Source organism: Streptomyces sp. SAS_281, from assembly GCF_052542855.1.
Map to the genome: position 1 here is coordinate 1 of NZ_JBMNDO010000008.1, position 56850 is coordinate 56850.

Annotated in this window: 54 protein-coding genes and 1 pseudogene (1 of these 55 only partly in view); 35 read left to right on the forward strand and 20 right to left on the reverse strand. The window is 71.6% G+C overall.

Going from position 1 to position 56850, the window contains the following annotated elements; all coding sequences use genetic code 11:
* Window positions 1-45: 45 nt before the first annotated feature.
* From ACN6LM_RS05030 to ACN6LM_RS05045, 4 genes are all read right to left on the reverse strand, one after another.
* A complete protein-coding gene (locus ACN6LM_RS05030) occupies window positions 46-1281 on the reverse strand; it encodes an ROK family protein (protein WP_445064046.1) in 1236 nt (411 codons plus the stop codon).
* A gap of 89 nt (window positions 1282-1370) precedes the next feature.
* Window positions 1371-2021: a DUF305 domain-containing protein gene (locus ACN6LM_RS05035; RefSeq protein ID WP_445064047.1), complete on the reverse strand. Its 651-nt coding sequence runs from the start codon at window positions 2019-2021 to the stop codon at window positions 1371-1373.
* Entirely contained in the window at window positions 2018-2683 is a 666-nt protein-coding gene (locus tag ACN6LM_RS05040) for a DUF3105 domain-containing protein (RefSeq protein WP_445064048.1), read from the reverse strand. Before ACN6LM_RS05040 ends, ACN6LM_RS05035 begins: the two co-directional genes overlap by 4 nt.
* 93 nt (window positions 2684-2776) lie before the next feature.
* Window positions 2777-3196, reverse strand: a complete 420-nt coding sequence (locus tag ACN6LM_RS05045; protein WP_445064049.1) for a hypothetical protein — start codon at window positions 3194-3196, stop codon at window positions 2777-2779.
* Window positions 3197-3323: 127 nt separating this feature from the next.
* Here ACN6LM_RS05045 and ACN6LM_RS05050 point away from each other — a divergent pair, with 127 nt between their 5' ends.
* On the forward strand, window positions 3324-4178 hold the full coding sequence (locus ACN6LM_RS05050; RefSeq protein ID WP_445064050.1) for a phospholipid scramblase-related protein: 855 nt from the start codon (window positions 3324-3326) through the stop codon (window positions 4176-4178).
* A 165-nt stretch (window positions 4179-4343) separates the two neighbouring features.
* Here ACN6LM_RS05050 and ACN6LM_RS05055 read toward each other — a convergent pair.
* Both ACN6LM_RS05055 and ACN6LM_RS05060 read right to left on the reverse strand, forming a co-directional pair.
* A pseudogene (locus tag ACN6LM_RS05055) lies at window positions 4344-4544 on the reverse strand (VOC family protein); the annotation flags it as partial.
* Entirely contained in the window at window positions 4466-4957 is a 492-nt protein-coding gene (locus ACN6LM_RS05060; RefSeq protein WP_445064051.1) for a VOC family protein, read from the reverse strand. The pseudogene ACN6LM_RS05055 and the gene ACN6LM_RS05060, both read right to left, overlap by 79 nt.
* Before the next feature lie 179 nt (window positions 4958-5136).
* Between ACN6LM_RS05060 and ACN6LM_RS05065 the strand changes: the two genes are divergently transcribed.
* The 8 genes from ACN6LM_RS05065 (at window position 5137) to ACN6LM_RS05100 (ending at window position 13774) form a co-directional block, all read left to right on the forward strand.
* Complete coding sequence (locus ACN6LM_RS05065; protein WP_445064052.1) at window positions 5137-6816, forward strand: FUSC family protein; 1680 nt, start codon at window positions 5137-5139, stop codon at window positions 6814-6816.
* Window positions 6813-7319: a MarR family winged helix-turn-helix transcriptional regulator gene (locus ACN6LM_RS05070; protein ID WP_445064053.1), complete on the forward strand. Its 507-nt coding sequence runs from the start codon at window positions 6813-6815 to the stop codon at window positions 7317-7319. Before ACN6LM_RS05065 ends, ACN6LM_RS05070 begins: the two co-directional genes overlap by 4 nt.
* A gap of 344 nt (window positions 7320-7663) precedes the next feature.
* Window positions 7664-9283, forward strand: coding sequence for a sensor histidine kinase (locus ACN6LM_RS05075; RefSeq protein ID WP_445064054.1), 1620 nt, complete (start codon window positions 7664-7666; stop codon window positions 9281-9283).
* Window positions 9280-9687: a roadblock/LC7 domain-containing protein gene (locus ACN6LM_RS05080; protein ID WP_018100234.1), complete on the forward strand. Its 408-nt coding sequence runs from the start codon at window positions 9280-9282 to the stop codon at window positions 9685-9687. The genes ACN6LM_RS05075 and ACN6LM_RS05080 overlap by 4 nt, the downstream gene beginning before the upstream one ends.
* A complete protein-coding gene (locus ACN6LM_RS05085) occupies window positions 9684-10055 on the forward strand; it encodes a DUF742 domain-containing protein (protein WP_018100233.1) in 372 nt (123 codons plus the stop codon). Before ACN6LM_RS05080 ends, ACN6LM_RS05085 begins: the two co-directional genes overlap by 4 nt.
* The gene (locus ACN6LM_RS05090) at window positions 10036-10650 is read left to right on the forward strand and encodes a GTP-binding protein (RefSeq protein WP_445064055.1); all 615 of its coding nucleotides are present in this window, start codon (window positions 10036-10038) and stop codon (window positions 10648-10650) included. The genes ACN6LM_RS05085 and ACN6LM_RS05090 overlap by 20 nt, the downstream gene beginning before the upstream one ends.
* A gap of 92 nt (window positions 10651-10742) precedes the next feature.
* Complete coding sequence (locus ACN6LM_RS05095; RefSeq protein WP_445064056.1) at window positions 10743-12284, forward strand: cytochrome P450; 1542 nt, start codon at window positions 10743-10745, stop codon at window positions 12282-12284.
* Window positions 12285-12421: 137 nt separating this feature from the next.
* The gene (locus tag ACN6LM_RS05100) at window positions 12422-13774 is read left to right on the forward strand and encodes a 6-phospho-beta-glucosidase (protein WP_445064057.1); all 1353 of its coding nucleotides are present in this window, start codon (window positions 12422-12424) and stop codon (window positions 13772-13774) included.
* On the opposite strand, the gene ACN6LM_RS05105 is transcribed toward ACN6LM_RS05100, so the two are convergent.
* The 3 genes from ACN6LM_RS05105 to ACN6LM_RS05115 all read right to left on the reverse strand — a co-directional run bounded on the left by ACN6LM_RS05105 (window position 13769) and on the right by ACN6LM_RS05115 (window position 18161).
* A complete protein-coding gene (locus ACN6LM_RS05105) occupies window positions 13769-17149 on the reverse strand; it encodes a DUF4132 domain-containing protein (protein ID WP_445064058.1) in 3381 nt (1126 codons plus the stop codon). The genes ACN6LM_RS05100 and ACN6LM_RS05105 overlap by 6 nt on opposite strands.
* 125 nt (window positions 17150-17274) lie before the next feature.
* Window positions 17275-17709, reverse strand: a complete 435-nt coding sequence (locus tag ACN6LM_RS05110; RefSeq protein ID WP_445064059.1) for a hypothetical protein — start codon at window positions 17707-17709, stop codon at window positions 17275-17277.
* Window positions 17703-18161: an ATP-binding protein gene (locus tag ACN6LM_RS05115; protein WP_445064060.1), complete on the reverse strand. Its 459-nt coding sequence runs from the start codon at window positions 18159-18161 to the stop codon at window positions 17703-17705. Before ACN6LM_RS05115 ends, ACN6LM_RS05110 begins: the two co-directional genes overlap by 7 nt.
* Before the next feature lie 205 nt (window positions 18162-18366).
* On the opposite strand from ACN6LM_RS05115, the gene ACN6LM_RS05120 reads away from it, so the two are divergent.
* The 3 genes from ACN6LM_RS05120 to ACN6LM_RS05130 are packed head-to-tail and all read left to right on the forward strand — an operon-like array spanning window position 18367 to window position 19963.
* Complete coding sequence (locus ACN6LM_RS05120) at window positions 18367-19227, forward strand: helix-turn-helix domain-containing protein (RefSeq protein ID WP_445064061.1); 861 nt, start codon at window positions 18367-18369, stop codon at window positions 19225-19227.
* Window positions 19227-19463, forward strand: a complete 237-nt coding sequence (locus tag ACN6LM_RS05125) for a DUF397 domain-containing protein (protein ID WP_164398581.1) — start codon at window positions 19227-19229, stop codon at window positions 19461-19463. The genes ACN6LM_RS05120 and ACN6LM_RS05125 overlap by 1 nt, the downstream gene beginning before the upstream one ends.
* A gap of 44 nt (window positions 19464-19507) precedes the next feature.
* Window positions 19508-19963 (forward strand): YchJ family protein, encoded by a 456-nt coding sequence (locus ACN6LM_RS05130; protein WP_445064062.1) that lies wholly within the window; start codon window positions 19508-19510, stop codon window positions 19961-19963.
* 9 nt (window positions 19964-19972) lie between these two features.
* On the opposite strand, the gene ACN6LM_RS05135 is transcribed toward ACN6LM_RS05130, so the two are convergent.
* The 6 genes from ACN6LM_RS05135 to ACN6LM_RS05160 all read right to left on the reverse strand — a co-directional run bounded on the left by ACN6LM_RS05135 (window position 19973) and on the right by ACN6LM_RS05160 (window position 26491).
* Window positions 19973-22045, reverse strand: a complete 2073-nt coding sequence (locus ACN6LM_RS05135; RefSeq protein WP_445064063.1) for an MDR family MFS transporter — start codon at window positions 22043-22045, stop codon at window positions 19973-19975.
* A gap of 55 nt (window positions 22046-22100) precedes the next feature.
* A complete protein-coding gene (locus tag ACN6LM_RS05140) occupies window positions 22101-22928 on the reverse strand; it encodes a hypothetical protein (protein ID WP_445064064.1) in 828 nt (275 codons plus the stop codon).
* Window positions 22929-23009: 81 nt separating this feature from the next.
* Window positions 23010-24224: an acyl-CoA dehydrogenase family protein gene (locus tag ACN6LM_RS05145; protein WP_445064065.1), complete on the reverse strand. Its 1215-nt coding sequence runs from the start codon at window positions 24222-24224 to the stop codon at window positions 23010-23012.
* Between the two features lie 4 nt (window positions 24225-24228).
* Window positions 24229-24702, reverse strand: a complete 474-nt coding sequence (locus ACN6LM_RS05150) for an SCP2 sterol-binding domain-containing protein (protein WP_132901571.1) — start codon at window positions 24700-24702, stop codon at window positions 24229-24231.
* Window positions 24703-24795: 93 nt separating this feature from the next.
* On the reverse strand, window positions 24796-25059 hold the full coding sequence (locus ACN6LM_RS05155; protein ID WP_026243061.1) for a hypothetical protein: 264 nt from the start codon (window positions 25057-25059) through the stop codon (window positions 24796-24798).
* Between the two features lie 217 nt (window positions 25060-25276).
* Entirely contained in the window at window positions 25277-26491 is a 1215-nt protein-coding gene (locus ACN6LM_RS05160) for a helix-turn-helix domain-containing protein (RefSeq protein WP_402328418.1), read from the reverse strand.
* A 757-nt stretch (window positions 26492-27248) separates the two neighbouring features.
* Here ACN6LM_RS05160 and ACN6LM_RS05165 point away from each other — a divergent pair.
* The 3 genes from ACN6LM_RS05165 (at window position 27249) to ACN6LM_RS05175 (ending at window position 30255) form a co-directional block, all read left to right on the forward strand.
* Entirely contained in the window at window positions 27249-27866 is a 618-nt protein-coding gene (locus ACN6LM_RS05165) for a hypothetical protein (protein WP_402328420.1), read from the forward strand.
* Window positions 27867-28215: 349 nt separating this feature from the next.
* Entirely contained in the window at window positions 28216-28593 is a 378-nt protein-coding gene (locus tag ACN6LM_RS05170) for a hypothetical protein (protein WP_445064066.1), read from the forward strand.
* Between the two features lie 129 nt (window positions 28594-28722).
* The gene (locus tag ACN6LM_RS05175) at window positions 28723-30255 is read left to right on the forward strand and encodes a DUF6801 domain-containing protein (protein WP_445064067.1); all 1533 of its coding nucleotides are present in this window, start codon (window positions 28723-28725) and stop codon (window positions 30253-30255) included.
* Between the two features lie 81 nt (window positions 30256-30336).
* Here the strand turns inward: ACN6LM_RS05175 and ACN6LM_RS05180 are convergent, their stop codons facing one another.
* A complete protein-coding gene (locus ACN6LM_RS05180; RefSeq protein ID WP_445064068.1) occupies window positions 30337-31269 on the reverse strand; it encodes a hypothetical protein in 933 nt (310 codons plus the stop codon).
* A 770-nt stretch (window positions 31270-32039) separates the two neighbouring features.
* Here ACN6LM_RS05180 and ACN6LM_RS05185 point away from each other — a divergent pair.
* From ACN6LM_RS05185 to ACN6LM_RS05250, 14 genes are all read left to right on the forward strand, one after another.
* Window positions 32040-33035, forward strand: a complete 996-nt coding sequence (locus tag ACN6LM_RS05185) for an ABC transporter ATP-binding protein (RefSeq protein ID WP_445064069.1) — start codon at window positions 32040-32042, stop codon at window positions 33033-33035.
* Window positions 33032-33892, forward strand: a complete 861-nt coding sequence (locus tag ACN6LM_RS05190; protein WP_445064070.1) for an ABC transporter permease — start codon at window positions 33032-33034, stop codon at window positions 33890-33892. The genes ACN6LM_RS05185 and ACN6LM_RS05190 overlap by 4 nt, the downstream gene beginning before the upstream one ends.
* Before the next feature lie 3 nt (window positions 33893-33895).
* Window positions 33896-34699: an MlaE family ABC transporter permease gene (locus ACN6LM_RS05195; protein WP_445064071.1), complete on the forward strand. Its 804-nt coding sequence runs from the start codon at window positions 33896-33898 to the stop codon at window positions 34697-34699.
* Window positions 34699-36003, forward strand: a complete 1305-nt coding sequence (locus ACN6LM_RS05200; protein WP_445064072.1) for an MCE family protein — start codon at window positions 34699-34701, stop codon at window positions 36001-36003. Before ACN6LM_RS05195 ends, ACN6LM_RS05200 begins: the two co-directional genes overlap by 1 nt.
* Window positions 36000-37031: an MCE family protein gene (locus tag ACN6LM_RS05205; protein ID WP_445064073.1), complete on the forward strand. Its 1032-nt coding sequence runs from the start codon at window positions 36000-36002 to the stop codon at window positions 37029-37031. Before ACN6LM_RS05200 ends, ACN6LM_RS05205 begins: the two co-directional genes overlap by 4 nt.
* Window positions 37028-38044 (forward strand): MCE family protein, encoded by a 1017-nt coding sequence (locus ACN6LM_RS05210; protein ID WP_445064074.1) that lies wholly within the window; start codon window positions 37028-37030, stop codon window positions 38042-38044. The genes ACN6LM_RS05205 and ACN6LM_RS05210 overlap by 4 nt, the downstream gene beginning before the upstream one ends.
* Window position 38045: 1 nt before the next feature.
* Window positions 38046-39158: an MCE family protein gene (locus ACN6LM_RS05215; protein ID WP_445064075.1), complete on the forward strand. Its 1113-nt coding sequence runs from the start codon at window positions 38046-38048 to the stop codon at window positions 39156-39158.
* Window positions 39155-40324, forward strand: coding sequence for an MCE family protein (locus ACN6LM_RS05220; RefSeq protein WP_445064076.1), 1170 nt, complete (start codon window positions 39155-39157; stop codon window positions 40322-40324). The genes ACN6LM_RS05215 and ACN6LM_RS05220 overlap by 4 nt, the downstream gene beginning before the upstream one ends.
* Window positions 40324-41586: an MCE family protein gene (locus ACN6LM_RS05225; RefSeq protein ID WP_445064077.1), complete on the forward strand. Its 1263-nt coding sequence runs from the start codon at window positions 40324-40326 to the stop codon at window positions 41584-41586. The genes ACN6LM_RS05220 and ACN6LM_RS05225 overlap by 1 nt, the downstream gene beginning before the upstream one ends.
* Window positions 41583-42104, forward strand: a complete 522-nt coding sequence (locus ACN6LM_RS05230; RefSeq protein WP_445064078.1) for a hypothetical protein — start codon at window positions 41583-41585, stop codon at window positions 42102-42104. The genes ACN6LM_RS05225 and ACN6LM_RS05230 overlap by 4 nt, the downstream gene beginning before the upstream one ends.
* Window positions 42101-42706: a hypothetical protein gene (locus tag ACN6LM_RS05235; RefSeq protein WP_445064079.1), complete on the forward strand. Its 606-nt coding sequence runs from the start codon at window positions 42101-42103 to the stop codon at window positions 42704-42706. Before ACN6LM_RS05230 ends, ACN6LM_RS05235 begins: the two co-directional genes overlap by 4 nt.
* A 75-nt stretch (window positions 42707-42781) precedes the next feature.
* On the forward strand, window positions 42782-43312 hold the full coding sequence (locus ACN6LM_RS05240) for a hypothetical protein (protein WP_445064080.1): 531 nt from the start codon (window positions 42782-42784) through the stop codon (window positions 43310-43312).
* A gap of 33 nt (window positions 43313-43345) precedes the next feature.
* A complete protein-coding gene (locus ACN6LM_RS05245) occupies window positions 43346-44077 on the forward strand; it encodes a nuclear transport factor 2 family protein (RefSeq protein WP_445064081.1) in 732 nt (243 codons plus the stop codon).
* 18 nt (window positions 44078-44095) lie between these two features.
* Window positions 44096-45328 carry a lytic murein transglycosylase gene (locus tag ACN6LM_RS05250; RefSeq protein ID WP_445064082.1) on the forward strand — a complete coding sequence of 411 codons (1233 nt, stop codon included), beginning with the start codon at window positions 44096-44098 and terminating at the stop codon, window positions 45326-45328.
* A gap of 32 nt (window positions 45329-45360) precedes the next feature.
* On the opposite strand, the gene ACN6LM_RS05255 is transcribed toward ACN6LM_RS05250, so the two are convergent.
* On the reverse strand, window positions 45361-46425 hold the full coding sequence (locus ACN6LM_RS05255; RefSeq protein WP_445064083.1) for an ATP-dependent DNA ligase: 1065 nt from the start codon (window positions 46423-46425) through the stop codon (window positions 45361-45363).
* Between the two features lie 97 nt (window positions 46426-46522).
* Here ACN6LM_RS05255 and ligD point away from each other — a divergent pair, with 97 nt between their 5' ends.
* The 3 genes from ligD (at window position 46523) to ACN6LM_RS05270 (ending at window position 49700) form a co-directional block, all read left to right on the forward strand.
* Window positions 46523-47533 carry a non-homologous end-joining DNA ligase gene (gene ligD / locus ACN6LM_RS05260; protein ID WP_445064125.1) on the forward strand — a complete coding sequence of 337 codons (1011 nt, stop codon included), beginning with the start codon at window positions 46523-46525 and terminating at the stop codon, window positions 47531-47533.
* Entirely contained in the window at window positions 47530-48603 is a 1074-nt protein-coding gene (locus ACN6LM_RS05265) for an ABC transporter permease (RefSeq protein WP_445064084.1), read from the forward strand. Before ligD ends, ACN6LM_RS05265 begins: the two co-directional genes overlap by 4 nt.
* Window positions 48604-48749: 146 nt before the next feature.
* A complete protein-coding gene (locus ACN6LM_RS05270) occupies window positions 48750-49700 on the forward strand; it encodes a multicopper oxidase domain-containing protein (protein WP_445064085.1) in 951 nt (316 codons plus the stop codon).
* Window positions 49701-49705: 5 nt separating this feature from the next.
* Here ACN6LM_RS05270 and ACN6LM_RS05275 read toward each other — a convergent pair whose 3' ends face one another.
* Window positions 49706-51880 (reverse strand): DEAD/DEAH box helicase, encoded by a 2175-nt coding sequence (locus ACN6LM_RS05275; protein WP_445064086.1) that lies wholly within the window; start codon window positions 51878-51880, stop codon window positions 49706-49708.
* 148 nt (window positions 51881-52028) lie between these two features.
* Here ACN6LM_RS05275 and ACN6LM_RS05280 point away from each other — a divergent pair, with 148 nt between their 5' ends.
* Together ACN6LM_RS05280 and ACN6LM_RS05285 are read left to right on the forward strand one after the other, a co-directional pair.
* Window positions 52029-52283: a WhiB family transcriptional regulator gene (locus ACN6LM_RS05280; protein ID WP_073965723.1), complete on the forward strand. Its 255-nt coding sequence runs from the start codon at window positions 52029-52031 to the stop codon at window positions 52281-52283.
* A 97-nt stretch (window positions 52284-52380) separates the two neighbouring features.
* Window positions 52381-53964 (forward strand): GMC family oxidoreductase, encoded by a 1584-nt coding sequence (locus ACN6LM_RS05285; RefSeq protein WP_445064087.1) that lies wholly within the window; start codon window positions 52381-52383, stop codon window positions 53962-53964.
* A 250-nt stretch (window positions 53965-54214) separates the two neighbouring features.
* Here the strand turns inward: ACN6LM_RS05285 and ACN6LM_RS05290 are convergent, their stop codons facing one another.
* Entirely contained in the window at window positions 54215-55129 is a 915-nt protein-coding gene (locus tag ACN6LM_RS05290; RefSeq protein ID WP_445064126.1) for a chitosanase, read from the reverse strand.
* A 491-nt stretch (window positions 55130-55620) separates the two neighbouring features.
* On the opposite strand from ACN6LM_RS05290, the gene ACN6LM_RS05295 reads away from it, so the two are divergent.
* Complete coding sequence (locus ACN6LM_RS05295) at window positions 55621-55896, forward strand: hypothetical protein (RefSeq protein ID WP_445064088.1); 276 nt, start codon at window positions 55621-55623, stop codon at window positions 55894-55896.
* A gap of 57 nt (window positions 55897-55953) precedes the next feature.
* Here ACN6LM_RS05295 and ACN6LM_RS05300 read toward each other — a convergent pair whose 3' ends face one another.
* Window positions 55954-56850 carry the 3' portion of an acyl-ACP desaturase gene (locus tag ACN6LM_RS05300; protein WP_445064089.1) on the reverse strand. Its footprint extends 78 nt past the window's final position, so 897 of the gene's 975 nt are visible here — the last part of the coding sequence; its start codon lies off the right edge, out of view; its stop codon occupies window positions 55954-55956.

The following is a 56850-nucleotide window of genomic DNA, read 5'->3' on the forward strand; positions in this document are numbered from 1 at the left end:
GGACGCGCTACGCGTCCGCCCCCCTCTCCCTTGCCTCTTCACGTCTCAGGCCATCGCCGGACGCGCGTACGCCACCGGGTCGGCCAGCACATCGGTCATCACCAGCGCCGCCGCGCCCCGCGCCGCGTCGCCCGCGACCGACGAGGCGCGCAGCCTGCCCCCGCCGGGCGCCCAGAGCCCGGACACCACCCGGCCCGTCAGCTCCTCGTCTGCCGGTGCGGCCAGCCACGGCATCAGGTTCCGGTAGATCCCGCCGAGCACCACCGCGTCCGGGTCCAGCAGATTGACCGCCCCGGACAGCACCCGCCCCAGCATCCGCCCGGCCTCCGCGACCGCGCCGACCGCCCGCTCGTCGCCCGCCCGCACCCGCTTCTCCAGCTCCGCGACCCCGAGCCCGCCGCCCCCGTCGACCCCGGCCGCCCGCAGCAGTGCCGCCTGTCCCGCGTACTGCTCCAGGCAGCCGCGCGAACCGCACCGGCACTGCGGACCGCTCGGGTCCACCACCACATGGCCGATCTCCCCGGCGAAGCCGTGCGCCCCGCGCAGCAGCTCCCCGTCGATCACCAGCGCGCCGCCCACGCCGATCTCGCCGGTCAGATAGAGGAAGCTGCGGATGCGCTCCAGGCCGCCGAACCACAGCTCGGCCAGGGCCGCCAGGTTCGCCTCGTTCTCCGAGCGGACGGGGAGCTCCTGGTGGCCCGGGTGCTCGGCGGTCAGGGCGGCGGCGAACAGCTCCTCCGCCGGGACCTGGTTCCAGCCCAGGTTCGGCGCCTGGCGCACCGCGCCGCCCGAGACCAGGCCCGGCAGTGCCAGGGCCACGCCGACCGGGTGCAGCTCCTGCTCCCGCGCCGAGTCCAGGGTGCGCGCGGCGATCCGGGCCGCCCGTGCCAGCACCTCGGCGGGCGGGGTGCCGCGATTGTCCAGGTGCTCGGTGAGGCGGACCCGGCCGGTGCCGGCCAGATCGACCACGCACACCGACACGTAGTCGATGTTGACCTCGACCCCGAGCCCGGCCGGTCCCGTGCGGGCTGTCCTGAGGGCGGTCCCGGGGCGGCCGGCCTGCCCGCTGAACGTCTTGCCGGACTCGGTCAGGAACCCGGTTTCGAGCAGCTGTTCGACCAGTGAGGACACGGCGGCCCGGGTCAGCCCCACGCGCGCGGCGACACCGGCCCGGGTCGCCTCGTCCTCGTCGCGGACGGCCCGGAGGACGAGGCTCAGGTTGCTGCGCCGGACGGTGTCCTTGTCGGCCTTGGGCCCCAGCGGCGTGAGGTTGCTCTTCATATCGGACCCGAGCCTATGCGATTCCGTACGCCAGTACGGTCGCGATCCGGGCGAACCGGGCCCCGCGTGACGGCGGGACCCGGTTCGTCTCAGGAAGCGGACGCCCCGCGTTCCTCGAGCATGTCGGCCATGAGCGCGATCTCCGACTTCTGGGCCAGGGCCATGCCCGACGCCAGGTTCCTGATCTCGTCGGTCTTCGCCGCGGAGGCCGCCGCCTGCGCCATCTCCGCGCCGGCCCTGTGGTGCGCGGTCATCAGCTTCAGGAACAGGATCTCGGCGTCCCTGCCCTTGGCCTTCCGCAGTGCGTCCAGTTCGGCGTCGGTGGCCATCCCGGGCATCAGCGCGCCGTCACCGCTCGGGGTGAAGGTGTGCCCCATCCAGGCCATGGGCGGTCCGGGGGAGCTCTTCGCGCGGCCCCACATCTCCAGCCATCCCAGGAGCATGCCGCGCTGGTTGGCCTGGGTGTTGATGATGTCGAACGCCAGCCGGCGCACCGCCTCGTCCGAGGTGCGGTCGCGGACGATGAACGACATCTCGACCGCCTGCTGGTGGTGGACCGCCATATCGCGCGCGAACCCCACGTCGGCCGAGGACTCGGCCGGGGCGGACGCGGAAGCCGCAGCCGCGGGCGCCGACGTCGAAGGACGTACGAAGGTCAGCGCGATCAGGGCGAGCGCCAGCAGCAGCACCGCCCCACCGGCCAGCACCAGGGGCCGCGAGGTGCGCGGGGCGGCCGTCACTTGGCGATCCCGCCGGTGCAGGCGGCGCCCGGCTCGGGTGTCTGCGGGCCCTGCACGTACTTGGTGAAGAACTGCGCGACGCGGGCGTCGGTGGCGCTCTTCACCGCGAGCTGCTTCCCCCAGGCGCTGAGCATCAGCGGCGCCGCCTGGTCCTCGACCGGGCTCATCAGCGAGTACGGCGTGGACGACACCCGCGCGTTCAGCTTCTCGACGTCGGCGGGCTTCGCCTTGCTGGTGTACGTGACCCACACCGCGCCGTGCTCCAGCGAATGGACGGCGTTCTCCTTCGGTATCGACTGGGTGTACACGTCACCGTCGCAGTTCATCCACACCGGGTTGTGGTCGCCGCCGACCGGCGGGTTCATCGGGTAGTCGACCGCCTTCTCCACATGGTTCTGCGTGAGCTTGTCCCAGCTCTTCTCGCCGGTCACGGGCGAGGTCTTGGCCTCCGCCTCGGCCTTGTCCTGTTCGTCGGCCGCGTTCATCAGGTAACCGCCCCCGACGACGAGGCCGGCGACCACCAGCACGCCGACGGCGAGCGTGATGACGCGGGAGCGGCGCTCGCGGGCCCGCTCCTGACGGCGGGCCTCCTCCAGCTTGGCGCGGCGGGCGGCGGCGGGGTTGTTCTGCTTGCCGGTGTTCTGCTTGTCGGCGGAAGCCATGACGGGTCCTCGGGTTCATAGGATCGTGAGACGGACTGCGTACGGCAGGGGGAGCCGCCACCCGGAAACGGGCACGACGCATCCCCGGCCGTCCTAGGTCCGCTGAACCTGAAGGCGCAGGGGGTCGACCTCGCCGACCGCGTCGTTGGAGGGGCCCCGGATCGTCCCGCCGCCGGTCAGGGGGCGGTGCGGGAGAAGCGCCACGGCAGTCGAGGGGACCGCCGCCGGGCCCGGCTGGGCGGGCAGCACGACGGGCGCCGAATGCTGCGAGGCGTCGTGGCAGGAATCACCCACGCCCCGGTCGCCGGGGGCGTCGGCCACCACGACCCGGACCACCGTGAGGTCGGCCTGTGTCGCGAGGGCCGAGGCGGGGGCGAACTCGGGGGAGGTGTGCGGGCGTACGGACTGCGGCGCGCAGCACGAGACGAGCGCGACCAGGACGAACAGCCAGGCGAGCACGACCGGCGCGCCGGTGCCGCGCAGCCGCTCCGGCCCCTCGCTCACCCTGTTCATCCCGCACATCGTACGCGGCGCGTTGAAGATTCAAGCAGTGAGCGGGAAGAACACGGGAAGAGGCGGTGAGCCTGTGGATCCACGGGCGAGCGGTTCGATTCCGGCCATGGCGGGATAGTGTGCCCCGGTGACCACGCACTCGAACGTATCTGCGGGCTGGTATCCCGATCCGCACGGCGCCCCGCAGTTGCTGCGCTACTGGGACGGCTCCCAGTGGACGGAGCACACCCACCCCGCGGGCGATCAGGCCCAGGCCCCCGCGCAGCCGCAGCCGCAGGCCCAGGTGCCGCAGCAGGCGGCGCCGCAGCAGGTGGTGCCGCAGCAGCCCGCGGCCGTCCCCCAGCACGGTGCGCCGCAGAACCCGCAGGGCGGCGCCCCCGGTGGCTCGCTCTTCGATCAGCAGGTCCTGGTGGTGAACCAGAAGGCCAAGCTGATCGAGGTGACGAACGAGTACCGCGTCTTCGACCAGCACGGCAACACCATCGGCTCGGTCGTCCAGGTCGGCCAGGGCGCCCTGCGCAAGGTGCTGCGGTTCCTCACCAGCATCGACCAGTACCTCACCCACCGCCTGGAGATCCGCGACGCGCACGGCCGGCCGCAGCTGCTGCTGACCCGCCCCGCGAAGTTCATCAAGTCCCGGGTCCTCGTGGAGCGCCCCGACGGTCAGCCGGTCGGCGAGATCGTCCAGCAGAACGCCATCGGCAAGATCAACTTCGCGATCATGGCCGGCGGACAGCAGATCGGCGCGATCAAGGCCGAGAACTGGCGTGCCTGGAACTTCGCGATCGTCGATCACAACGACCAGGAGATCGCCCGCATCACCAAGACCTGGGAAGGGCTCGCGAAGACGCTGTTCACGACGGCGGACAACTACGTCCTCCAGATCCACTACCAGCTCCCCGAGCCGCTGCTGAGCCTCGTGGTGGCGACGGCCCTGACCGTGGACACCGCCCTCAAGCAGGACGCCCGCGGCCTGGGCTGAGTCCCGGACCGGAACCCGTTGCGCTCCCCGTACGAAGCCGTACGGGGAGCGCAACGGGTTCCGGGTGCCGCCGCCCGACTCCACGTCGGCGGCCCGGCGGACGCCGAACGCGGCGCCCTGGGCGTCCCGGACGACGGCCACCCGCGGACCGTAGGGGATGTCCGTGGGCGGCGTCAGCAGCTCACCGCCCGCGCTCCGCGCGGCGGCGGCCGTCGCGTCGACGTCCGCGGAGGAGGAGTACGGCAGCCAGTGCGACGGCACCTGCGGCGGGAACGTCCCGCCCATCGTCAGCGGACCGCCGAAGTCCTCCCCGCCGACGCCCCGCTGCGGGTACGACTCCGAGGCGCGCACGGACCAGCCGAACACCTCGGCGCAGAAGGCGAGTGCCGCTCCCGCTCCCGGGCGAGCGGCTCGGTCCAGCCGAGCGCGCCGGGTGCGTCGAACAGGTCGGCCCCGGCGAACGCGCGCCCCTGCCGGAGCGAGAACACCGCACCTGCGGGGTCCGCCACCACGGCGAACCTGTCCTGGTCGAAGACGTCCATCGGGCCGGTCGGCAGCGAGCCGCCCGCCGCCGTCACCCTCGCGACCGCCGCGTCCGCGTCGTCGGCGGCGAACGAGACCGTCCAGGCCGGCGGCCGGCCCGGCTGGGGGAGCGGGCTCAACGCGGCGACCCGGGACTCCCCGGGACGGGCGAGCGTGTAGCCGCCCGCCTCCTCGCGCGGATCGGTATCGCAGCGCCAGCCGAACACGGCCGCGCAGAACGTCTCGGCCGCAGGCACGTCGAGGGTGCTCAGGTCGATCCAGCAGCGACCGCCGGGGCACCGGCGCGGTGAGCTTCCTGCGGGAGACGCCAGGACACGCCCTGGGCCCGCGCACCCCGTCCGGTCATCGCAGCGGGCCCGCGGCCGCAGTGTCGATCCAGATGTTTTACTTGTGTAATACCTGTTAAAGTATCTGGGTGAGTGATACAACCATCGAGTCCCGCCGGCCCGCCGTCCGCAAGCTCCCGCTGACCGGCCCACTGCGCCTGGCGCGGCCGTCCGACATGTGGTTCAAGCCCGCCACCAGCGTGGTCGTGGCCACCGCGATACCCAACCTGGTGCTCCTGGCCTTCGGCCGGCTCGACCTGGTGATGTACACGATGGCCGGATCGCTCTGTGCCCTGTACGGCCACAACCTCCCGTACGCCCGGCGCGCCGGCACCGTCGCCGGGGTCGTCCTCGGCATGACCGCCGGCCTCGGCGCCGCCCTCGTCGTCGCCTCGCTCACCGGATCCACCGCCGTCCTCATCGCCGTCGGCGCGCTCCTGGCCGCCGGCCAGAAGCTGCTCTGCGACGCGACCCGGATCGGGCCGCCCGGACCGGTGATCTTCACCTTCGTCAGCTCCGCCGCCCTCTTCGTCCCCCAGACGCTCGCCCAGGTCCCCGGCCACCTCGCCCTGACCCTCGGCGCGGGTGCCGTCGCCTGGCTCGTCGCCGTCGTCGCCCCCGCGCTCGTCCGCCGCGACGGACCCGAGCGCCGGGCCACCGCCCGCGCCCTGAACGCCGCCGCCGCGCACGCCGCCGCCCCCGGCCACGCAACCCGCCGCGCCGCCGTCGCCGCCGTGCACGCCGCCTGGCAGACCCTCCTCGCCGCCGGCCGCCCCACCCCGGCCCGCCGCGCCCTCGAACGCCTCGTCGTCCACGCGGAGACCTCGGTCCTCGCGGCCACCCCCGACCCCGCCGACGCCGGCCGGCTCCGCGAGTGGGCCCGGCTCACCCGCGCCCGGGGCCCCGTGCCCGCACCGGCGCCCGCCCCCGGCACCGGCGCCGAACTCTTCGGGCTCGACGCCGAACGCGCCGCCCTGGCCCGCCGCCCGTTCCGCGCGCTGCTGGGCCGCGTCGCCCCCGGCTCCCCGCTGCTCCCGGTCGCCGCCCGCACGCTCGTCGGCTGCGCCCTGGCCGGATACGTGTGCTCGGCGGTGGGCGTCGGCCGTCCGTACTGGGCGATCGTCACCGCCGCCTCGCTCTACCAGGCCAACGTCACGCTCTCCTGGAACCGCACGCTCCAGCGCACCCTCGGCAACCTCATCGGCGTCCTGGTCTTCGCCGCCGTCCTGCCGGTCGCCCGGACCGCCCCGCTCGCCCTCATCGGCTTCTGCCTCCTCTTCGCCTTCTCGGCCGAGGCGCTGATCACCCGCAACTACTGGCTCGGCTCCGTCGCCGTGACCCCGATGGCCCTCCTCGTCCTGGAGTACGCGGGCAGCCACCCGGCCGGTGAGCTGATCGGCGACCGGGTCCTGGACACCGTGATCGGCGCCGCCGTCGGCTTCCTCGCCGCCGTCCTGGTCACCAACCGCCGCGCCACCGGCCGCGTCGAGCGCGCGCTGGCCGACGCCGAACGCGCCCGCGCCCACGCCGTGCAGGCCCTCGCCGCGCCCGGAACGGAGCCCGCCGCCCTGGACGCCGCCCGCCGCCGGCTCACCGGCACCCTGGTCGAGCTGCGCGAGGCGGACGACACCGCGGCCGGCGAGTGGTGGCAGCCTGCCCTGCCCCGTGAGGCGGTGCTCGCCGCTGAGCAGGCCGGACACCGTACGCTCGCGGCGACAGCGAAACGGCGGGGACTGCTCGTCCCCGCCCAGGAGAACGGAGCGGTGTGACCGACGACATCGTCGCCTCGGTGGTCCGGCAGTGGCAGGCCGTGAACCCGGAACTGGACACCGGGCCCATGGAGCTCATCGGCCGGATCAACCGCTGCTCCGCGCTGCTCCAGCAGGCCGAGGACGCCCCGCTGCGGGCGGCCGGCCTGACCCGCGCGGAGTTCGATCTGCTCGGAGCCGTACGCCGTACCGACCGTGAGCTGACCCCCGGTGAACTGGCCCGGGAGACCTTCTCCTCCGGCGCCGCCGTCACCAAGCGGCTGCGGGTTCTCCAGGAGCGCGGCCTGATCGCCCGGCGCGGTGACGAGCGCGACCGCAGGGTCGCCTACGTCCGCCTCACCGACGAGGGCCGCGACCTGGTCGACGGACTGCTGCCCCGGCAGCTGGCGTACGAACGCGCGGTGCTCTCCGGCCTCGACGCCGAGTCCCGTGACCGGCTCAGCGCCCAGCTCAGCGAGCTCCTGGTGCAACTGGAGGGGCGCATCGGCGGCGCCCGCCGCTAGGGCCTGATCCAAGGGAAGGCCCTGGAAGGTTTTCCCGGCGCCACTCGTACGGGCGCCTTCGTTCATATGTGCCCATCTCTCGCCCTGTGGGCCGATTCTTCCTCATTCCTCCGCCCCGTCACTCCCCGCACACGCTCGAAGGCGGTGCGTGTAAAAACTCGTGAGCGTACTACCGCGGGAGCGCTCGCGCAGGGGGTTGGTGGAATGTGCGAAAGCGCTGATTCGATCTGACTAAGCTCACGCGCAGTGAAGTCGAGTTGAGGTGAATTCGCGCGCTTGTTCTCTTCGTTCAGACAAGCGCCGAATCTCCGGAATACATCCCGAATCAACCGCCAGAGGTTCAGATGGCCCGTGTTGAATCACCGCCGGCCGGCCGGGAAGCCCCCGTCGCCCGCGCCCTGTTGCTTCCCGTCGTCGTGATGGCGGGGGCAACCGCCGCCGCGGCGGCGCTGGTTGCCGAGCCCGCGCGGATAGCAGTCGTCTGGTGCGGAGCGTTCGCCACCGTCGTGGTCGCCGCGCTCGCCGTGGAGATCGCCCGCCGCGGCCGGACGATCCGCCGCCGAAGCACCGAGTACCGACAACGCGTCTCCGCCCTGGAACGGCGCATCGCCGAGCACGACGAAGAGACCGTCCGCATCAGCAAGGAGCTGCTGCCCTCCGCCATCCACCGCCTGCGCGTGGGCAATTCGCCCGACGAGGTGCTGCGCGACGTGGTGGACTCCGACCCGGTCTACCGTCACCTGCCCGATTCCCAGCGCTCCCTCGTCTACACGGTGCTCGACATCATCGACAACGAGGAGGCGACCCGGGACTCCGCGCAGCGCGCCTTCGTCAACGTCGCCCGCCGCGTCCAGGCGATCGTCCACCGCCAGGCCAGTGAGCTCCGGGAGATGGAGGAGCACCACGGGCGCAACCCCGACGTCTTCGACGACCTGCTCCGCATCGACCACGGCACCGCGCTGATCGGCCGCCTCGCCGACTCCATCGCGGTCCTCGGCGGCGCGCGCCCCAGCCGCCAGTGGCCCAAGCCCGTACCGCTGTTCAGCGTGTTGCGCGGCGCCATGTCGCGCATCCTGGAGTACCCGCGCGTCGACCTGCACTCGATCGCGAAGGTCGCCATCATCGGCACCGCGGTCGAACCGCTCATCCACGCCTGCGCCGAACTCCTCGACAACGCCACCCGCTACTCGCCCCCGCAGACCCGGGTGCACGTCACCGCGGTCGAGGTGCAGACCGGCATCGCCATCGAGATCGAGGACGGCGGCGTCAGCCTCAGCGAGGAGGCCCGCACCCGCGCCGAGAGCATGCTCGCCCGGGCCCAGGCAGGGTCCAGCATGAACGACCTCGGAGAGTCCCCGCGCCTCGGCATGGCCGTCGTCGGCCGCCTCGCCCGGATGTACGACCTCCAGGTCTCGCTGCGCCAGTCCGCGTACGGCGGCGTGCGCGCCGTACTCATCGTGCCCCGCGCCATGATCACCACCGGCCCGGCCCCCGGCATCGCCCACGGCATCGGCGCCACCTCCCGGCCCACCAGCGACATCGACCTCGACGACATGAAGCACGTCGTGCCGCCCCGCGGCAAGCGCCGCAAGCCCAGCCCCGTCGCCGCGCGCCCCGCGACCGGCCCGGTGGTCTCCGAGTCCCGCCCGGCCGCCCCGGCCATCCCGGCCGTCGCCATGCAGGACGACGTGCCCATCGTGACGGAGTGGACCGCCGGCGGACTCCCGCAGCGCCGCAGCCGCGGCCGCGCCCCGCTCGGCTCGCACAACCTCCCCGCACAGGCCGCCGACCCCACCGCCGGTCGCACCAACGGCCACGGCTACGGCCCCGGACAGGGCAACAGCAAGGAACCGCCCCCCGGCATCTGGCTGGAGGCGTTCACCAAGGCCGCCAACGGCGTGCCCCAGGAGCCAAGGGCCGGCGAAGACTCTGACGACGCGTGGGACAAGGGAGATCAGCGGTGATCCAGCAGCGGGGCAACATGGACTGGATGCTCAAGGAACTCGCCGACGACGTCCCGGACATCCACCAGATCGTCGTGCTCTCCGCCGACGGACTGCGCATCGCCCAGCACGGCGGCGACCCCGACGTCGCCGACCGGCTCGCGGCGGCCTGCGCCGGCCTCCAGAGCCTGGCGGCGGCCGTCGCCTCCGAGATCCCGTACAGCGACGGCCGGATGAGGCTCGTCGTCATCGAGGTCACCGGCGGGTTCTTCTACCTGATGGCCGCGGGAGCCGGCGCCTACCTCGCGGTGCTCGCGGGTGAGACGGTGGACGCCGGGCACGTCGGGGCGCGGATGCGCGACATGGTCGTCCGCATCGGCGGCCATCTCACGAGCCCGCCCCGCCACGACGGGCAGGCCGGATGAATTCTCCCCGACGAGAACGCCGCAAGGCCGACCCGGCGCTGAGCGACCCGGAGAGGCTCTACGTCATCACCGGCGATCCCGACGGCAGCGAGCGGGCAGCGCTCGACCTGGTCACGATGATTGTCTCGAAGTCGGAGCCGTCACCGACGGTCCAGCCCGAGCAGGCCGTGATCCTCCGGCTCTGCCAGGCCCCGTTATCCGTCGCCGAACTCTCCGCCTACCTCAGCCTGCCGTTCAGCGTGGTGACCTCTCTCCTCACCGAACTCCTCGCCACCGGTCTGATCGAATCGCGCGCGCCGATCGTCCGCGCGACCCTCCCGGACCGTTCCCTCCTCGAAGCGGTGATGCATGGACTTCAGAAACTCTGACACGATCACGGGCCCCCGCAGCGAGGACGTCCTGCCCACCACGGCCACCGCCGCGGTGAAGGTCGTGATCGTCGGAGGGTTCGGGGTCGGCAAGACGACCATGGTCGGCTCGGTCAGCGAGATCCGGCCGCTGACCACCGAAGAGACCATGACGCAGGCCGGTGTCGGCGTGGACGACAACTTCGGCGTGGAGAGCAAGACCGCCACCACCGTCGCCATGGACTTCGGCCGGATCAGCATCAGCGAGGAGCTGGTCCTCTACCTCTTCGGCACCCCCGGCCAGGAACGCTTCTGGTTCCTCTGGAACGGCCTCTTCGAGGGTGCCCTCGGCGCCGTGGTCCTCCTCGACACCCGCCGGCTCGAAACCAGCTTCGACGTCATCGGGCGCCTGGAGGAGCGCGGGGTGCCGTTCGTCGTCGCCATCAACACCTTCCCCGACGCCCCGAAGTACCCCGTCGAGGCGCTGCGCGGTGCCCTGGACCTCTCGGAGGAGGTCCCGATAATCGACTGCGACGCCCGGCTGCGCGGCTCCAGCCGCGATGTGCTGATGACCCTGATGCGCTATCTGCACAGCGTCGCCCGCCCGCTCGGCTGACCCCTCCCGCGCACCCTTCCCGAACCCGTTCCGCGCGTCCCCCACCGCGCCCCCGACCGTCCGGCCCCCGAGGCCCGACCCCTGGAGCGATCGTGACAACCCCCTTCCCCTACGAGCACGGCCAGGTCCCGCCCCCCGAGTGCCCGGCCCACGGCCTGGGCATCGGCCCCGGCGGTCTGCGCCGGCTCTACGGCCCCGAGGCCGAACAGGACCCGCTCGGCCTGTACGAGAAGCTGCGCGCCGAACACGGCACGGTGGCCCCCGTTCTCCTGCACGGCGACGTGCCCGCCTGGCTGGTCCTCGGCCACAGCGAGAACCTGCACATGACCCGTACGCCCTCGCAGTTCTCCCGCGACTCGCGCCGCTGGCGGGCCCTGCAGGACGGCAGCGTCGCCCCCGACCACCCGCTGGCACCGATCTTCACCTGGCAGCCGATCTGCGTCTTCGCCGACGGCGCCACCCACGAACGCCAGCGCGGCGCGGTCACCGACTCCATGGCCCGCATCGACACGCGCGGCGTGCGGCGCCACGTCAACCGGTACAGCAACCGGCTGGTCAACGGCTTCTGCAGGCAGGGCCGCACCGACCTGGTCGCCGAGTTCGCCGAACGGCTGCCCATGATGGTCATGTGCGCCATCCTCGGCATGCCGGAGGAGTACAACGACCGCATGGTCGAGGCGGCCCGCGACATGATCAAGGGCACCGCGACCGCCGTCCAGAGCAACGCCTACGTGGTCGGAGCGCTCACCCGCCTGGTCGAGCGCCGCCGCCGCGAACCGGCCGACGACTTCGCGACCTGGCTGGTCGAGCACCCCGCGGACATGAACGACCAGGAGGTCGCCGAGCATCTGCGGCTCATCCTGATCGCGTCCTACGAGGCCACCGCCAACCTGATCGCCAACGTCCTGCGCATGGTCCTCACCGACCCGCGCTTCCGGGCCCGGCTCAGCGGCGGCCACATGACCGTCCCCGAGGCGGTCGAGCAGACCCTGTGGGACGAGCCGCCGTTCACCGCCGTCTTCGGCCGCTGGGCCGTCGGCGACACCGAACTGGGCGGGAAGCACATCAAGGCCGGCGACGCCCTGATCGTCGGCATCGCGCCGGCCAACACCGACCCCGTGGTCCGCCCCGACCTGGCCGCCAACATGGAGGGCAACCGCTCCCACCTGGCGTTCAGCGGCGGGCCCCACGAGTGCCCCGGACAGGACATCGGCCGCGCCATCGCGGACGTCGGCGTGGACGCCCTCCTGATGCGGCTGCCCGACCTCGAACTCGCGGTGGACGAGCACGAGCTGCGCTGGGTCGGCAACTTCATGAGCCGTCATCTGGTCGAACTCCCCGCCGAATTCGCCCCCCGCTCCCCGCAGGACGACCGGGAGCCGCCGTCCATGGGCCGGCCCAACGCGGCCCGCCAGGACTGGGAGGTCCAGTCCGCCGTACGCCACACCGCCCCGACCCCCGTCCGCGCCCCCCTGGACGGGGCCCACGCGCCGTCGTCCGCCGCCCCGGCCGGGGCGACCGCGACGGTCGACGGATCGGCGGAGGCGCTGTCCGGCCGGGTCCCGCGCCAGCGCAAGCCCGGCGGACCCGCCCGGCTCTGGCGCGTCGTGACCCGCTGGTGGAGCGGCGACTGAGGTCCGCGCGACGACAGGGCGGCCCGGTGGCGGGCGGGCGGATGACGACGCCCCTGCCACCGGGCCGCCCCGCGACGGGTCCCGCGGGCCCGGAGATCCGCCGGACGCCCCGTGGGTGCCACGTACCATGCGGAAGCGTGAAGCTGACAATTCTGGGCGGCGGCGGATTCCGGGTTCCACTGGTGTACGGGGCGCTGCTCGCCGACCACGCCGAGGGCCGGGTCACGGCCGTCACCCTCTACGACACGGACCGCGACCGGCTCACCGCGGTGGCCCGGGTCCTCGCCGAGCAGGCCGGATCCGTCCCGGACGCGCCCGCCGTCCGCGCCACGACCGACCTGGACGAGGCCCTGCGCGGCGCCGACTTCGTCTTCTCGGCGATCCGGGTCGGCGGCCTCGCGGGCCGGGCCGCCGATGAACGCGTCGCGCTCGACGAGGGCGTCCTCGGCCAGGAGACGGTCGGCGCGGGCGGCATCGCGTACGGGCTGCGCACCGTACCGGTCGCCGTCGACCTGGCGCGGCGCATCGCCCGGCTCGCCCCGGACGCCTGGGTCATCAACTTCACCAACCCGGCCGGGCTCGTGACCGAGGCGATGTCCCGGCACCTCGGCGACCGCGTCATCGGTATCTGCGACTCGCCGGTGGGCCTCGGCCGCCGCGTCGCCCGCGTCCTCGGCGCCGACCCGGACCTGGCCCGGGTCGACTACGTCGGCCTCAACCACCTCGGCTGGGTGCGCGGGCTGTACGTCGACGGCCGCGACGAACTCCCGCGCCTGCTGGCCGACCCCGGGCTGCTGGGCTCCTTCGAGGAGGGCCGGCTGTTCGGCGCCGACTGGCTGCGCTCGCTGGGCGCGATCCCCAACGAGTACCTGCACTACTACTACTTCAACCGGGAGGCCGTCCGCGCCTACCAGGAGGCCGCGCAGACCCGGGGCGCCTTCCTCCGCGAGCAGCAGGAGGGCTTCTACGGCCGCATGAAGGACCCGGCGACCCCCGCCCTGGCCACCTGGGACCGCACCCGCGCGGAGCGGGAGGCGACCTACATGTCGGAGAACCGGGACGTCGCCGGGGCCGGGGAGCGCGAGGAGGGCGACCTGGAATCCGGCGGCTACGAGCAGGTCGCCCTCGCCCTCATGCGGGCGATCGCCCGCGACGAGCGGACCACCCTGATCCTCAACGTCCGCAACAGGTCCACCCTTTCGGTCCTGGACGCGGACGCCGTGATCGAGGTCCCCTGCCTGGTCGACGCCAACGGCGCCCGCCCCGTCTCCGTCGAGCCCCTGCCGTATCACGCGGTCGGCCTGGTCACCTCGGTGAAGGCCGTCGAGCGCGCGGTCCTGGACGCCGCGGCGAGCGGATCGCGCGCGGACGCGGTCAGGGCCTTCGCCCTGCACCCCCTGGTCGACTCGGTCTCCGTGGCCCATCGCCTGGTGGACGGCTATGTGAAGGCGCATCCGGGGCTGGCGTATCTGGGTGCCGTACGGTCATGACACCGCGTCCTCGGTGAGTGCGGTCAGGTCGGCCAGCAGCTCGGAGGCGGTCACCGCGTCCAGGCCGTCGAACCACAGGTCGTGGGGGCGGCGGTGCCAGTAGTCGGACGGTTCGACGTCGAGCCAGACGGTCTCCAGGGTCTGCTCCGGGTAGGCGTCGACCGCGCCGACCGCGATGCCCCCGTCCAGGGCGATCACCAGGTGGCAGCCGTCACCCAGCCGCTTGGAGATCCAGCGCTCCACGCCGTTGTCCTCCGGGTTCCCGCGTTGCCAGCCGTACCGCTCCAGGCCGAGGACCTTGCCCGTGGGCACCTTGATCCCCTCGAAGCGCCCCAGGCGGTGGCCGGCGGCCTCCTCCTCGGTCAGGGCGTACACCGGGCGCCCGAGCTGCGGGAACGGCTGCACGATCCCCTGGTCCGCGAACACCTCCGACCAGGCGGCCACCGCCTCTTCGCCCAGCCGCAACGGGTGGGGCAGCCGCACGGCCGCACCCTCGGGCAGGGCGAACGCGCCGCCCCCGGCGCCGGCGAAGGCGCGGTCCTCCGCCACCCGGAACGCCGTGCGCACCCCGTCCGCGTCGCTCACCCACACCAGCCGGCGCACCAGGTGCCACACCAGCGGGTGGCCCACGAACAGCTCGGTGAACTCCCGCGCCGTCCACGAGCGGTCCGCCAGCATGGCGGCCTCCAGCCGGCGCACCTGGTCGGAGGCGATCGCCCGCACCTCCTTCTTCAGGGCCAGGAAGCGCTTGCGCTCGGCCGGAGCCAGCTCAGGATCGTCCTTCGCCCCCGGCTTCGGCAGGTCCTTGCGGAGCTTGCCGTCGCCGTCCTGGACATAGGGCCGCAACTGCTCGTCGAAGCCCACGGTGAACGTCCGGCCGCCGTAGTCCACGACCGTGCGGCCGTCCGCGTCGAGACCGAGGTCGGGGACCAGCCGGTCCGAAAGCTGTTCGCCCGTCAGGCCGAGCCCCGCCGCGACCTCGGCGATCTTCTCCGTGGCCCGCACCTTCAGGGCCTTGAACTTCACGCGCTGCGCGATGCCGTGCAGCTGCAGCAGTGCCACGTCGCTGCCGATCGCCGCCAGTGCGTCCAGCCCCTCCACCGCCCGGTGATGGGCGTTCTCACCGGGCCAGGCGCGGATCACCGGGGTCAGCCGGTGCACCGTCCCGTCGTCGCCCAGCAGACCCAGCGCGTGCAGCGCCCACGCCTCCTTGGCGGGCAGCAGCGCGGCACGCCACTGCTCGAAGAGCGCCCAGGCGAACTCCGCCGCCGAGGCCGCGTCCACGATCCCGAGCGCGTCGGCGAGCCCCGGATACGGCTCGCCCGGCTTGGACAGGGCGAGCATGGTCAGCAGATAGCGGACGGACTCCTCCGGCAGCGCCCCGCCCGACGCGACCGCGATCTGCGGCAGCAGCACGGGGGCCGCCCACTGCGGCAGCTCCGGCATGACGGCGGGCAGCGCCCGCTCCAACGGATCGGCGGCCAGCAGCCCGGCCACCGCGTCCGCCGCCTTCTCGCCGTACCCCTCGGCGGCCTCGCGCACCACCGCGTCGCCGTGCAGCCCGGCGATCAGCAGCAGCGCCTGCTCGGCGGCGCGCCGGGCGGCCCCGGCCTTGCCGAGCGCGTCCGGCACGAGCAGCGGCGCGGCCCGCACGCCGTGCCGCTCGAACCACGCATGGGCGACGGCTGCCGTGGACTTGAGGCGCACCGCCCAGTCGGCCATGAGCCGGGCGACCCGCGCGTCCACGTACGGCATCAGCAGCGGGGCGAGTGAGCCGGGCCGGCGCGACACGACGCGGAGGAGCAGGGGCAGGGCCCCGAGGCCGAAGCGGGCGGCGACCGGCTTCAGCGTGTCCGCGGCCTCCCACACATCGGTCGGGTCCCAGGTCTCGAGCAGGGGCGCGACCCGCTCCTTCGGCCCGTGGACGTAGACCCAGGCGGGGCGCAGGTCCGACGAGCCGAGCCCGTAGCGCAGCGAGTCGAGCGTCTGGTCCCAGTCCTGCACCGCCTCGCGCCGGGTGTACCAGCTGCTGGTGGCCGCCCACTCCTCCCGCTCACCGGCCTGCCAGAGCGCGGCCTTCCCCGTGTCCGCCGTGAGGCCGGTGACGGTCCTGGGCCGGGCCGCGGTCCGCTGCCGGGTCCACGGCGGTGCGGTGAGCACGGCCGGAAGGACGTCGGCGGGCGCGTCCGCGACGCGGCCGGCCGGATGCAGCAGGGGCTCCACGACGGCCGCGAGGTCGTCGTCCAGCGTCGGCAGCATCTGCTCCGCGAGGGTGCGGTGGTGGGCGAGGTGCGTGCGCAGCAGGGCCGACGGGGAGGCCGCGAACTCGGCCCGGTCCCGGGCGTCCGCGGCGAGCAGCCGCAACGCACGGGCCGGATAGCGGTCCATCGCCTCCAGGAGGGCCGGGCGGACCTGCTTGTCGTCCGAGTGCGCGAGGAGGGCCCCGAAGGCGTCGTCGGTGGGGAACTCCACGAGCGCCTCGGCGAGCTTCTTCATCCCGTCCGCGTAGAAGTGTCCCCGCTGCAGCTCCTTCGTGAGCATGGGCACGATCGCCGTGCCGATGCCCTCGGCGGCTGTGGCGATCACGGCCGGAGTCCGGACGAATCCGCGCGTGTGGCGGTAGAGCGCCGCCTGTTCCGGCGAGTCGAGCGTGCAGAAGACCAGGGAGAGGAGCCCGGGGTCGAGCTCTCCGGCCGTCCCGGGGACGGCGCGGAGCTCCGCGACCCAGTCGGACTCGCTCGGTGCCAGGTAGGCCGTGACGATCTTCCGGTGGGCGTCGGTGCGGCAGGCGGACAGCGCCTCGACGGTGGCCCGGTAGGTCCCGTCGTCCGCGACGGCGAGCAGGGCCCGCACCCGGTCGGCGGCGATCCGGCTGTAGTGCCCGGACAGGGTTTCCTGTGCCGTGGGCGCCGCTTCCAGCCAGGCGTCGGAACGGTGCATCCCGCTCTGCGTGTAGTGCACCCTGACCATGAACAGCTCGACCGCGGCGCGGGCCGCGAACGGCAGCCCGTGCAGCCGCGTCCAGCTGTCCGCCCACGCGTTCGCCGGTGGGTCGTACACCCCCACCATGCGCGCCACCGCAGCCGCGCCCGCGGGGGAGGGCTCCCCGCCGAGATGCCGCCGGACCTCGGCGACCAGGGCGGCGTCGCTGCGCGGCGCGTCCAGGTACTCCTGGATCCAGGCGTGCTCCTCGGCCGTCCGCTCCGCGACCGCGTCGACCAGCTTGCTGTCCGCCCGGGCCGGCTTCGTCGCGATGCCCCCGCGCCGGGGATGGACCAGGCGCCGCCAGCTGTCAGGAAAGACGAACGTGTCCTCGTCCGTCCCGGTCTTCTCGAACTGCGACGCACCGCCCTCGAAAGGCTCCACAGAACGCACAGGCCCGCCCCCTTCACACCCGTTGACCCCGTATTCCACGGGTTTCGATCAGTGGTTCCACAGTAGAACCGACCACTGACAACGCAGGGTGGCCGAGGCGGGGAGAGGCCGGGGGCGCGGCCGGATCAGGGGGCGGAGACGGCCGGGGGGCCGTACGCCTGGGTCCACGACGGTGTCACGCCCGTCACCTGGCAGACCATCAGGAACAGCGGGATGGGCGGGGTGTAGGGCGTGCGGCTGTCGGGCTGATGGATGAGCCGGGGCCGTACCGCGGGCACGCACGCACCGCGCGCGTACGACACCTGCTCGGGCCAGTCGAGGTCGAGGTCGGAACCGGCCGGGACGATCCACCACCAGCGCTCGGCGTCCGCGAAGACGCAGCCGGTACGCGGCAGATGGGACATCAGGCGGAAACCGTGGCGCGCGGGTACCCCGACCGCGTCGCAGCCGAGACTCGCCGAGAGGGTCGTGGGCAGCGGCAGCTGGACCCGGCCGGGGGAGCCGACGGGCTCGCGGGAACGGCGGTGTGCGAGGAAGTGGTTCATGGCGTTCTTCAGCATGTGTGCTCCGAGCCGTGCGGCAGTTCTGCCCAGACGATGCGGCCCGAGCCGTCCCCGGCGTCGCGCGAGCCCCAGGCGCGGGCCAGTGAGTCGACGAGCAGCAGGCCGCGTCCGTGCTCGTCGTCGGCGCCTCCGCCGAGGCGTGGCCCGTCCGGCTGGTGCCCCTGGTCCTGCACGGAGAGGCGCAGCCGGCCGCCGAGGCACCGCAGTTCGCACAGCACCCGTGCGCTGCCGGTGTGCACCACCGCGTTGGTGACCAGTTCGGAGACGATCAGGACCGCGGCGTCGAGGGTGTCCCCGCCCGTTCGCCAATCGCCGAGCCGGGCCTTCGTCAGGCGCCGGGCGACGGCGACCGATTCGGGATGCGCGCGCAGCGCGAAGCAGTATCGGAGCGCTTCGGTCCCCGGGCCGGTCTCCACGAGCCGGGGGATGAGCGCACTGCCAGGTGCCACGACCGAATCCTCACAGTGGGGGCTGCGTCACGCTTCGCGATCTTCGAAAAGGCCGCGGGCGCGACAGGTCAACTGGTTTCGTTCCCCAACTCTCCCCCTGTCGTGAACACTTGGCAAGGGGCACTCTGAAATTTCCAGAGTGGATGTGTCCATGGCGGCGACCGCATGGCACACTGCACGCATACAGCGCAGGGGGAGGTCTGAAGTGAGCGAACCGCGGTCCGCCCCGACCGTGGGCCAGGTCGTTCTCGGCAAGCGGCTGCAGGATCTGCGGGAGCGTGCCGGCATGGGCCGGGACCAGGCCGCCAAGGTGCTGCACGTCGCCCCGGCGACCGTACGCAGGATGGAAACCGCCGAGGTCGCCCTCAAGATCCCCTATGTGCAGCTGCTGCTGCGGGCGTACGGGATCTCGGAGGCGGAGACGGACGCCTTCGTGGAGCTCGCGGAGGAGGCCAACAGGCCCGGCTGGTGGCAGCGGTTCCACGACGTCCTGCCGGACTGGTTCTCCATGTACGTCAGCCTGGAGGGCGCCGCGAGCCTGCTGCGTGTCTACGAGCCCCACTTCGTGTCCGGACTCCTGCAGACCGAGGACTACGCGCGCACCGTGATGCGCACCGGGGCCGTGGGCCAGGTCAGGACCGAGGACATCGAGCGCCATGTGGCGCTGCGGATGGAGCGGCAGGCCCTGCTGACCAAGCCGGACGCCCCGCGTCTGTGGGTGGTGATGGACGAGACCGTCCTGCGCCGCCCGGTCGGCAACGCCGACATCATGCGCGCGCAGGTGGACAAGCTCCTCGAAGCGACGTCGATGCCCAATGTGACGTTGCAGATCGCGGAGTTCTCCACCGGCCACCACCCGGGGACGTACGGGCCGTTCGTGCTGTTCCGCTTCGCCGTGCCCGAACTGCCCGACATGGTCTACAGCGAGTATCTGACCGGGGCCGTCTACTTCGACGCGCGCCCGGAGGTGGCCTCCTATCTCGAGGTCATGGACCGCATGGCGGCCCAGGCCGCGACGGCACAACGCACGAAGGAACTCCTCCGGGACTTCCGCAAGGAGCTGTGATGACACCCATATACAACGGCATGCCGGCCGCTGACCTCGGCTCCGAAGGCTGGTACAAGCCATGGAGCGGCGGCAACGGCGGTACCTGCGTCGAGGCCATGAAACTGGCCGACGGGAGAATCGCCATGCGCCAGTCCGCGGACCCCGACGGTCCGGCCCTCATCTACACCCCCCACGAGATCGCCGCCTTCATCCAGGGCGCCAAGGCCGGCCAGGCCGACTTCCTGCTGACCTGAGCCGCACGTCGGGGCCGCACGTCCGCGCACGCCACAATGGACCCATGTCCCGACGCACCTCCCGCTCCCGGCGCACGTCCGCCGCGAGCCCTCGCACCGCCCCCGCTCCCGAGATCAGCGCGGCTTCGCCGTGTCCCTGCGGGCTGCCCGCCGCCTACGCCGAGTGCTGCGGCCGGCTGCACGCGGGGGCCCCCGCCGCCACCTGCGAGGCGCTGATGCGGTCGCGGTACGCCGCCTTCGTCGTCCGGGACGCGGCGTATCTGCTGCGCACCTGGCACCCGGACCACCGCCCCGACGTACTCGACCTCGACCCCGGGCAGCGCTGGCAGGGCCTGGAGATCCTGGAGACCACGGAGGGCAGCGCCTTCCACACCACCGGGACCGTCACCTTCCGCGCCCACTGCACGGTGGGCGGGCGCGCCGATTCCCTGCACGAGAAGAGCCGCTTCGTTCGGTACGAGGGCGCCTGGGTCTACGAGACCGCCGTCTTCGCGGTCTGAGGCGGGGCCTCAGACCGGCGCGCCCGCCGGGGCGACCGGCGCCAGCTCCTGCGTCAGGTCCTCCGCGAGCAGCCGCTTCGCGATCACGTCGACCGCGGCGCGCAGCCGGGCGTCGTCCGGGCGACCGCCGTCCTCGCCCAGCCGGCCGTTGAGCCAGTGGGCCCAGGCGTCCGTGATGGTCCGCGCCTCGCGGGCGCCGGCCGCGGTGTGCTGGAACAGGTGGCCGTCGCCGGTGAGGAAGCCCTCCTCGATCATGCGGTCGAAGACCGGCACCAGGACCTCCGGCGGAATCCGGTGCCGGGCCGCGATCAGCCGGAGCCCCGCGTGGCCGACCATCCGCGTGAACAGCTCGACCTGCATCACCGCCCAGGCACCCGCCATGTCGAGCCGGGTGTCCGATTCCGCGACGATCCGCCGCGCCGTCTCCGGCCCCACCCGCCGCAGCACCTTGGCCACCGAGAATTCGAGCAGCCGGGCCGAGTCCTGGGTGTTCGGCGAGGCGAAGCCCTCACCCATGTCCGTCGAGCCCGCCCGTACGGTGTCGCGCAGCTTCACCTGCTTGAGGAACAGCGCGACGACGAACCCGAGCAGTGCCACGGGCACCGTCCACAGGAACACCGTGTGCAGGGTGTCCGCGTATGCCTGGGCCAGCGGCTCCGACTGTGCGGCGGGCAGGGCGTGCAGTCCCTCCGGGCTCTGGGACGCCTTCGCCAGCACGGCGGGATCGCCGCCCGCCCGCGCCGCCTCGGTGATCCCGTCCCTGAGGTGCGGGCCGAGGGCGTTCGCGTAGATCGTCCCGAAGACGGCGGTGCCGAAGGAGCTGCCGAGCGTACGGAAGAAGGTGACGCCCGAGGTCGCCGTGCCCAGGTCCGCGTAGTCCACGGTGTTCTGCACGGCGATCGTGAGGACCTGCATGGAGAGCCCGATGCCGATGCCGAGCACCAGCATGTACAGCGACTCCAGCCAGACCCCGCTGTCCGGGCCCATCCGGGAGAGCAGGAACAGGCCGGCCGCCATGACCAGCGAGCCGATGATCGGGAAGATCCGGTAACGGCCGGTCTTGCTGACCACGTTGCCGCTGAAGATGGACGCGGCGAGCAGGCCGACGACCATCGGCAGCGTCCGCACGCCCGACAGGGTCGCCGAGTCGCCGTCCACGTACTGGAGGTAGGTCGGCAGGAAGATCATCGCGCCGAGCATCGCGAACCCGACGATGAAGCTGAGGATCGAGCAGACCGTGAAGACCGGGTTGCCGAAGAGCCGCATCGGCAGCATCGGCTCCTTCGCCCGGAACTCGACGAGGCAGAACAGCGCGAGCGCCACGATCCCGAGGACGAACAGGCCGATGATGACGCCGGAGCCCCAGGCGTACTCGTTGCCGCCCCAGCTGGTGGCCAGGATCAGGGCACTGGCCCCGACCGTGACCATCGCGATGCCCAGGTAGTCGATGACCGGCCGCCCGGCCGCCTTCACGGACGGGATCGTACGGGCGGCCGCGATGACCACCGCGATCGCGATCGGCACATTGACGTAGAACGCCCAGCGCCAGGTCAGATGGTCGGTGAACAGCCCGCCGAGCAGCGGTCCGATCACCGTCGACACGCCGAAGACGGCCCCGATCGCGCCCTGGTACTTTCCCCGGTCGCGCAACGGGATGACATCGGCGATGAGCGCCATCGAGGTGACCATCAGGCCGCCGGCGCCGATGCCCTGGAGGCCGCGCCACACGATCAGCAGCGTCATGTTCGTCGCGAGCCCGCAGAGGAACGAACCGGTGATGAAGATGACGGCGGACAACTGGAAGACGATCTTCCGCCCGAACAGGTCGCCGAACTTGCCGACCAGCACCGTCGCCACCGTCTCCGCGAGGAGATAGGCGGTGACCACCCACGACATGTGAGCGGCGCCCCCCAGGTCCGAGACGATCGTCGGCAGCGCGGTACCCACGATCGTCTGGTCCAGGGCGGCCAGCAGGATGCCCAGCACGATCGTGGCGAAGACGATGTTGCGGCGGCGCGGATCGAGCACGGGCGGCGCGGCGGCACTCTGCGCGGCGGGGGCGGTCTCGCTGGCAGTGGTCACCTTTGCACCCTCACATCGCTCGGTGTCACCCGCATGCGGGGCACGTCCGGACGTGTCAGGCGAGCAGATCCCGCAGCGAGGCCGTCATGCGGGAGGCGAATGCCTCCCGGACGTGGGCGGCTACCCGGTCCAGCGAGAGATACGGGTTGAGGTCTTCCAGTTCCACGAGGAGCAGGCCGCCGTCCGCCGTCCGGCAGGCGTCCACCCGCTGGATGCCGTGGTCCAGCGTGTTCCACTCCACGAACGACCGGGCGAACGCCAGATCCGCCGCGCTCGGCTCGTACGGATCGAGGACCCACCGCCGCTCCGGGTCCGGGGCATGCAGCGCGTACTGGAAGTCGTGGTCGACGTAATAGAAGGACACCTCGTAGCGGAAGTCGATCCGGGGCTGGACGAGCAGGGTTCCGTCGGCGTCCGGATCGAGCTCGGGCGTCGTCACGAAGCGCAGGCCCACCGAGTCCGCGCCCAGCTTCGGCTTGACGGCGTAGCCGTCGGCGTGCGGCAGCAGCCCGAGGTCGGCCGCCCGGTCCACGGTGGGGATGACCGGGTATCCGGCCCGGCTCAGGTCCACGAGGTACTGCTTGCCCGCCATGTCACCGCGGCCGGTCAGTGGGTTGTAGACCGGGGTGCCCAGTTCCGAGGCCCGCGCCCGGAAGGTGTCGTACGCCTCCTGGTAATGCAGGACCGGGCCGCTGTTGCGTACGACGACGGCGTCGAATCCGTCCAGCAGGGCGGCGGCGTCGCGCGGGTGGCAGAGCGCGAGGTCGAAGTCCTCGCGGAGACGCGCCGTCAGGCGGATGTCCTCGTCGCAGTAGCGCCGGCCGCGCGCCTCGTAGGCGAGGTCGGTGACGAAGAGGAGGGACGGGCGCGGGACGGCGGGCATGGCGTTTCCCCCGGGTGCGGCGGCGTGCGGACCCGCTCATCCTCGCTGGCCCGGTTCCGCACCCGCCCGCCGCCCCCGCGCTCAGCGGATGTGGCGCCCGGAGATCGCCCGTGCGATGACCAGGCGCTGGATCTCGCTGGTCCCCTCGAAGATCGTGTAGATCTTGGCGTCCCGGTACATCCGCTCCACCGGGTGCTCCCGGCTGTAGCCGGCGCCGCCGAGGATCTGGACGGCCTTCTCCGTGGCGGCCACTGCGAGTTCACCGGCGCGGAGCTTGGACATGGAGCCCTGTCCGGCGTCGAAGGTGCGGTCGTTGCGGGCCATCCATGCGGCCTGCCAGATCAGCAGCCGTACGGCCTCGATCTCGGTACGGATGTCGGCCAGTGCGAATGCGATCGACTGGTTCTCGATGATCGGCCGCCCGAACGCCTCGCGGTCGCCCGCGTACTCCAGCGCGTATTCGTACGCCGCGCGCGCGATGCCCAGCGCCTGGGCGCCGACCGTGGGGCGGCTGACCTCGAAGGTGGCCATCGCGGCCTGCCCCTTGGCGGTGGAGCCCTCGCGGGCGCGGGCGAGGCGGGCGTCCAGCTTCTCCTTGCCGCCGAGCAGGCAGTGCCCCGGCACCCGTACGTCGTCCAGGAAGACGTCCGCCGTGTGCGAGGCGCGCAGGCCGAGCTTCTTGATGGTGCGGCTCGCGGCCAGGCCCTTCGTGCCGGGCGGCACGATGAACGCGGCCTGCCCGCGCGCCCCGAGCGCCGGGTCGACCGAGGCGACGACGACGTGGACCTCCGCGATGCCCCCGTTGGTGATCCATGCCTTCTGGCCGGAGATCACCCACTCGTCCTTCGCCTCGTCGTACCGGGCCTTCGTGGTCATCGCGGAGACGTCGGAGCCGGCCTGCGGTTCGGACACGCAGAACGCCGCGACCTTCGGGTCGTCCTCGTCGCCGTAGCACTGGGGCACCCACTCGGCGAGCTGGTCCGGGGTGCCGGAGGCGAAGATCCCGGCGACCGCGAGCGAGGTGCCGAACAGGGCCATGCCGATGCCGGCGTCACCCCAGAACAGCTCCTCGTTGGCTATCTGGAGGGAGAGCCCCGACGGGTCGCCGTACATGTCGGCCAGCGACTCGAACCCGTAGAGACCGATCCGGGCGGCCTCCTGGATCACCGGCCAGGGCGTCTCCTCGCGGGCGTCCCACTCGGCCGCCGCCGGGCGCACCACCTGGGCGGCGAAGCCGTGCACCCAGTTGCGCAGGTCCTGATGCTCCTCGGTGAGCGCGAGGGAGAAGTAGCTCATCGGCTCACGCCTTCGGGATGTCGAAGTAGCGCGTGAGGCCCGAGGCCAGGCCGACGTCACCGGCCACCTTCAGCTTGCGCATCATGAACATGGTGATGGGGTTGCCGTTGCCGGAGACCAGCTTCAGGAACTCCGCGTCCGCCATGATCAGCGTCGTACGCGGCTCCGCCTCCGAGCGGCCCTCGCTGACGGCGCAGGTGCCGTCCGCGATCGAGGTCTCGTAGACCACCTCCGTGTCACCGGTGATCTTCCAGCGGATCAGCGCCGTGAGCGCCCCGGCCGCCTCCGGGCGGAACTGCTGCTTCATCCGGCCGAAGACCTCGCCGAGCACCCGGGTGCGCAGTTCGCCGTGCATGACCTCGCCGAGCTGCTTGGCGGACAGGCCCTTCACGATCCGCGCGAACTCCTCCGGGGAGACGGCCGCGAAGTCGAGGGCGGCCAGTTCGTCGGTGACATTGCCGCTGCTGTTGTCGGCCACGCCAGTTCCTTACTCTGGAGTAAACTTACTTTTGAGTAAGGTAAGGGTGCGGCGGTCTCTTCGCAAGGTGCCGGAGCGGGTCGTCCCGCGCGGTCACCAGGCGGAACCGGGGCGCACTACCAGCCGGGGATGGTGGGCGGCGAGCACCTTGTTGGCGCGGGCCAGCTCCGACAGGGCCTGCTCGCGGTCGGCCTGGTCCTCGATGCCGAGCCGGGGCCCCCGGAACCTGCGGACCTCCCGCGCGGCGCAGTCGGCGTCGAACTCGGCCTGGAGGATGTGCGCGGGGGTGCAGGCGCCGATGAGCGCGGCGATGCGGTCCGGGATGGGGACGGGGACGAGGAGGTGCGAGGCGGTCATGGGGGGTTCCCTCTCGATGGTGGCCAGGAGGTCGGGCGTCGGACCGCCGTGTGGGCGGACCGACGCCACTCCATATAACGAGACGCAGTTCCTGGTTTCTCGTTGAGTACGTCTCCGTGCGGCAACCGTTTGGGAATGACCGGCTATTTCCCCTTACCAGCAAGTAGGTTGACTTCGCGTGAGGTGCTCGTCGGGCCGAAGGTGCGTCGCGCGCTGTTCAGATGGGTGTGTCGTTGCTGCGGGCCCGCAGCTGCATGGCGCGGAGCACGGTCTCCGTGGAGAACCGCGCCTCCGGATCGACCAGTTGATCGCCGAAGATCGATTCCAGATTGCGCATCCGGTAGCGGACGGTCTGGGGGTGTACGTCGAGCAGCTCGCCCATCTGGGCCGCCGTGCCCCGGGTGTCGAGCCAGATCCTGAGGGTTTCGATGAGCCGTTCGCGCCGGTTGGCGCTGATGTTGGCCATCGGGGCGAGTTCGCGGCGCGCGAGCTGGTCGAGGAGGACCGGATCGGAGAGCAGCCACAGGGTGATGAGGTGGTCCTCGCAGAGGATGGCGGGCGCGTCGTCGATGACGCCGGCGTCCACGAGTTCCAGCACCCGCCGGGCCCACCGGACGGAGTCCGACGCCAGGGATGCGGGGACGGTGAGGCCGATGGCGGCGCGGACCCCCGGGAGCGCGTGCTCCAGCATGCGTCTTCGCATGTCGTCGAAGGGGCCCGGGATCAGTAAGTGCGGCTGCGGGTCCGTGAAGTCGACCAGTACGTCGCGGTCCATCGCCAGCCGGTCCAGATCGGGGGACGGGCGGACGGCCACCAGGGTCACCTCGTCCGGCAGCGTCCAGCCGGTCTGCTCGCACAGCTCCGCGATGGCCACGCGCGGCACCGGCCGCCCGGCGAGGATCAGGTGGAGCAGCCTGCGCCGCAGGGTGTCCGTGTGGTCGTCGGAGGCGGACCGCACCTCCAAGTACCCCTCGCGCGACAGGGCTTCCAGCTCGTCCACGTAACTGAACAGTGCGTCCGCGAACGTCAGCATCATGGTGGGGGAGAGGTTGTAGCGCCTGCCGATCTTCTTCGCGCGGCGGAGGGCCACCCGGGCGCCCAGCCGGTACGCCCCCTGCAACTGGTCCAGGCTGCGTCCCTCGTACGCCTCGAACCGGCCGAACCTGCGGCACATCTCGTCGCGCAGCGCGGAGGGGGCGGACGGCTCGGCCACCTGGTCCACGAACACGGAGATGCTCTGCTCGACGCCGACCCGGATGCCCTGGCCGTACGGGCCGTCGAGGAGTCGCGCGTACTCGGGGTAGGCGCGGGTGACCTCAAGGCCGATCTCCTTGATGAGGCTGGGCAGTTCGGGCCGCACGATCGTCGCGAACTCCTGCGGCAGCGGTCCCAGCGGCTCTCCCAGCTCCGAGGGTTGCGCGACTCCCGGCATACCTTGACCCCTTCTTGCTCTTCGGCGCCCGATGGGGGGTGACGGACGGGAGAGCGCTCCCAGCCGTTCTCAGGTGCGTACCAACTTCGGCTGCCGAAGATAGTCCACGTATGTGGCTCTGAACACAGGCAGGACAAGACGAAATGTATGGGCCATGTATCGGCTGTTTTCAGCCACCGCTTCGATGGGCCCCCGCACTCGCGACCGACTCGCGGATGACTCGTGCGGCGCTGATGCGGGGGCCAGGATTCCGGTAATGCGGCGGTGGCTCCGCCGCGTGGTCCCGGCTCCCCGAGAAATTTCCCCCTCGCTATTCGCGGTGAATTCCACTGGGCCGGCGGGAGGAAGTCAAGGGTGTGGCGGGGCGATCGGCGCGTTGGGCGGGTGAGGCCGTACGTCAGGGCCGTGACGTGGGGCGTTAGGTTGAGCGGGGTGCCGTTCCGTCATCGGGTGAGCAGGAGCCGGCGTCCCGGCTCCCGGGGAACTGCTCACTTCTCGATAAAAAATCCGCGCGCCGTACTCGCCTCGCAAGCAATTTCTGAGAGAGAACGATGATTGTGGAGATTCTTTGTCCCAGCGTGTTGCGGAGCGACATTACTCGCCCGTAGCGTCATCGCCGAACGCAAGAGGTCGAGCAGCCCGTCGGGTCGGACTGCCACATTCCTGTCTCGTGACCCCCCACTCCGGGAGCGCCCCTTACCCGGCCGGAAGTGGCCCCCCGGTGTAGGTCACACACCCTCGAAGGGAACCGGATTCCGTGAACACCCTTGCACGTAGAGCCGCAATCATCGCCACCGCCGCCAGCGCCGCCCTCGGCATGGCCGCCACCTCGGCGTCCGCCGGCGCCACGGCCTCGTGGTCGGCGACCCCGAACGGCGCGTACACCGCCAGCGCGGCCAACCCCACGCTGACCGTCCCCGCCGCGACCCTGACGTGTGCCTCCTCCAACGTGACCGCGGGCAACGTCGCCGCGACCAGCGCCACGGGGGCCAACATGGCAACCATCGGCACGATCGGCTTCACCAGCTGCACGGTCGGTGGCATCAGCTTCACCGTCTCCATGACCGCGACGCCGTGGGCGATCAACGTCACCGGGGTGGACCCCTCCAACGCCAACCGGGTCAAGGGCAACGTCACCGGTATCTCGGCCCACATCAGCGGCTTCGGCTGCGCCGCCGACTTCAAGGGCAAGGCGTACGGGTACTACGACAACAGCACCGGCAGGCTGGTCATCGACGGCTCGGGCACGGAGCTGAAGGCGTCCAACGCCAACTGCCTCGGCCTGATCAACAACGGCGACGTGGCCTCCTTCAAGGCCTCGTACCTCGTCAAGGTGACCTCGACGGGCACCTCGCCGAAGATCACGACGCCGTAAGGACCCGGGAGTACACGGGTACGGGACGGCCGCGAAGCCTCTTCGCGGCCGGCCCGGCCTTCTCGTTGGGGGCGTCGCCGAGGCGGCGCCACGACCCAGAGGATGTGAGTTCGTGAACTTCCCCGCACGACGGTTCACCGTCGTGGCCGCTGCCCTTGCTGCTGCCCTCGGGATGGCCGTGTCGTCGCCCTCGGCCGCCACGACAGGCTCGTGGAGCGTGACGCCCGCAGGGGCGTACACCGCTCACGCTGTCCAGCCCTGGCTGGATGTTCCGGCCGCGGCACTGGCATGCGCCTCCCTCGACGTGACCGCTGGGAAGCTCGAGGCAACCACTGCGACCGGAGGCCGGATGGGCGCGATCGACGCAATCGCCACCGACTGCTCGATCGGTGGCATCGAGTTCGTCATGACGAAGGGCGCTGCTCCGTGGGCCATCCACCTCCTCGGGCAGAACGCTTCCCATGCGACGTGGGTGGACGTACGTGTCAGCGACGTCTCGGCACGCTGGCAGGGGTTCGGTTGCACCGCCGACTTCAAGGGGACGCTCCACGGGCACTACGAGAACGACACCGGCAACCTCGTCCTCGGTGACACGGCCGGTGGCCTGCTCACCTCTGGTGCGAACTGCCTTGGGCTCATCAACAACGGCGACGTCGTCTCGCTCCACGCCTCGTTGCACATGGTCATGGCGTCATCCGGCACAGCACCAGTGATCAGGGTCTCGTAGAGCTCAAGGCGCCGGCGTGGGCCGACCGCGATGTTTCTCCGGTCGGCCCGGCCTCAGTGATTCCGGCGTTCGCGGGCGGGCGCCACCGCAGTTGTACTACCGATCGCACCCGTGGAGGACAACCCCGACATGCACACCCAGATACCCGTGACCCGTGCGGGGCGTTCCGTGAAGGTCGCCTCCGTTGCCGGTCTCGCCCTGCTCGCCGGTCTGTTGTCCGGCGGAGGTTCGGCCGCTGACGAGAGCACCGGACCGGTCGGCTTCGCCGCAGCCTGTGGGGCCGAGAACAACGACACGGGCGCCGTGACGGCAGCGGTCGGCGTTGCGGCGGACGTGCCGGCGACCGGCGAGGTCGGCCGCCCGGTACAACCGGGGCCCGTGACGCTCACCGTCACCCTCTCGCGGGCAGACCTCGCGGGGCTGCTGCCGGAAGGCACCGAGGCGTTCGTGAGCCGGGCGTCGCTCAAGGTGAGAGTCGCCCAGAACGGCGAGTCCACAGAGGCCCCGTGGGAGCTGCACGCGCCGAGCACCCCCCTTCCCGCCGACGGTGACGTAGCGCTCGTCCACTCCGGGGAGGTCCCGTACGTGACGCTGGGGTCCGCGGGTGACGTCGACTTCTCCGTCAAGGAGCTGACGATCGAGCTGCGGTCCGCCACGGCGGAACCCGAGAAGACCGCGCCCCCTCTGACCACGGTGACGTGCCGGTTGAAGGAGGGCGAGAACGGTCACCTCGCGATCACGCGTGTGACCGACGGCACCGGCACCGGCGTCGAGCCGTCGGGCACCCCCGAGACGTCCCCCACTCCGGTTGGTGGCTCCGGCCGGACGAGGGACAAGGACATCGCGGTGGAACCGTCGGCCGCTGAGGAAGACGAGGACCCCGACTACTGCCCGGTCGACCCGCCAGTGGGAGAGATGGACTCGAGCCACGCACCACAAGCCTCGCCGGGCCGTCCTGTCAATGTGCTGGAGCTCCCGGGTGCTTTCATGTGTGCCAACGTGCTGGGTCTTGCCAATGTGCAGAAGCTGAACGGGGCCATGGTCGTCAATGACCCCGATCACCCGGCGCTCATCTCCGTCCTGTCGACGAAGCGCGTATCAAGCCGGGAGGCGGACGATTGGGAGGATCCGGAGGGCCGCGGACGCTACATCCGCATCGACAACCTCGCGAACATCGAACTCCCGGACGCCGATTCCACCTTTCTCACCTTCGGCTTCCAGCCGGTGACGGCGAAGGTGTCCTTCGAGACCGGACCTATGACCATCTCCATCGGCAACATCGGTTACGACCTCGACGCCGCGTTCTCCACGGTCTACTTCAAGCAGTCCCTGCGCATCCACGACGTCAAGGTCAACGGCACGCCGTTGGGCGTGGGAAACAATTGCAGGACGGCGAAGCCGTTCGATGTCCTGCTGAGCGGCGGGTCAGCGTATACGAACGTGGCCCTGGGCGGACGCCTGGACGGCGAGGTCACCATCCCGCCCTTCACCGGCTGCGGCACGGGCGGCGAAGACTTGAACCCGCTGTTCACCGCCGCGATCTCGGGCCCGGGTAACCGGATCTTCATGAACCAGGCTCCGACCTGTTACCCCGCTTTTCCCGAGAGCTCCTACTGCCCGCCCGCTCCGGCGGAACTGCCCGGCACGAAGCCCAAGTCCTAGCCCGCCGTCCGGCCGGCGCACCCCGAAGGGGCCACCTCCGCCAGGGAGGTGGCCCCTTCGTACTCCGGAACGCGAGGACGGCTACCGCGCCGCCGAGTGCCAGTACTGCGACATGACCTTGCCCGCGTTCGGGGCGATGTCACCCGGGGCGGCCATCGCCGCCACGTCGGTCTGCGCGCTGTTCAGCGTGACGCTGTTCTTGCCCGCGGCCGCCGGCAGACCCGTCTTCAGGTTGACCGCCCAGTTCAACGAGCCGAGCAGACCGCAGCCGTTGGTGCCGGGGACCGCGTACGTCGTGTCGGTCTGGGTGGCGCCCTGGAGGCTGAGCCGGCTCATCGGGCCGTTCGGGTCCGGGGTTCCGTCACCGGCGAAGTTCTCGCTCGTGACGGCCGGCTGGGTCAGGTTCTGCGGCTTCAGCAGGATCGGGTCCGAGGCGGAGCCGATGTAGCACTTGTCGCCGAGGAGCGGGTTCTGCAGGTGGATGCGGACCGGGAGGGTGATGATCGGCTTGCCGGTGGTCGCGCCCGCCAGGAGCTGGAAGCCGGTCGGAGTGTTGACCGACTCGAGGGTCGCCGTCACCCGGTTCAGGCTGGCGTCGGTGAGCGTGTTGCAGATGCCCGTGATCACGGGGACGTTGCTGGGGCACATCAGGCCGAGCAGACCGCCCGGCACCTTCGCGGAGTCCGCGACGAGTGCTCCCCCCTTCGGGGAGACCACGGTCGAGACGGCGCCGGGGTGGTTGACCACGCCGATCTGGAGGTCGCTGGCGCCGAAGGGCACCACGGTGTTGCCCAGCTTGATGGAGCCGCTGTCCGAGTGCGAGGTGACGCAGATGGCGATGTCCGTCGCCCCGTCCGCCGCCAGCATGGCCGGGTCGTCCACCGGGCAGCGGCTGAAGGGAGCCCAGTCGCCGTTCAGCTGAGTGGCGGCCGTGGCCGACCCGATGGAGGCGACGGCGGCGAGAGCGGTGAAGGAGGCCAACAGCCCCACACGTACCCGGTTCGAGGTTCTCATGTCTTCCCCTTGTTTCCGATGTGCGCAGCGAATTGAGCACGGAATGCGGAATGCGGGTGCCGGGACGCGTCGGACGGGGCCGATACGAAATCCCATTCACCGAGCCGTGAGGTTACTGGCGGGAAACACCGGTACACAATCCCGCCGTATGAGAATCTATGGACGGGGTGCGCATCTCCGTCAGGGGTGAGTACGGGATCCGGCCTTCTTGTCACATCGTGCGCAGACCCTCGCGGGCGCCGCCGAGACTCCGGCCGGTCGGATATGCGGAATCCTGTCCGCCACTTGTGCATTCGAGCCGGTCCCGAGTGCTTCTCGATGCGCTGTGCGGCGCGCGGGCGCCGCCGGCGGGGCCCGGAACTTGTCACCCGGCGACAGTTTTTCCGGCCGCTCTGCTCAGTCGATGCGAAAGAAGCGACCCCATTGCACTCTCGCGCGAAAACTTGATGACCTGGTATTGCGGCCCAGGTTACTCACCCGTAGCGTCGCCTCCGTCAGCAACTCCTCCGGCGCGTCCGGAGATTGCTCACCCGTCGGCAGAGAGCCCGGACGCATGTCCGGCCCTTCTGGGCCGCGGGGTTCCGGCCTGCACCGACGGACGGCAGTGCGCAGTACTTCACAAGATCGGAACCGGAATTTGTCATCCGATGACAAGCGGACCGGATCTTTGCGAATGGGCTGCTCAAGGGCTTGTCCTGGCGGTGCCGGTGAACTTAACGTGCGCCCCTCAGCGCATTTCTGTCACTTCGTGAGCGCACGCAGGAGGTGGGATGGGAATCGAAGTAGTGGTCGAAGGGCTCACCAAGTCTTTCGGCAAGCAGAACATCTGGCAGGATGTGTCGCTCACGCTTCCCGCAGGCGAGGTCAGTGTCATGCTCGGCCCGTCCGGGACGGGAAAGACGGTGTTCCTCAAATCCATCATCGGCCTGCTGAAACCCGAACGCGGTCGCGTTCTCGTCAATGGCGTCGACATGGTGAACGGCTCCGAGCGGGACATCATGGAGACGCGCAAGCTCTTCGGCCTCATGTTCCAGGACGGCGCCCTTTTCGGGTCGATGTCGCTTTTCGACAACATCGCGTTCCCGCTCCGGGAGCACACCCGCAAGAAGGAATCCGAGATCCGCCGCATCGTCATGGAGCGGATCGACGTCGTGGGCCTCCTGGGCGCGGAGAACAAGCTCCCCGGCGAGATATCCGGCGGTATGCGCAAGCGGGCCGGCCTCGCCCGGGCCCTCGTCCTGGACCCGCAGATCATCCTCTGCGACGAACCGGACTCCGGCCTCGACCCGGTCCGCACCGCGTACATCTCCCAGCTCCTCGTCGACCTCAACGCGCAGATCGACGCGACGATGCTCATCGTCACCCACAACCTCGACATCGCCTCCACCGTGCCGGACAACATGGGGATGCTGTTCTGCCGCAACCTCGTCACCTTCGGGCCCCGCGAGGTGCTGCTCACCAGCGACCTGCCCGTCGTGAACCAGTTCCTCGCCGGCCGCTGCGAGGGGCCCATCGGCATGTCCGAGGAGAAGGACGCCGCCACCCTCGCCGCCGAGCAGCTGAACGGCTACGGCCAGGGCATCAGCTCGGCCAACGCCCCGCGCACCGTCGTCCCGCAGCTGGAGCCCACGCCCGGCCTGCCGGTGCGCCAGGGCGCCCTGCGCCGCCGGGAGCGCGTCATGTCGATGCTCGGCGAGCTGCCGGAGGCCGCCCGCACCGCGATCCTCAACAGCTACAGCCCCGCCGTGGGCGGTGGACGCCGGTGACCGCCCCCATGCCCGTACGGCCCCCCGGCGAACCGGAGCCGGTGGACCGCGCCCCTGAGCCCGCGAAGGCGCCCGAGGCCCCGCGCCCCAGCAGGCTCGCCGCGCCGCTGCGCGAGACCGGGCGGCTGTTCGCGCTGGCCGGGACCGTGACCCGGGAGACCTTCCGACGGCCTTTCCAGGTGCGGGAGTTCATCGAGCAGTTCTGGTTCGTCGCCAGCGTGACCATCCTGCCCGCCGCCCTCGTGTCCATCCCGTTCGGCGCGGTCATCGCCCTCCAGGTCGGCTCGCTCACCCAGCAGCTCGGCGCCCAGTCCTTCACCGGCGGCGCCAGCGTTCTCGCCGTCATCCAGCAGGCCAGCCCGATCATCGTGGCGCTGCTGGTCTCCGGGGCCGCCGGGTCCGCGATCTGCGCCGACCTCGGCTCCCGCAAGATCCGCGAGGAGCTGGACGCCATGGAGGTCATGGGCGTCTCGCCCGTGCAGCGCCTGGTCGTCCCGCGCGTGCTCGCCACCATGCTCGTCGCGGTCCTGCTCAACGGCCTGGTGTCCGTCGTCGGCACCCTCGGCGGCTACTTCTTCAACGTGATCATGCAGCACGGCACCCCGGGTGCGTACCTCTCCAGCTTCTCCGCCCTCGCGCAGCTGCCCGACCTCTACGTCAGCGAGGTCAAGGCCCTGATCTTCGGCTTCATCGCCGGCATCGTCGCCGCCTACCGCGGCCTCAACCCGCGCGGCGGGCCGAAGGGGGTGGGCGACGCGGTCAACCAGTCCGTCGTCATCACCTTCATGCTGCTGTTCTTCGTGAACATGGTCCTCACGGCGATCTACCTGCAGATCGTTCCCGCGAAGGGGAGCTGACCCATGTCAATGCTCGGCTGGCTCGACAGATCCGGTGACCAACTCGCCTTCTACGTACGGGCACTGATCTGGATACCCCGCACCCTGCGCCGCTACCTCAAGGAGGTCCAGCGCCTCCTGGCCGAGGTCGCCTTCGGCAGCGGCGGCCTCGGCGTCGTCGGCGGCACCATCGGCGTGATGATCGCGATGACCCTGGCCACCGGCACGGTCGTCGGACTCCAGGGGTACGCGGCCCTCAACCAGATCGGCACCGCCGCGTTCACCGGCTTCGTCTCCGCCTACTTCAACACCCGCGAGATCGCTCCGCTCGTCGCCGGACTCGCCCTCTCCGCGACCGTCGGCGCCGGCTTCACCGCGCAGCTCGGCGCCATGCGCATCAACGAGGAGGTCGACGGCCTCGAATCGATGGGCGTGCGCTCGATGCCCTACCTCGTCACCACGCGCATCATCGCCGGGGTCGTCGCGATCATCCCGCTGTACGCGATCGGGCTGCTCTCCTCGTACGTCGCGTCCCGCTACGTCACCGTCCTGTTCAACGGGCAGTCGGCGGGCACGTACGACCACTACTTCAATCTCTTCCTGTCCCCGGCGGACGTGCTCCTGTCGGTGCTCAAGGTGCTGATCTTCAGCGTCATGGTGATCCTCGCCCACTGCTACTACGGCTTCCACGCCACCGGCGGTCCCGCCGGGGTCGGGGTGGCCGTCGGCCGGTCGGTGCGGAACGCGATCGTGCTGATCAGCGTCACCGACTTCTTCCTCTCGCTCGCCATCTGGGGCGCCACGACGACCGTGAAGGTGGCCGGCTGATGACCTCACGCGCCGCCCGGGCCACCGCCCGAAGAACCGCCGGAGTCGCCCTCTTCCTCGTGCCCGCCGTCCTCATCTGGGTCTCGGTCTCGGTGTACGAGAAGGACTTCACGCACGACGCGACCGTCACCGTGCACGCGTCGAGCGTCGGCAACGAGATGCACGAGAACGCCGACGTGAAGCTGCGCGGCGTGGTCGTCGGCCAGGTCCGGAACATCTCGGCCGACGGCGACGGGGCCCGGCTCACCCTCGCGATCAAGCCCGACAAGCTGGACCGCATCCCGGCCGACGTGTCCGCCCAGATGCTGCCCACCACGCTCTTCGGGGAACGGTTCGTCGCCCTCGTACCGCCCCCCGTGCCCTCGACCGAGACGCTCGGCGCCGGCGACGTCATCCCGCAGGACCGGTCCAGCAACGCCATCGAGCTGGAAGAGGTCCTCGACAACGTCCTGCCGCTGCTCACCGCCGTGAAGCCGGAGAAGCTGTCCGCCACCCTCAACGCGGTCTCCACCGCACTGGAGGGCCGGGGCGAGAAGCTGGGCGACACGCTGGTGAAGCTCGACGCCCACCTCCAGCGGTTCAACCCCCAGCTCCCCACGCTCAACGAGGACATCAAGGAGCTCGTCAAGGTGAGCCGGCTCTACGCGGACTCCGCCCCCGACGTCCTGGACGCCCTCACCGACTTCACGACCACCAGCGGCACCCTCGCCGAACAGCAGGAGAACCTCGCGAACGTGTACGGCTCCACCACCGCCTCCGCCCGCGACGTCACCGCCTTCCTCCAGCGGAACAAGGACAACCTCATCCGGCTCGCCGCCAGCGGCAGGCCCACCCTGGAGACCCTGGCGAAGTACTCCTCGGAGTTCCCCTGCACCCTGCGCACCGTGGCCAACTTCGTCCCGGCCATGGACAAGGCACTCGGCAAGGGCACCGACCAGCCCGGGCTGCACGTGACGCTCAAGACCGTGCCGTCCAAGGGGAAGTACGTCGCGGGCAAGGACACCCCGGTCTACAACGCCACCGGCGGACCGCACTGCTACTCCATCCCGTACGTCGGCCAGACCGTGCCCACCGCCGACGCCAGGACCGCCGCCGACACCGACCGGGCGGACCCGGACCCGGCCACGCCGGTCGAGATCCCCGCGGCCGACCCGTCGCTCGGCATGCCCAACTCGCCGCAGGAGAGCCGCCTCGTCAACGAGCTGGTCGCTCCCTCACTGAAAGTCCGGCCGCAGGCCCTGCCCGAGTGGAGCAGCGTGCTCATCGGCCCGGCCTTCCGCGGTGTGGAGGTGAAGCTCAAGTGAAGCGCCGCTCCCTCGCGGGACCGCTCGCGAAATCGATCGTGTTCATCGTGGTGACGAGCCTGGCCACCACGGTCCTGGCCCTGTCCATCGCCAACACCGGTGTGGGCGAGACCCGTTCGTACAAAGCCCGGTTCACCGACGCCACCGGACTCATCGTCGGGGACAGCGTCCGCGTCGCCGGAGTCAAGGTCGGCCAGGTCGAATCGGTCGAGGTCGCCGACCGCCGGGTCGCCGAGGTCCGCTTCAGCGTCCGCAGGAGCAAGAAGCTCCCGGCCTCCGTCACCGCGTCGATCAAATACCTCAACATGGTCGGCCAGCGCTACATCGACCTGGACCAGGGCGCGGGCCCCGTCGGCGAGAGCTTCGCCCCGGGCGCCACCATCCCGCTGTCGCGCACCACCCCGGCGCTCGACCTCACCCAGCTCTTCAACGGCTTCCAGCCCCTCTTCGAAGGGCTCTCACCACCCGACGTCAACGAGCTGGCCGGCTCCATCGTCCAGGTGCTCCAGGGCGAGGGCGGCACCGTCGACTCCATCCTCCAGCACGTCGGCTCGCTGACCGGCACGGTCGCCGCCAAGGACAAGGTGATCGGCGAGGTGATCAAGAACCTCAACTCGGTCCTGAAGACCGTCAACGACCGGGAAGCCGGCTTCAACGACCTGGTCGACACGCTCCAGGCCCTCGTCACCGGCTTCGCGGGCGACCGCAAGCCCCTCGGCGAGGCCGTCACCGCGATGGGCGCCCTCACCACGGTCACCGCGGACCTCTTCGAGGACGGCCGCAAACCCCTCAAGGACGACATCAAGCAGCTCGGCCGCCTCTCCGGGAACCTGGCCGACAACACCCCGAAGATCGAGAACTTCCTCCAGAAGACCCCGGCCAAGATGGCGGCCATCAGCCGCCTCACCTCGTACGGCTCCTGGCTCAACCTCTACCTCTGCGAGGCCAAGGTCAGCGGCGTGACGACCAGCGACGGCAGCACCCCGCCGACCGGCATCGAGATCACCCAGCCGAGGTGCCTGTCATGATCAAGCCGATACGCCACCGCAACCCCGTCGCCGTCGGCATCGTGGGCCTGCTCCTGCTCGCCCTCGTCGGATTCGGCGCCTACCGGGCCGACTCGCTCCCCTTCATCGGCGGCGGTACCACCTACAGTGCCGACTTCACCGAGTCCGCCGGGCTCAGCGAGGGCGACGAGGTCCGCATCGCCGGCGTCAAGGTCGGCAAGGTCACCGGCGTCTCCCTGGACGGCGCCAAGGTGAAGGTCACCTTCAAGGTCGAGGACGCCTGGATCGGCAACGCCAGCACCGTCGGCATCGCCATCAAGACGCTCCTCGGTGAGAAGTACCTCGCCGTCGACCCGCTCGGTGACTCCCCGCAGGACCCGGACGAGCGCATCACGGCCTCCCGCACCACATCCCCGTACGACGTCACGCAGGCGTTCAACGGACTGGGCGAGACCATCGGGGAGATCGACACCGCACAGCTCGCCAAGAGCTTCGAGACGATCTCCGCCACCTTCAAGGACTCCCCGCCCGACGTGAAGAGCGCCGCGAAGGGGCTCTCCGCGCTGTCGAAGACCGTCTCCGAACGCGACGCCCAGCTGGCCACCCTGCTCAAGGGCAGCAAGCAGCTCACCAAGACCCTCGCCAACAAGAAGAGCGGCTTCGAGACCCTCCTGGACGACGGCAACCTGCTCCTCGGCGAGATCCAGGCCCGCCGCGACTCCATCCACCTGCTGCTCACCGGCACCCGCGACCTGGGCACCCAGCTCACCGGTCTCGTCTCCGACAACAACAAGCAGCTGAAGCCGACCCTCAAGGCGCTCGGCCGGGTCACCGCGGTCCTCAAGAAGAACCGCAAGAGCCTCGACCAGGTGCTCGCGCTCGCCGGCTCCTACAACCGGCTCGTCGGCAACACCCTCGGCAACGGCCGCTGGTTCGACAACTACGTCTGCGGGGTCGTTCCGAAGAACTACCTGCCCGCCGACACACCCCCGGCGACCGGCTGCATGCCGCCGAAGCAGGAAGGCGGGCACTGAGATGAGACTCACCCGCGTCATCGGCCTCGGCGCCGGGCTCGTCGTCGTGGCCGTCGCCGCCACCTCCGGGGTCTCGGCCCTGGAGGAGCAGGGCGGCACCACCGTCACCGCCTACTTCGACCAGGTCACCGGCGTCTACGCCGGATCCGACCTGCGCATACTCGGCGTCCGCGTCGGCCGCGTCGAATCCGTCGAACCGCGCGGCAAGGACGTCAAGGTCGTCCTGCACATCGACAAGGGCGTCCGGGTCCCCAAGGACGCGCACGCCGTCGTCGTCGCCCCCAGCCTGGTCGCCGACCGGTACGTCCAGCTGGCCCCCGCCTACACCGGGGGAGCGGCCATGGAGGACGGCGCGCAACTGCCCGCCGCCGACAACGCCGTCCCGGTGGAGGTCGACCAGCTCTACGCGTCCATCACCGAACTGTCCACCGCGCTCGGCCCCGACGGGGCGAACGCCGAAGGGGCCTTCGCCGGGCTCCTGGACACCGGGGCCAAGAACCTCAAGGGCAACGGAAAGGACATCGGCGACTCCATCGAGCAGTTCGGCAAGGCGACCAAGACCCTGGACAAGTCGAGCGGCAACCTCTTCGACACGCTGTCCTACCTCCAGACCTTCACCACCATGCTGAAGGACAACGACGGCAACGTCCGCGCCGCCGAGCAGCAGCTGGACTCCGTCACCGGCTTCCTCGCCGACGACAAGAAGAACCTCGGCGCCGCCCTCAAGGAACTCGGCACCGCGCTCGGCCAGGTGAAGACCTTCATCAAGGACAACCGGGGCGAACTCAAGAAGAACGTGGACGCGCTCGTGCCGATCACCCAGGCCCTCGTCGACCAGCGCGCCTCACTGGCCGAGTCGATGGACGTCCTGCCGCTCTCGGCGGGCAACGTCCTCAACGCCTACGACCCCGAGCACCGCACCCTCAACGGCCGGACCAACCTCAACGAACTCAGCATGGGCGGCCCGCTCCTCGAATCGAGCCTCGCCCTCCAGGGGCTCTCCCCGGTGGACGCCGAACGGCGGAAGGCCCTGCCCGCGCTGCCGCTCCCGGCCGTGGGCACGGTCTACGGCACGCCCAAGGACGCCAAGGACACGAAGGGGGCGAACCGATGAACCGGAGACCGCGCAGACCCGCGGCCCTCGGCACCACGGGCGGGCCGGCACTCGTCGCACTCGGCCTGTGCTGCACCCTCTTCGTCACCGGATGCGGAGCCCCGCACTTCTCCGGCATCGAGGACCTGCCGCTGCCCGGCGGCGCCGACCTCGGCGACCACCCGTACGAGATCACCGCGGACTTCGGGGACGTGCTCAGCCTCTCCCCGCAGTCCTCGGTCAAGGTCAACGACGTCGCCGTCGGCCGGGTCACCGAGATCTCGCTGGCGCCCGACGGCTGGCAGGCCCGGGTCACCATGAAGGTCAACGGGAAGATCGACCTGCCCGGCAACGCCTACGCCCACCTGGAGCAGTCCAGCCTGCTCGGCGAGAAGTACATCCAGCTCACTCCGCCCGCCAGGGGCAAGGAGCAGGGCACCCTCGCCGACGGCGACCGCATCCCGCTGACCCGTACCAACCGCAACCCGGAGGTCGAAGAGGTCTTCGGCGCCCTGTCCATGCTCCTCAACGGCGGCGGCGTCCAGCAGCTCAAGACCATCACCACCGAACTCAACAAGGCCCTGAGCGGGCAGGAACCCCAGGTCAAGTCCATGCTCCACCGGGTCGACAAGCTCGTCACCAACCTGGACGACCACCGAGGCGACATCACCGCCGCGCTCGACGGCGTCAACCGTCTGTCCAGCACCCTCGCCGGCCGCAAGCAGCAGGTCGGCACGGTCCTCACCGAACTCAGCCCCGGCATGAAGGTCCTGGAGAAGCAGCGCGGCTCGCTCATGACGATGCTCCGCTCCCTGGACACCCTCTCCGACGTCGCCGTCACCACCATCAACCGGAGCAAGGCGGACACCATCGCCGACCTCAAGGCCCTCGCCCCCACCCTGCGCGCCCTCGCCGACTCCGGGAACGACCTGCCCGACTCGCTCCAGGTGCTGCTCACCTACCCGTTCACCGACGAGGTGCTGCGCGGCGTGAAGGGCGACTACCTCAACGTGTACCTGGACATGACGGCCGAGCCCGGCACCCAGATCATCCCCGCCTACGACCCCGACGCGGAGACCCCGCCCGCTCCGGCCCAGGCGGTCGCCGGTGCCGGTCTGCCGCTGCCCCTCCCCGCCACCTCGGCACCGACGACGAGCCGGCCCACGGACTCGAAGGGGAGCAACTGATGATCACCCTCGCCATCCGGCTCAAGAACATCGCCTTCCTCATCGTCTCCGTGCTGGTGCTCGGCTTCCTCGGGGTGCGCTACGCCGACCTCGGCCATTACGTCGGCATGCGCGACTACTACACCGTCAAGATGCAGCTCCCGCGCACCGGCGGCCTCTTCACGCACTCCAACATCACCTACCGAGGGGTGTCGGTCGGCCGGGTCGGGGCCATCGAACTCACCGACGACGGCGTCGAGGCCGAGTTGCGGATCAACAAGTCCGCCCCGCGCATCCCCGACGGCCTCAAGGCGGTCGTGGCCAGCCTCTCCGCCGTCGGCGAGCAGTACGTCGACCTGCGGCCGACCCGCACCGAGGGCCCCTACCTCGCGAACGGCTCGGTCATCGACGAGGCCGAGACCACCGTTCCGGCGCCCGTGACGAACGTGCTCACCAGCGTCAACGACCTCACCTCCTCGGTCGATCTGGAGTCCCTGCGCACCGTCGTGGACGAGTTCGGCACCGCGTTCAGCGGGCGCGGCGACGACCTCCAGGTCCTCCTGGACACCGGCAGCGAGTTCGTGGACGCCGCCGACGACGCGCTGCCCGTCAACACCAGGCTGATGGAGGACGGCAGGACCGTGCTGCGCACCCAGGTCGAACAGGGCGAAGCGCTCAAGGGTTTCGCCTCCGGCGCGAAGGAGCTGGCCGCCCAGCTCAAGGGGTCCGACACCGACCTGCGCAAGCTGATCGCCGCCGCCCCCGACGCGACGAACCAGATCAGCGGACTGCTCCGGGACGTCGAACCCAGCTTCGGGGTCGTCGTCGCCAACCTCCTCACCACCTCCGACGTCGCCGTCACCCGCCAGCGCGGCCTGGAGGAACTGCTCGTGAAGCTCCCCGCCGTCGCGGCGGCCGGGGCCAGCGCGGTGGACGAGGACGGGGCCCGGTTCGGCATGTCGATCTCCTTCTTCGAGCCGCTGCCCTGCACCGCCGGGTACGAGGGCACGACCTACCGCAACGGCCTCGACCTCTCACCCGCCCCCGCCGTCAACACCAAGGCCCGCTGCACCGCCTCACCCGGCACCGGCGTCGACGTCCGGGGCAGCGCCAACGCCCCGACGGGCGGCCCGCTGCCCGAACCGGCGAAGGCCGGCGCGCTGCTCCTCGGGGACACCGAGGAAGACCGGCTGCCCGGTGCGCTCGGCGCGGCGACCGACACGGCACCGGAGGCCCGGGGCATGGCCGGGTTGCTCGGCCTGGGACAGGAGGACGGCGAGTGAACCCCCGTACGCGCAGCCTCGGCGGCTGGGCCGTCCTGCTGATCGCGGCCCTCGTCTGCGCCTTGGGCGGCTGGTCGTACGCCCAGGCACGCGGCGACGGCGACCTGGCCTACGCCAAGAGCCGGGACGCCGCCCTCGCGGACGGCCGGCAGGCGCTGGCCCGGCTCAACACGCTGGACGGCAAGGACGCGACGAGCGTGGACGCGGGCCTGGCCGGCTGGCTGGAGTCCGCCACCGGCCCGTTGTACGACCAGCTGAAGCGGACCCGGAAGAAGGATGCCGCCGACCTCAAGGCGTCCGGCGCCACCGCGCGCGGCAAGGTCACCGACGCCGCGCTCACGGAGCTGGACGAGCGGACCGGCACCGCGCTGATGATCGCGACCGTCGACGTCGAGGTCGCCCCGCGCACCGGCAAGGCGGGCACCGAGCGCAAACGCTTCGAGGCGACGCTCGCCCGGACCGGGGACGGCTGGAAGATCAAGGCGCTCACGGCGCTCGGCATAGGGAGCGGCGCATGAACACGGACGTCGAGGACAACGAGGACACCGCGACGGCGGCCGAGGTGGAGCCGGAGGCAGTAGCGGATGCCCCGGAGCGGACGGACGACGACACCCGGACCGCCCGCCGCGGGCCGCGCGTCCTCGCCGCGGTCCTCGTCGTCGCCCTGCTCGCCGCCGGGGCCGTGATGTACGTGGCGGGGAGGCAGCTGCGGGACACACCCGCCACCTCCAACCTGGCGCTGACCGACAGCGCGGCGACCGCCCAGGTGGCCGGCGAGGTCACCAACGCCCTCGGCAAGGTCTTCTCGTACAGCCCCGAGGGCACCGCCGCCACCAAGGCGTCCGCGCAGAAGCTGCTCGCGGGCAAGGCGCTCCAGCAGTACGCGGCACTGTTCGGCCAGGTCGAGAAGCAGTCGGCCGACCAGAAGCTCACCCTCACCACCCATGTCGTGCGCGCCGGGGTGACCCGGCTGACGCCCGACAGCGCCCATCTGCTCGTCTTCCTCGACCAGGTGTACGAGCGCAAGGGGAAGGCCGCGAGCAAGGCGGCCGCACAGCTCTCCGTCACGGCCCAACGGCGCGAAGGGCACTGGACGATCGTGGAGATCACCTCCCGGTAGCTCCGAGAAGGCACCACCGCACCACCGAGCAAGGACAGCACAGCACGGCGGGACCGCCGGCAGGGAGAGGCAGCGATGGCACGGGTAGCGATGACGAGGAATCCGCTGGTCGCGGCGGCGATCGTGCTGACGGTCGCGGCGGCCGGCGCCGCGGGCTGGGGCGGGGTGTCCCGGTACCGGGCGGCGCACGACAGCTCGGCCGCGTACGCCCAGACCCGCGACGAGGTCCTGGCGGCGGGGGAGCAGGCCGTGCAGAACATGAACACGCTCGACCACGCGCGGCTGGAGAAGGGGCTCGACAGCTGGGAGGACTCCACCACGGGGGACCTGCACCAGCAACTGGTCGAAGGACGGGGCGGGTTCGAGAAGCAGATCCAGGAGGCGAAGACCGTCAGCACCGCCAAGGTGCTGGCCGGCGCGGTCACCGAGCTGGACGACCGGGCCGGGAGGGCGGGGGTCATGGTGGCGCTGAGAGTGACCGTGACCGCGCCGAAGGGCAAGCCCGCGGTGAAGGAGAGCCGGATGCTCGGCCAGCTCACCCGCACCCCCGACGGGTGGAAGCTCAGCGCCCTCGGCCAGGCGCCCGTCGGCAACACCGCCGGCTGACACCCCCGCCCCCGCACCGAGAGGAACCCGGACATGTCGACCACCCGTCACCTGGTCAACCGTCAGCGCCGCCTGGCCACGGTCGCCGCCGCCGAACGCACCGCGACGGCGGCCCCGCCCCGCCCCCGCCCGGGGCGCGGGCCGGACCTGGAGAAGCCCGGCACCGCGCGGGACGACGCGGTTCCGGAGAGCGAGGAGGAGGACGAAGGGGAGGCCGGGGAGGAGCCGGAGAAGGCCGCCGTCCGGCGCCGGCCGCGCCTCAGCCTGCCTGCCGTCCTCTGCGTCCTCACCCTGCTCCTCGGCGCCGTCGCGGCCTGGGCGTTCAGCTCGGCGGCGGGCCTGCGCGACGACCCCAGCCGGCGGAACACGGCCCTGACCGACATCAGCCGCACCAGCGAGGTCAAGGGCCGGATCACGGAGGCTGTCGGCGCGGTCTTCTCGTACGACTACGCCTCACCCGCCAAGGCCGAGGCGGCGGTGACGAAGTACCTGACCGGCAAGGCGGTCCAGCAGCACGAGGACATGCTCGCCGAGGTCCGGGCGCAGGCGCCGAAGCAGAAGCTGGTCCTCACGACGACCGTCACCGACAGCGGCGTGGAGATGCTCGACGGCGACCGGGCCCGGCTGCTGATCTACGCCGACCAGCGCAACACCCGTACCGGCAAGTCCGAGGAGACCACGTACGCGGCGGCCATGTTCAGCGTGGACGCCGTCCGCAAGGACGGCAGCTGGCGGATCTCCGCGATCGACACGTTCACCCGGTGACCCCCTAGGAGAGCACGCATGAGGTTCAACGGCACCAGGCGCCGAGGACTCGGCGGCACCGCCGCGGCCGTCGCCGCGATGGCCGCGCTCACGGCGTCCCAGGCACCCCAGCTCGCCGCGCACGAAGGGACCCCGAAGCACCGTCAGAAGACGGACGGCGTCGTCTGGTCGGAGGTCCCCAACGACGACTCGTACCACACCGAACTCCCGCCGCTGAAGAGCCCGAAGCCGCCGAAGAAGGGCGAGAAGCCGAGCCCCGCGGCCCAGCAGTCGTGGGCCGAGGCCGGCATCCCGGCCACCGTGCTCGCCGCCTACCGCAAGGCGGAGGCGACGACGCGGCGCGGCGACCCGGGCTGCCGGCTGCCCTGGCAGTTACTGGCGGCGATCGGCAAGGTCGAGTCCGGGCACGCGGCCGGCGGCCGGGTCGACAGGACGGGCACGACCGTCTCGCCGATCCTCGGCCCGGTCCTCGACGGCGCCGGTTTCGCCAACATCCCGGACACCGACGGCGGCGCCTACGACGGGGACGCGACGTACGACCGTGCGGTCGGCCCGATGCAGTTCATCCCCTCGACGTGGGCGCACTGGGGCCGGGACGGCAACGGCGACGGGCGCCGGGACCCGAACAACGTGTACGACGCGGCGCTCGCCGCCGGGGCCTACCTCTGCGCCGGAACGCGCGACCTGTCGGTTCCCTCCGACATGAACCGGGCGATCCTGAGCTACAACCACTCGGAAACCTATCTGCGTACGGTGCTTTCCTGGCTGGAGTTCTACCGCAAGGGCATCCACCCGGTCACCGACGGCACGGGGCCCATCCCCAGGAGCCCCGGTGCCGGCAGCCCCAACAAGCCCGCGCACCCCGTGGGCGGGTCCGGTTCCGACGACGGCGGCGGCATCGAGGTCGGCCCGCAGCCCACTCCCAGCACCCGCCCGACCGCACCCGGCACCCACGACCCCGACCCGAGCGGCACACCCGATCCGGATCCGACGCACACCGCCGGTCCTTCGCCCGACCCCACGGACACCGCCGGTCCGTCGCCCGACCCCACGGACACCGGCTCCGCCACCCCGGACCCGAGCACCACCCCCGACCCGGACCCGACCACCACGAAGCCGGACCCGGGGTGCACGGCCACCCCGACGCCCGACCCGACGGACACCACCGGGACCACCGGCCCGCCCTCGCCCGGTCCCACGGACGAAGGCGAGCCCTGCACCACCCCCACCCTGCCGCCCACGGCGGACTGAGACCCGGGCGGCGGCCGGGCGATCGGAAGCGCTCAGCCGCCGCCCGCCAGCACCTGGGCGAGGTCGTAGCGCACGACCTCCTCCAACTGCGCGTACGTGCAGCTCTCCGGCGTACGGTCGGGCCGCCAGCGGCGCCACTGGGCCGTGTGCCGGAAGCGGTCGCCCTCCATGTGGTCGTACGCCACCTCGCAGACCCGCTCCGGCCGCAGCGGCACCCAGGACATGTCCTTCTTTCCGGACCAGCGGCTCGGGGCGCCGGGCAGCCGGGCACCCGCGTGCGCCTCGGCCTCGGCCCAGGCGCGCCACGGGTGGTCGTCGGCGTCGGCCAGCAGGGGCTCCAGCTCGGTGACGAGTTCCGCGCGGCGCTTCATGGGGAAGGCCGCGCAGACCCCGACGTGCTGGAGCGCGCCGCTGTCGTCGTACAGGCCGAGCAGCAGCGAGCCGACGACCGGGCCGCTCTTGTGGAAGCGGTAGCCGGCCACCACGCAGTCGGCGGTCCGCTCGTGCTTGATCTTGTACATGGCCCGGACGTCCGGCCGGTACGGAGCGTCGAGCGGCTTCGCCACGATCCCGTCGAGCCCGGCCCCCTCGTACTGCTCGAACCATTCCCCGGCGCGGGCCGGGTCGGTCGTGGACGGGGCCAGGTGGACCGGCGCCGATGCCCCGGTGAGCGCCGCCTCCAGGACCGTGCGCCGGTCCGCCTGCGGAGCGTCCAGGAGCGAGTCGTCGCCCAGCGCCAGCAGGTCGAAGGCGATCAGCGCGGCCGGGGTCTGCTCGGCCAGCATCCGCACCCGCGACTCGGCGGGGTGGATGCGCTCGCTGAGCCGGTCGAAGTCGAGCCGCCCGCCGTGCGCGACGACGATCTCACCGTCCACCACACAGCGCTCCGGCAGATTGTCCCGGACGGCGGTGACCACCTCGGGGAAGTAGCGGGTGAGCGGCTTGCCGGTCCGGCTGCCGATCACCACCTCGTCACCGTCCCGGTGCACGATCGCCCGGAAGCCGTCCCACTTGGCCTCGTACTGCATGCCCGGCGGGATCTTCTTCACCGACTTGGCGAGCATCGGTTTCAGGGGCGGCATCACCGGCAGGTCCATGAACCGATTGTGAACGGTACAACGACCGGAGTCTCCCGATATGCGGCATATGTGTGTCCGGCCTACCGTGGCCGACATGGCAGCAGCGGGCACAGCGGTGGAGCTGGACGCGGCCGGGCGGGCGGTCCGGCTGTCCCATCCGGACAAGGTCTACTTCCCGGAGAAGGGCTACACGAAGAGGGATGTCGCCGAGTACTTCCTCGCGGTCGGCCCCGGCATCCTGCGCGCCCTGCGCGACCGGCCCACCACCCTCCAGCGGTTCGTGGACGGCGTCGAGGGCGAGTTCTTCTACCAGAAGCGCGCCCCCAAGAACCTCCCCGACTGGATCCCGACCACCGAGATCGCCTTCCCGAGCGGGCGGTCCGCCCGGGAGATGTGCCCCACCGAGGTGGCCGCCGTCCTGTGGGCCGCCAACCTCGGCACCCTGACCTTCCACCCCTGGCCGGTCCGGGGCGGGGACACCGACCACCCCGACGAACTGCGCATCGACCTGGACCCGCAGCCCGGCACCGGTTACGCCGACGCGGTCCGCGCCGCCCACGAGCTGCGCGGCGTCCTGGAGGAGCACGGGCTGCGCGGCTGGCCCAAGACGTCCGGCGGGCGCGGCATCCACGTCTTCGTGCCCATCGAGCCGCGCTGGACGTTCACCGAGGTGAGGCGCGCCGCCATCGCGGTCGGGCGCGAGCTGGAGAGCCGGATGCCGGACCGGGTGACCACCGCCTGGTGGAAGGAGGAGCGCGGCGAGCGGATCTTCGTCGACTACAACCAGACCGCCCGCGACCGCACCATCGCCTCCGCCTACTCCGTACGGCCCTTCCCGCACGCACCGGTCTCCGCCCCGCTGCGCTGGGAGGAGGTGGACGACGCCGAACCCCGCGACTTCGACCTCCGCACCATGCCCGTGCGGTACGCGGAACACGGCGACGTGCACGCCGGCATGGACCAGGAGGCGTTCCGCCTGGACTCCCTGCTCGAACTCGCCGACCGCCACGCGAGCGACGGCGGCCCCGGTGACCTGCCCTACCCGCCCGAGTACCCGAAGATGCCCGGCGAGCCGAAGCGCGTGCAGCCGAGCCGCGCCCGCCGCGACCAGGGCGACGAGGCGTGAGCGAGCCGGAAGCCGGTCCGGAGCACGGGGCGCACGGACGGCCGCTGACCCGGAGCCAGAAGTGGCAGGGTTTCAAGGAGTCCCCGTACTTCCCGGCGATCGTCCTGCTGTTCATCCTCTCGGCCGCCGCCGGGCTCTTCGCCGGCTCCTACACGTACGCCATGGCCAACCCGACCCCGCACAGCGTTCCCACCGCCGTGGTCAGCGAGCCGGACACCTCGCGCGGCCGGGAGTTCGTCGCCGGGATGGACAAGGCCCTCGACGCCTCCCTGGTCATCCGTGTCTATCCGACGGCGGCCGCCGCGCGCGAGGCCCTGGAGGAGCAGGAGGTCTTCGCCATCGTGCGGTCCGGCAGCCGGGGCGTCTCGATGGACGTGGCCGCGGCCTCCGGGGCCGCCGTCGCCCAGCTGCTCGCCGAGTCCGCGGTGAAGGTGGGCGACGCGCTGGACATCCCGGTGGCCGTGCAGGACGTCAAACCCCTTCAGAAGGGCGACCCGCGCGGCCTCGCGCTCTTCTACATCTCGCTCGCCGCGGTGATCATCGGCTTCGTGGGCGCCATCCAGCTCAGCGTGCACGCCCGGGCGCTGATCCCGGTGGAACGGATCGGCTTCACGATCCTCTACTCGCTCCTGGGGGCCTTCGCCATCGCCGCCGTGGTCGACTGGCTGCTGGGGGCGGTGGACCTGCCCTTCGTCGAGTCCTGGCTGATCCTCGCGTTCACGATGTTCACCTCGGGCATGGTCTTCACCATGTTCAACACCCTGATCGGCCGCTGGGCGATGCTGCCGACCTGGGGCGTCATGGTGCTGCTGGGCAACCCGTCCTCGGGCGGAGCCGTCTCGTGGCCGCTGCTGCCCTCGCTCCTCGGGCACATCGGACGCTGGCTGCCCCCGGGCGCCTCCGTCAACGCCCAGCACACCGCCGTCTACTACCAGGGCCACCAGCGCGTCTTCCCCTACCTGGTCCTCGCGGCCTGGGCACTCGTCTCGTGCACCGTCTTCTGGGTGTGGCGCCACCGGCACCCCGGCGGGCGCGCGCACATGCCGCAGCACGCGGCGACGGTCACCTGATCAGGCAGGCGTATTCCGCGACTCGCCCACCCGGCTTGACGGCCCGGAGGCGAACTTCTCCTTACTGTGGGTAAGCGATTTTCCGGGCTTCGTGACGGCCCGTCGCCACATCCTCGGCAGCACCCGTCAGCAGTGGGGAGTTCGACATGGACCGCAGAAGTTTCAGCCGGCGGATGCTGATGGGCGGCGGGGTCGCGGCGGCCGCGGGGGTGACATCGTTGTCCCTTCCGGCGCCCGGCGCCGCCGCCCTGCCCCACCGGCTCCGCCGGGCGCCCGCCGGGGGAGTGGTCCGGCGCATCCGTATGTACGTGGAGAAGCTGCCGGACGGCCGGATGGGCTACGGGCTGGAGAAGGGCAGGGCCACCGTGCCCGGACCGCTCATCGAGCTCAACGAGGGCGACACCCTGCACATCGAGTTCGTCAACACACTCGACGTGCCGGCCGGGCTCCACGCGCACGGCGTCGACTACGACATCGCCAGCGACGGCACCCGGATGAACCACAGCACCGTCGAACCCGGCGCCACCCGCACGTACACCTGGCGCACCCACACCCCCGGCCTGCGCCGCGACGGCACCTGGCAGCCCGGCAGCGCGGGCTACTGGCACTACCACGACCACGCCGTCGGCTCCGACCACGGCACCGGCGGCATCCGCGAAGGGCTCTACGGGCCGCTGGTCGTCCGGCGCCGGGGCGACATCCTGCCGGACAGGACGATCACGATCGTCTTCAACGGCATGTCGATCAACAACACCCCGGCCGGTGAGAGCCCGGACTTCACGACCACGCTCGGGGACCGGCTCGAAGTCGTCATGATCACGCACGGCGACTTCTACCACACCTTCCACATGCACGGTCATCGCTGGGCGGACAACCGCACGGGCATGCTCACCGGGCCCGACGACCCGAGCCGGGTGGTCGACACGAAGATCGTCGGCCCGGCGGACTCCTTCGGCTTCCAGGTGATCGCGGGCGAACACGTGGGCGCCGGCGCCTGGATGTACCACTGCCACGTGCAGAGCCACGCCGACCGGGGGATGGGCGGCATGCTCCTCGTCGCCGACCGGGACGGCACCGTTCCCGGACACGACGGGTAGGCCCTTCAGCCGCCCGTCGGCGCGCCGAGGCGCCGCTGCTCCTCCTCGACGATCCGGCGGGCCAGCTCGCCCTCCGATATGTCCACCGCGTCCGGCGTCGTCTCGGCGACATCGCTGCGCCGCGCGTACGCGTCGAACAGGCGCTCCTTGCGGGCCACGAGGTCCAGCATCCGCTGGTCGATGCTGTCCGCGGCGAGCAGCCGGTGCACCCGCACCGTCCGTATCTGGCCCATCCGGTGCACCCGTGCCACGGCCTGGTGCTCCGTCGTCGGCTTGAGCTGCGGTTCGCACAGGATGACGACGGACGCGGCCTGCATGTTCAGCCCGACCCCGCCCGCCTGGATCTGGCTCAGCAGCACCGCGTGACCGTCCGCCGCCGCGAACGCGTCGACCAGCTCCTGGCGCCGGGCCGCCGCCACGCTCCCCGACAGCGGGCCGTACACCCCGTCACCGAGCGCCCCGCGCACCGTGTCCAGGACCTCGCGGAAGTACGAGAACACCACGACCTTCAGGCCGTTGCCCGCCGCCTCCGCGACCAGTTCGCGCAGCCGGTTCAGCTTGGCGGAGGTCTCCGGCCGGGCGTACGCCGCCCGGCGCATCCGCATGAAGTGCCCGGCGGCCACCGCCTCCCGGTACGCCAGCAGGTCGCCCTCGCCGAACTCCTCCCACTCGTCCACCTGGACCACGGCGGGCAGCTCGGCGAGGACGTCCTGCTGGTTGCGCCGCAGATACGCGGGGGCCACGGCGCGGCGGAACGCCCGCGAGCCCGCCGCGCCGTGGCCGGCGCCGACCGCGGGGACCAGCTCGGGCCGGAGCTGGCGGACGAGGCTGCGGAACTCCTCCACCCGGTTCTCCATCGGGGTGCCGGTCAGGAACAGCACCCGGTCCGTGCGGCCCGACCACCCGGAGACCGCGCGCGAACGGCGGGTCTCCGGGTTCTTCACGTAGTGCGCCTCGTCCACCACGAGCATCCCGGGCCGCACCCCGCAGTCCGCGGCGTCCGGCAGGGCGCGCAGCGCGTCGAAGGTGGTCAGCGCGACCCCGCCGGACTCCCGCCACTCCGCGAACGCCTCGTGCCGCTCGGGCCCGTGCACCGGCACCGCGCGCAGGGTGGACCTGGCCCGGACCTCCCGCGTCCAGTTGATGAGGACGCTCGCCGGGCACACCACCAGGAAATGCGTCTCCCCGTGCGCCGCGAGGTGCGCCAGGGCCGCGATGGCCTGGACGGTCTTGCCGAGCCCCATCTCGTCGCCGAGGATCACCCGCTTCTGGACGAGCGCGAACCGGGCGCCGAACGACTGATAGCCGCGCAGGGAGACCCGCAGCCGGGCGTCGTCCAGCCGCAGTCCGCGCACCCGGTCGGCCATCCCCGACGGCAGGAACCCCTCGGCCGCGTCCCGGTCGGGCCCCGAGCCGGAGAGCTCCGCGAGCAGGCTGTAGTACTCGGCGGACCGCAGTTCGAAGTCGACCCAGGCGGCGGCGGGGGACCCCGGCTCCCGCAGCAGATCGGCCGACACCTGGGCGAACAGCGGCGGCAGGCCCCGTTCCACCGCGTCGGCGACGGCCGCCCGGACCCCGGTCACGGCCTCCCGCACCCCGGCCCGCGACCGCCTCCCGGCGAACAGCAGCCGCAGCCGCCCCCGCGCCGGACCGGCCGCCGCCAGCAGGGGCTCCAGGCGCCCGGCCAACGCACGCGCCCCGGCCACCGCCCGCCGCGCGTCCGGGCCCGCCTCCACCAGCCCGTGCACCGCGTCGAGCAGCGCGGTCACGGCCTCGTTCCGGTCGTCCACGTCGATGCGCACCGCGACGGTGTCCCGCACCGCGTGCGCGATCCCGCCCGCCGCGGCCAGGGCCTGGTCGGCCGTCTGCGCGCCGACGCCGGGGATCTGACGGAGCTCGTAGCGGTTGGCGCCGTACACCTGGCCGACCGTGCTGAAACCCGCCTGCTCGATCGCGCCGAGGCGGAGCCGGCCCTCCGTGACGTCCTTCAGCCGGGAGACGGGGATGGCGGCGAGTTCGGCGCGCACGAGGGCGTCGAGCAGGGGGTCCAGGCACGTCCGGACGGCGGTGACGGCGCGGGTGTGGTCGGCGAGGACCCCGCGCGCCGCGTCCAGCAGCCCGTCGGCGCGGACGAGCAGTTCCCGGGCGGCCCGCCCGGCCGGTGCCCCGCCCTCGGTCATGTACGTCCCTCTGTCTCCGTGAAACTGCCGCTCTCCGCGAAAACGGTGGCTCGTATCGTCCCACGCGGCCCCGGCACACCGGCCGGGAGGACGCGCCATTGACGCGGCGTTGATCAGTCGTTTATCGCGGCACGGCACTGTGGCCGTCATGCTGATCAACACCGCGACCGACCCCGCCTTCTCCTGGCAGGAGACAGCACTGTGCGCCCAGGCGGGTCCCGAGTTCTTCTTCCCGGCCCCCGGCAGCTCCACCCGTGAGGCCAAGCAGCTCTGCAACGCCTGCGAGGGGCGGCAGGCGTGCCTGGAGTACGCCCTCGACAACGACGAGCGCTTCGGCGTCTGGGGCGGCCTGTCCGAGAAGGAGCGGGAGCGGCTGCGCAGAGTTGGCCGCGACCGGGCCTGAAACGGCTTTGTACGTGCGAGACTTCGGCCTCCACCGTTTCCGTGCGCGGACCCCGTGACCGTGACGGAGCCCGCGTCGACCTGGAGGAGAAGCCGAGTTGAGCGAGTACGACTACGTCGTCGTCGGGGCGGGTTCGGCCGGCTGCGTGCTGGCCGCGCGGCTGTCCGAGGACCCCACCGTACGGGTCGCGCTGGTCGAGTCGGGCGGGCCCGACCGCAAGCAGGAGATCCGCGTCCCGGCCGCCTTCCCGCAGCTGTTCAAGACCCCGTTCGACTGGGACTTCAGCACGGTGGAGCAGCCGGCGCTCGGCGGCCGTGAACTGTTCTGGCCGCGCGGCCACACCCTGGGCGGCTCCTCCTCGATCAACGCCATGATGTGGGTACGCGGACACCGCGACGACTACGACGCGTGGGCCGGGGCCGCCGGGCCGGACTGGGGCCACGACGCGATCGTGCCCTACTTCCGTCGCGCCGAGCGCTGGTCCGGCCCGGCCGGCGAGGGCACGGTGTACGGCACCGGGGGTCCGCTGCACATCGCGCCGCCCCGCAGCCCGTCCCCGCTGACCGCCGACTTCGTCACCGCCTGCCGCGACGACGGCCTGACGTTCCTGCCCGAACTGAACGCGCCCGATCACAGCGGGGTCGCCCTCACCCCCGTCAACCAGCGGCGCGGGCGGCGCTGGAGCGCGGCCGACGGCTACCTCAAGCCGGCCGCCCGGCGCGCCAATCTGGACGTCCTCACACACACCCGCGTCCGCGCCCTCGCCTTCGACGGCGACCGGGCCACCGGAGTGGAGACCGAGGTCTCCGGCACGCTCACCGCCCGCCGCGAGGTGATCCTCAGCGCCGGCGCCATCGGCTCCCCGCACCTGCTGCTGCGCTCGGGCATCGGCGACCCCGGCGAACTGCGCCGCGCGGGCGTCGAGGTCCGCGCCGCGTCACCGGACGTCGGCCGCAACCTCCAGGACCACCTGTCCTTCGCGGTCACCCTGCACTGCCCCCGCCCGGTCACCATGACGGGCGCCGACACCCCGGTGAACATCGCCCGCTACCTGCTCGCCGGACGCGGACCGCTCAGCTCCAACCTGGCCGAGGCCGTCGCCTTCGTACGCAGCGCCTCCGCACCGTCCGCGCCGGACCTGGAACTGATCTTCGCCCCCGCCCCGTTCATCGACCACGGGCTGACCCCGCCCACCGAACACGGCGTCACGATCGGCGTCGTCCTGCTCCAGCCCGAGAGCACCGGCCGCATCACCCTGGACACGGACCACCCGGACCCCCGCTCCGCCCTGCGCATCGACCCCGGCTACCTCGCCGACGGCACCGATATGCGGCGCATGATGGACGGCGTCCGCCACGCCGAACGGCTCTTCGCCCACCCGGCTCTCGCCCCGCACACCTCGACGCCCATGGGCCACTACCCGGGCGAGGTGGACGACGACCGCCTGGCCGAGGCGATCCGGGCCGGGGCGGAAACCCTGTACCACCCCGTCGGCACCTGCCGGATGGGCGAGGACCCCGGATCGGTCACCGACCCCCGGCTCCGGGTGCGCGGCGTCCGGGGCCTGCGCGTGGTCGACGCCTCGGTCATGCCGCGCATCACCCGGGGGCACACCCACGCGCCCACGGTCGCCATCGCCGAGAAGGCCGCCGAACTGATCAGGCAGGACGCCCGCCGCTAAGGGCTGTCCCGCAATTCCCGGCGGGCGCACGACGACAGCCACGGCACCTCGCCGCGTTGTCGAAACGCCCGCATACATCCCGTATGCGGGCGCCTCTCCGCCTTGCGATGCACCGCATCCGACGCCGCGCGCTGATCCACCCGGAATCGCGGGACAGCCCTTGGGACCGAGAGTCCCGCCTGTCCGGCGGGCGGACGGCGCTGCTTTCGAAGCACGTCCCAGGAGCGTCAGGGCCGCCACGGGGCCGGGGTCACGACGGGATGCGGAACGTCTCGCCGTACATCTTCCAGGTCAGCGGCGGCTCCAGGTCCAGGTTCTCGTCCTCCAGGAAGACGCGCTGCGCGGTGTCGATGCGCGAGGTGTCGTGCTGCTGGTTCTTCTTCGACTTCATCACGGCCCGCGCGGTGTCCAGGAAGATGTCCAGGTACGCCGACTCGTCACCGCCCTCCGCGACCGTGTCCGCCTCCGCCAGCGCCGCCTGCCGGATGCCGTAGAACGAATCCGCCTCGTGCCCGGGGCCCTGGAGGACCATGGTGTCGAAGTAGATGAACTGGCCCAGCGTGCCGAGGCCGTCCAGCTTCGCCAGGCGCACCGCCGGCTCGAAGTACTGCTTGTCGCGCACCTCCTCCTGCGCCTTGCGGAACGCCGGGTCCTCCGCCGCCTTCTTCCACGCGCCCGTGAACCCGGGGTCCAGGCCCTCGTGCGACCCGGTCCCGTCGACCTCGCGCAGGGCGGGAAGGTACGGGGCGAGCGGGTTGTCCGGGTGGTCCTTCGTGAACGCCTCGACGAACGCGAGCATGTCGTGCGTACCGGAGCAGAACCCGACGAGACCGGCCGCGTAACCGGTGCCGTCGCCGCTGTCCTCGATCGTCGCGTACTGCGTGCGCCAGTCCAGCGTCGAGCCCTCCGCGCTGGCCAGCAGCTCCCACGCGATCTCGCGCATCTTCGGCGCGGCGAGTCCGGCCGGGGCCCCGTCGATCCGCTCGTTCATCTCCGCGCGCTCCTCGTCGTCCGCCGCCGCGAACGGGTCCGGGTTCACCGGCCCGGTGGCGGACGCCTCGGCGGCCTTGGGGGAGTCCGTGGGCAGACCGGCGTCGTCGCCGGTGTTGAAGACGAGGGCGACGGCTATCGCCAGCGGCGCACCGATGAGAGCGAAGCGGGTCACAGGTTTCACCGGCACAGCGTACGGTCCCGCCCGCCCCCGGGCGGCACACCCCCGCACGGGGGAATCGCCCCATGACCGCTGAAGGCCCTCCGCTTCCGTACCCCCGGCGCATGCGCGAACTCGCCGCCCGGGCACGCTTCCTGTCCGCTTCGGGGGCATTGCGCCCGGTGCTGGACGAGCTGGACGCCGGTGGCCCGTACGAGCCGGCATCGCCGTCGTCGCCGCGGCCGTCGGCCGTGACGCGGGGTGGACGGGCGCGCACCTCGCCGACCCGGACCCCTTCGTGCAGGGCCACGCCCTTCGGGTCGCCCGGAGCCTCGGCGTCCCGGACGAAGCGTACGAGCGGACCCCGGGCGACCTGCCCCGCACCGCGCGCCGCCGCCTGCTCCGCGCCGTCGTCCGCGACCGGCGCACCGACCTCGCCGCCGGCTCCTCGAAGGTGCGCGCCGACTGGGGCGACGCCGAGGCGGCCGTGCTGCCGCGCCGACACCGTGCCCCGGCTGCTGCCGGAGCTGCTGTACGCCGTACGCGGCTGGAGCGGCCTGGGACGCCGCCACCCCGGCCCCCTCCTGGACGCCGTCGAACGGCAGCTCGCCGAACCGCCCGAGCCGCAGCGCCCGGAGTGGTGGCATCGGTACGCCCCCGGGACAGCCGCCACCGCCGCCGCCCGGCCGGCGCCCTGGCGGACCCAGCTGCGGCTGCTGCGGCGCCACCCCGAGGCGGAGGTGCGCGACGCGGCCTACGCGGAGGTGACGGTCCGGGAGTGAGCGGTCTCCCGGAAGGCAGGGGAGTGTGCGGTCTCCCGGACCGCCACCTCCGTGCGGTCAGCCCTGGGCGCGCGCGGCCATCCGGGCCTTCCGCGCGGCCAGCTTCTCGTCGAACTTCGCGGCCTCCGTGTCCAGGCCGTGCATGTACAGGCCCAGCTCCTCCTGCGCCTTCAGGCCGTCCGGGCCCAGGCCGTCGATGTCGAGCACCTTCAGATAGCGCAGCACCGGCTGGATGACGTCGTCGTGGTGGATGCGCATGTTGTAGATCTCGCCGATCGCCATCTGCGCCGCCGCCCGCTCGAAGCCGGGCATGCCGTGGCCGGGCATCCGGAAGTTCACGACGACGTCGCGCACCGACTGCATCGTCAGATCGGGAGCCAGCTGGAACGCCGCGCCCAGCAGGTTGCGGTAGAACACCATGTGCAGGTTCTCGTCGGTCGCGATGCGTGCCAGCATGCGGTCGCAGACCGGGTCGCCCGACTGGTGCCCGGTGTTGCGGTGCGAGACGCGGGTGGCCAGCTCCTGGAAGGCCACATAGGCCACGGAGTGCAGCATCGAGTGCCGGTTGTCGGACTCGAAGCCCTCCGCCATGTGCGCCATCCGGAACTGCTCCAGCTTGTCCGGGTCGACGGCGCGCGAGGTGAGCAGGTAGTCCCGCATCACGATGCCGTGCCGGCCCTCCTCGGCCGTCCAGCGGTGCACCCAGGTGCCCCAGGCGCCGTCGCGGCCGAAGAGCGTGGCGATCTCGTGGTGGTAGCTGGGCAGGTTGTCCTCGGTGAGGAGGTTGACCACGAGGGCGATCTTGCCGATGTCGGTGACCTTGGACTGGTCGGCCTGCCACGCCTCGCCGTCCTCGAAGACGCCGGGGAAGTTGCGCCCGTCGGAGAAGGGGACGTACTCGTGCGGCATCCAGTCCTTGGCGACCTTGAGATGCCGGTCGAGCTCCTTCTCGAC

Bases quoted from the DNA above. Each gene is read 5' to 3' on its own strand.
- ACN6LM_RS05075 (WP_445064054.1), top strand. From the start codon at position 7,664: ATGGCCCGTGTTGAATCACCGCCGGCCGGCCGGGAAGCCCCCGTCGCC.
- ACN6LM_RS05110 (WP_445064059.1), bottom strand. From the start codon at position 17,709: ATGCTGAAGAACGCCATGAACCACTTCCTCGCACACCGCCGTTCCCGC.
- ACN6LM_RS05160 (WP_402328418.1), bottom strand. From the start codon at position 26,491: ATGCCGGGAGTCGCGCAACCCTCGGAGCTGGGAGAGCCGCTGGGACCG.
- ACN6LM_RS05185 (WP_445064069.1), top strand. From the start codon at position 32,040: ATGGGAATCGAAGTAGTGGTCGAAGGGCTCACCAAGTCTTTCGGCAAG.
- ACN6LM_RS05145 (WP_445064065.1), bottom strand. From the start codon at position 24,224: ATGAGCTACTTCTCCCTCGCGCTCACCGAGGAGCATCAGGACCTGCGC.
- ACN6LM_RS05220 (WP_445064076.1), top strand. From the start codon at position 39,155: ATGAACCGGAGACCGCGCAGACCCGCGGCCCTCGGCACCACGGGCGGG.
- ACN6LM_RS05175 (WP_445064067.1), top strand. From the start codon at position 28,723: ATGCACACCCAGATACCCGTGACCCGTGCGGGGCGTTCCGTGAAGGTC.
- ACN6LM_RS05085 (WP_018100233.1), top strand. From the start codon at position 9,684: ATGAATTCTCCCCGACGAGAACGCCGCAAGGCCGACCCGGCGCTGAGC.
- ACN6LM_RS05250 (WP_445064082.1), top strand. From the start codon at position 44,096: ATGAGGTTCAACGGCACCAGGCGCCGAGGACTCGGCGGCACCGCCGCG.
- ACN6LM_RS05225 (WP_445064077.1), top strand. From the start codon at position 40,324: ATGATCACCCTCGCCATCCGGCTCAAGAACATCGCCTTCCTCATCGTC.
- ACN6LM_RS05180 (WP_445064068.1), bottom strand. From the start codon at position 31,269: ATGAGAACCTCGAACCGGGTACGTGTGGGGCTGTTGGCCTCCTTCACC.
- ACN6LM_RS05140 (WP_445064064.1), bottom strand. From the start codon at position 22,928: ATGCCCGCCGTCCCGCGCCCGTCCCTCCTCTTCGTCACCGACCTCGCC.
- ACN6LM_RS05210 (WP_445064074.1), top strand. From the start codon at position 37,028: ATGATCAAGCCGATACGCCACCGCAACCCCGTCGCCGTCGGCATCGTG.
- ACN6LM_RS05215 (WP_445064075.1), top strand. From the start codon at position 38,046: ATGAGACTCACCCGCGTCATCGGCCTCGGCGCCGGGCTCGTCGTCGTG.
- ACN6LM_RS05255 (WP_445064083.1), bottom strand. From the start codon at position 46,425: ATGGACCTGCCGGTGATGCCGCCCCTGAAACCGATGCTCGCCAAGTCG.
- ACN6LM_RS05270 (WP_445064085.1), top strand. From the start codon at position 48,750: ATGGACCGCAGAAGTTTCAGCCGGCGGATGCTGATGGGCGGCGGGGTC.
- ACN6LM_RS05040 (WP_445064048.1), bottom strand. From the start codon at position 2,683: ATGGCTTCCGCCGACAAGCAGAACACCGGCAAGCAGAACAACCCCGCC.
- ACN6LM_RS05090 (WP_445064055.1), top strand. From the start codon at position 10,036: ATGGACTTCAGAAACTCTGACACGATCACGGGCCCCCGCAGCGAGGAC.
- ACN6LM_RS05280 (WP_073965723.1), top strand. From the start codon at position 52,029: ATGCTGATCAACACCGCGACCGACCCCGCCTTCTCCTGGCAGGAGACA.
- ACN6LM_RS05200 (WP_445064072.1), top strand. From the start codon at position 34,699: ATGACCTCACGCGCCGCCCGGGCCACCGCCCGAAGAACCGCCGGAGTC.
- ACN6LM_RS05275 (WP_445064086.1), bottom strand. From the start codon at position 51,880: ATGACCGAGGGCGGGGCACCGGCCGGGCGGGCCGCCCGGGAACTGCTC.
- ACN6LM_RS05155 (WP_026243061.1), bottom strand. From the start codon at position 25,059: ATGACCGCCTCGCACCTCCTCGTCCCCGTCCCCATCCCGGACCGCATC.
- ACN6LM_RS05130 (WP_445064062.1), top strand. From the start codon at position 19,508: ATGTCCCGACGCACCTCCCGCTCCCGGCGCACGTCCGCCGCGAGCCCT.
- ACN6LM_RS05170 (WP_445064066.1), top strand. From the start codon at position 28,216: ATGGGCGCGATCGACGCAATCGCCACCGACTGCTCGATCGGTGGCATC.
- ACN6LM_RS05235 (WP_445064079.1), top strand. From the start codon at position 42,101: ATGAACACGGACGTCGAGGACAACGAGGACACCGCGACGGCGGCCGAG.
- ACN6LM_RS05030 (WP_445064046.1), bottom strand. From the start codon at position 1,281: ATGAAGAGCAACCTCACGCCGCTGGGGCCCAAGGCCGACAAGGACACC.
- ACN6LM_RS05045 (WP_445064049.1), bottom strand. From the start codon at position 3,196: ATGAACAGGGTGAGCGAGGGGCCGGAGCGGCTGCGCGGCACCGGCGCG.
- ACN6LM_RS05240 (WP_445064080.1), top strand. From the start codon at position 42,782: ATGGCACGGGTAGCGATGACGAGGAATCCGCTGGTCGCGGCGGCGATC.
- ACN6LM_RS05195 (WP_445064071.1), top strand. From the start codon at position 33,896: ATGTCAATGCTCGGCTGGCTCGACAGATCCGGTGACCAACTCGCCTTC.
- ACN6LM_RS05125 (WP_164398581.1), top strand. From the start codon at position 19,227: ATGACACCCATATACAACGGCATGCCGGCCGCTGACCTCGGCTCCGAA.
- ACN6LM_RS05245 (WP_445064081.1), top strand. From the start codon at position 43,346: ATGTCGACCACCCGTCACCTGGTCAACCGTCAGCGCCGCCTGGCCACG.